This window comes from Staphylococcus sp. 191 (genome assembly GCF_011174885.1).
Lineage (GTDB): Bacteria > Bacillota > Bacilli > Staphylococcales > Staphylococcaceae > Staphylococcus > Staphylococcus coagulans.
The window spans coordinates 1-57,671 of record NZ_PNRJ01000012.1; the positions used below are offsets into that span (position 1 = coordinate 1).

The 57,671-nt window shown below is 34.2% G+C and carries 60 protein-coding genes and 2 pseudogenes (1 of these 62 running past the window's edge); 38 read left to right on the forward strand and 24 right to left on the reverse strand.

From position 1 onward, the window contains the following. Positions 1–546: 546 nt before the first annotated feature. From ilvA to ilvD, 9 genes and pseudogenes are all read right to left on the reverse strand, one after another. Complete coding sequence (gene ilvA, locus C1H58_RS08620; protein ID WP_165545951.1) at positions 547–1,815, reverse strand: threonine ammonia-lyase IlvA; 1,269 nt, start codon at positions 1,813–1,815, stop codon at positions 547–549. Positions 1,816–1,827: 12 nt separating this feature from the next. Then, positions 1,828–2,400 carry a 3-isopropylmalate dehydratase small subunit gene (leuD, locus tag C1H58_RS08625; protein ID WP_165545952.1) on the reverse strand — a complete coding sequence of 191 codons (573 nt, stop codon included), beginning with the start codon at positions 2,398–2,400 and terminating at the stop codon, positions 1,828–1,830. Next, positions 2,400–3,773 (reverse strand): 3-isopropylmalate dehydratase large subunit, encoded by a 1,374-nt coding sequence (gene leuC / locus C1H58_RS08630; protein WP_165545953.1) that lies wholly within the window; start codon positions 3,771–3,773, stop codon positions 2,400–2,402. The genes leuD and leuC overlap by 1 nt, the downstream gene beginning before the upstream one ends. A gap of 3 nt (positions 3,774–3,776) precedes the next feature. Next, positions 3,777–4,826: a 3-isopropylmalate dehydrogenase gene (leuB, locus tag C1H58_RS08635; RefSeq protein ID WP_165545954.1), complete on the reverse strand. Its 1,050-nt coding sequence runs from the start codon at positions 4,824–4,826 to the stop codon at positions 3,777–3,779. Next, positions 4,823–6,354 (reverse strand): annotated as a pseudogene (locus tag C1H58_RS08640) (2-isopropylmalate synthase). The gene leuB and the pseudogene C1H58_RS08640 overlap by 4 nt, the downstream one beginning before the upstream one ends. A gap of 19 nt (positions 6,355–6,373) precedes the next feature. Further along, positions 6,374–7,378 (reverse strand): ketol-acid reductoisomerase, encoded by a 1,005-nt coding sequence (gene ilvC, locus C1H58_RS08645; RefSeq protein WP_165545955.1) that lies wholly within the window; start codon positions 7,376–7,378, stop codon positions 6,374–6,376. A 28-nt stretch (positions 7,379–7,406) separates the two neighbouring features. After that, positions 7,407–7,880, reverse strand: coding sequence for an acetolactate synthase small subunit (gene ilvN, locus C1H58_RS08650; protein ID WP_165545956.1), 474 nt, complete (start codon positions 7,878–7,880; stop codon positions 7,407–7,409). After that, entirely contained in the window at positions 7,877–9,631 is a 1,755-nt protein-coding gene (gene ilvB, locus C1H58_RS08655; protein WP_165545957.1) for a biosynthetic-type acetolactate synthase large subunit, read from the reverse strand. The genes ilvN and ilvB overlap by 4 nt, the downstream gene beginning before the upstream one ends. 19 nt (positions 9,632–9,650) lie before the next feature. After that, the gene (gene ilvD / locus C1H58_RS08660) at positions 9,651–11,339 is read right to left on the reverse strand and encodes a dihydroxy-acid dehydratase (protein WP_165545958.1); all 1,689 of its coding nucleotides are present in this window, start codon (positions 11,337–11,339) and stop codon (positions 9,651–9,653) included. 495 nt (positions 11,340–11,834) lie between these two features. Between ilvD and tsaE the strand changes: the two genes are divergently transcribed. Genes tsaE through tsaD form a run of 4 tightly spaced genes read left to right on the forward strand, consistent with a single transcriptional unit; the run spans position 11,835 to position 14,400 of the window. Further along, entirely contained in the window at positions 11,835–12,281 is a 447-nt protein-coding gene (tsaE, locus tag C1H58_RS08665; RefSeq protein ID WP_165545959.1) for a tRNA (adenosine(37)-N6)-threonylcarbamoyltransferase complex ATPase subunit type 1 TsaE, read from the forward strand. Beyond that, the gene (tsaB, locus tag C1H58_RS08670; RefSeq protein ID WP_165545960.1) at positions 12,274–12,930 is read left to right on the forward strand and encodes a tRNA (adenosine(37)-N6)-threonylcarbamoyltransferase complex dimerization subunit type 1 TsaB; all 657 of its coding nucleotides are present in this window, start codon (positions 12,274–12,276) and stop codon (positions 12,928–12,930) included. The genes tsaE and tsaB overlap by 8 nt, the downstream gene beginning before the upstream one ends. Next, a complete protein-coding gene (gene rimI / locus C1H58_RS08675; RefSeq protein ID WP_165545961.1) occupies positions 12,909–13,379 on the forward strand; it encodes a ribosomal protein S18-alanine N-acetyltransferase in 471 nt (156 codons plus the stop codon). The genes tsaB and rimI overlap by 22 nt, the downstream gene beginning before the upstream one ends. Further along, positions 13,372–14,400 carry a tRNA (adenosine(37)-N6)-threonylcarbamoyltransferase complex transferase subunit TsaD gene (gene tsaD, locus C1H58_RS08680; protein ID WP_165545962.1) on the forward strand — a complete coding sequence of 343 codons (1,029 nt, stop codon included), beginning with the start codon at positions 13,372–13,374 and terminating at the stop codon, positions 14,398–14,400. The genes rimI and tsaD overlap by 8 nt, the downstream gene beginning before the upstream one ends. Before the next feature lie 448 nt (positions 14,401–14,848). Here the strand turns inward: tsaD and abc-f are convergent, their stop codons facing one another. Further along, a complete protein-coding gene (abc-f, locus tag C1H58_RS08685) occupies positions 14,849–16,792 on the reverse strand; it encodes a ribosomal protection-like ABC-F family protein (protein WP_165545963.1) in 1,944 nt (647 codons plus the stop codon). A gap of 152 nt (positions 16,793–16,944) precedes the next feature. Between abc-f and C1H58_RS08690 the strand changes: the two genes are divergently transcribed. From C1H58_RS08690 to C1H58_RS08705, 4 genes are all read left to right on the forward strand, one after another. After that, a complete protein-coding gene (locus tag C1H58_RS08690) occupies positions 16,945–17,583 on the forward strand; it encodes a redox-sensing transcriptional repressor Rex (RefSeq protein ID WP_060829621.1) in 639 nt (212 codons plus the stop codon). 291 nt (positions 17,584–17,874) lie between these two features. Next, positions 17,875–18,957 (forward strand): YeeE/YedE family protein, encoded by a 1,083-nt coding sequence (locus tag C1H58_RS08695; RefSeq protein ID WP_165545964.1) that lies wholly within the window; start codon positions 17,875–17,877, stop codon positions 18,955–18,957. A 24-nt stretch (positions 18,958–18,981) separates the two neighbouring features. Next, entirely contained in the window at positions 18,982–19,206 is a 225-nt protein-coding gene (locus tag C1H58_RS08700) for a sulfurtransferase TusA family protein (RefSeq protein WP_050330465.1), read from the forward strand. Between the two features lie 397 nt (positions 19,207–19,603). After that, entirely contained in the window at positions 19,604–21,091 is a 1,488-nt protein-coding gene (locus tag C1H58_RS08705) for a sucrose-6-phosphate hydrolase (protein ID WP_165545965.1), read from the forward strand. A gap of 57 nt (positions 21,092–21,148) precedes the next feature. Here the strand turns inward: C1H58_RS08705 and agrA are convergent, their stop codons facing one another. From agrA to C1H58_RS08725, 4 genes are read right to left on the reverse strand one after another with little or no spacing between them, the layout of a single operon-like run. Next, positions 21,149–21,865 (reverse strand): quorum-sensing response regulator AgrA, encoded by a 717-nt coding sequence (agrA, locus tag C1H58_RS08710; RefSeq protein WP_050330468.1) that lies wholly within the window; start codon positions 21,863–21,865, stop codon positions 21,149–21,151. 14 nt (positions 21,866–21,879) lie between these two features. After that, on the reverse strand, positions 21,880–23,172 hold the full coding sequence (gene agrC / locus C1H58_RS08715) for a quorum-sensing sensor histidine kinase AgrC (RefSeq protein WP_165545966.1): 1,293 nt from the start codon (positions 23,170–23,172) through the stop codon (positions 21,880–21,882). 26 nt (positions 23,173–23,198) lie between these two features. After that, a complete protein-coding gene (agrD, locus tag C1H58_RS08720) occupies positions 23,199–23,333 on the reverse strand; it encodes a cyclic lactone autoinducer peptide AgrD (RefSeq protein ID WP_060829624.1) in 135 nt (44 codons plus the stop codon). A 2-nt stretch (positions 23,334–23,335) separates the two neighbouring features. After that, complete coding sequence (locus tag C1H58_RS08725) at positions 23,336–23,902, reverse strand: accessory gene regulator AgrB (RefSeq protein ID WP_165545967.1); 567 nt, start codon at positions 23,900–23,902, stop codon at positions 23,336–23,338. 406 nt (positions 23,903–24,308) lie between these two features. On the opposite strand from C1H58_RS08725, the gene C1H58_RS12575 reads away from it, so the two are divergent. Then, positions 24,309–24,386: a delta-lysin family phenol-soluble modulin gene (locus C1H58_RS12575; RefSeq protein WP_103356492.1), complete on the forward strand. Its 78-nt coding sequence runs from the start codon at positions 24,309–24,311 to the stop codon at positions 24,384–24,386. Between the two features lie 241 nt (positions 24,387–24,627). Here C1H58_RS12575 and C1H58_RS08735 read toward each other — a convergent pair whose 3' ends face one another. Then, a complete protein-coding gene (locus C1H58_RS08735; RefSeq protein ID WP_165545968.1) occupies positions 24,628–25,431 on the reverse strand; it encodes a carbon-nitrogen family hydrolase in 804 nt (267 codons plus the stop codon). Positions 25,432–25,596: 165 nt separating this feature from the next. Between C1H58_RS08735 and C1H58_RS08740 the strand changes: the two genes are divergently transcribed. Next, positions 25,597–27,105 carry an SdrH family protein gene (locus C1H58_RS08740; RefSeq protein WP_165545969.1) on the forward strand — a complete coding sequence of 503 codons (1,509 nt, stop codon included), beginning with the start codon at positions 25,597–25,599 and terminating at the stop codon, positions 27,103–27,105. Between the two features lie 112 nt (positions 27,106–27,217). Here the strand turns inward: C1H58_RS08740 and mroQ are convergent, their stop codons facing one another. Next, the gene (gene mroQ / locus C1H58_RS08745; protein ID WP_165545970.1) at positions 27,218–27,970 is read right to left on the reverse strand and encodes an intramembrane glutamic endopeptidase MroQ; all 753 of its coding nucleotides are present in this window, start codon (positions 27,968–27,970) and stop codon (positions 27,218–27,220) included. Positions 27,971–28,174: 204 nt separating this feature from the next. Between mroQ and groES the strand changes: the two genes are divergently transcribed. Together groES and groL are read left to right on the forward strand one after the other, a co-directional pair. Beyond that, entirely contained in the window at positions 28,175–28,459 is a 285-nt protein-coding gene (gene groES / locus C1H58_RS08750) for a co-chaperone GroES (protein WP_016425569.1), read from the forward strand. Between the two features lie 45 nt (positions 28,460–28,504). After that, on the forward strand, positions 28,505–30,124 hold the full coding sequence (groL, locus tag C1H58_RS08755) for a chaperonin GroEL (RefSeq protein WP_050330477.1): 1,620 nt from the start codon (positions 28,505–28,507) through the stop codon (positions 30,122–30,124). Between the two features lie 115 nt (positions 30,125–30,239). Here groL and C1H58_RS08760 read toward each other — a convergent pair whose 3' ends face one another. Together C1H58_RS08760 and C1H58_RS08765 are read right to left on the reverse strand one after the other, a co-directional pair. Further along, positions 30,240–31,412, reverse strand: coding sequence for a tyrosine-type recombinase/integrase (locus C1H58_RS08760; RefSeq protein ID WP_165545971.1), 1,173 nt, complete (start codon positions 31,410–31,412; stop codon positions 30,240–30,242). 16 nt (positions 31,413–31,428) lie between these two features. Then, positions 31,429–32,109 carry a helix-turn-helix domain-containing protein gene (locus C1H58_RS08765; RefSeq protein ID WP_165545972.1) on the reverse strand — a complete coding sequence of 227 codons (681 nt, stop codon included), beginning with the start codon at positions 32,107–32,109 and terminating at the stop codon, positions 31,429–31,431. 164 nt (positions 32,110–32,273) lie between these two features. Between C1H58_RS08765 and C1H58_RS08770 the strand changes: the two genes are divergently transcribed. The 8 genes from C1H58_RS08770 (at position 32,274) to C1H58_RS08805 (ending at position 36,376) form a co-directional block, all read left to right on the forward strand. Beyond that, a complete protein-coding gene (locus C1H58_RS08770) occupies positions 32,274–32,486 on the forward strand; it encodes a helix-turn-helix domain-containing protein (protein WP_165545973.1) in 213 nt (70 codons plus the stop codon). Positions 32,487–32,489: 3 nt separating this feature from the next. After that, positions 32,490–32,795 (forward strand): helix-turn-helix domain-containing protein, encoded by a 306-nt coding sequence (locus tag C1H58_RS08775; RefSeq protein ID WP_165545974.1) that lies wholly within the window; start codon positions 32,490–32,492, stop codon positions 32,793–32,795. Beyond that, positions 32,792–32,995 (forward strand): pathogenicity island protein, encoded by a 204-nt coding sequence (locus tag C1H58_RS08780; RefSeq protein WP_105989193.1) that lies wholly within the window; start codon positions 32,792–32,794, stop codon positions 32,993–32,995. Before C1H58_RS08775 ends, C1H58_RS08780 begins: the two co-directional genes overlap by 4 nt. A 2-nt stretch (positions 32,996–32,997) precedes the next feature. Further along, the gene (locus C1H58_RS08785) at positions 32,998–33,201 is read left to right on the forward strand and encodes a TscA family type II toxin-antitoxin system antitoxin (protein ID WP_165545975.1); all 204 of its coding nucleotides are present in this window, start codon (positions 32,998–33,000) and stop codon (positions 33,199–33,201) included. Further along, positions 33,201–33,455, forward strand: a complete 255-nt coding sequence (locus C1H58_RS08790; protein ID WP_165545976.1) for a hypothetical protein — start codon at positions 33,201–33,203, stop codon at positions 33,453–33,455. Before C1H58_RS08785 ends, C1H58_RS08790 begins: the two co-directional genes overlap by 1 nt. Before the next feature lie 71 nt (positions 33,456–33,526). Then, positions 33,527–35,140, forward strand: a complete 1,614-nt coding sequence (locus tag C1H58_RS08795) for a phage resistance protein (protein ID WP_165545977.1) — start codon at positions 33,527–33,529, stop codon at positions 35,138–35,140. 170 nt (positions 35,141–35,310) lie between these two features. Continuing rightward, positions 35,311–36,114 (forward strand): bifunctional DNA primase/polymerase, encoded by an 804-nt coding sequence (locus tag C1H58_RS08800; protein WP_165545978.1) that lies wholly within the window; start codon positions 35,311–35,313, stop codon positions 36,112–36,114. Further along, a complete protein-coding gene (locus tag C1H58_RS08805) occupies positions 36,101–36,376 on the forward strand; it encodes a pathogenicity island protein (RefSeq protein ID WP_107364468.1) in 276 nt (91 codons plus the stop codon). Before C1H58_RS08800 ends, C1H58_RS08805 begins: the two co-directional genes overlap by 14 nt. Here C1H58_RS08805 and C1H58_RS08810 read toward each other — a convergent pair. Then, entirely contained in the window at positions 36,343–36,636 is a 294-nt protein-coding gene (locus tag C1H58_RS08810; protein WP_165545950.1) for a hypothetical protein, read from the reverse strand. The genes C1H58_RS08805 and C1H58_RS08810 overlap by 34 nt on opposite strands. Positions 36,637–36,989: 353 nt before the next feature. Between C1H58_RS08810 and C1H58_RS08815 the strand changes: the two genes are divergently transcribed. The 9 genes from C1H58_RS08815 to C1H58_RS08855 all read left to right on the forward strand — a co-directional run bounded on the left by C1H58_RS08815 (position 36,990) and on the right by C1H58_RS08855 (position 43,827). Beyond that, a complete protein-coding gene (locus tag C1H58_RS08815; protein WP_107364469.1) occupies positions 36,990–37,334 on the forward strand; it encodes a pathogenicity island protein in 345 nt (114 codons plus the stop codon). A 34-nt stretch (positions 37,335–37,368) separates the two neighbouring features. Beyond that, positions 37,369–38,019 (forward strand): hypothetical protein, encoded by a 651-nt coding sequence (locus C1H58_RS08820; protein ID WP_242680300.1) that lies wholly within the window; start codon positions 37,369–37,371, stop codon positions 38,017–38,019. Positions 38,020–38,070: 51 nt separating this feature from the next. After that, a complete protein-coding gene (locus C1H58_RS08825; protein ID WP_165545980.1) occupies positions 38,071–38,598 on the forward strand; it encodes a spore coat protein in 528 nt (175 codons plus the stop codon). Between the two features lie 2 nt (positions 38,599–38,600). Then, positions 38,601–38,945: a pathogenicity island protein gene (locus C1H58_RS08830; RefSeq protein ID WP_165545981.1), complete on the forward strand. Its 345-nt coding sequence runs from the start codon at positions 38,601–38,603 to the stop codon at positions 38,943–38,945. Beyond that, positions 38,942–39,421, forward strand: coding sequence for a terminase small subunit (locus C1H58_RS08835; protein ID WP_165545982.1), 480 nt, complete (start codon positions 38,942–38,944; stop codon positions 39,419–39,421). Before C1H58_RS08830 ends, C1H58_RS08835 begins: the two co-directional genes overlap by 4 nt. Before the next feature lie 140 nt (positions 39,422–39,561). After that, on the forward strand, positions 39,562–40,554 hold the full coding sequence (locus C1H58_RS08840; RefSeq protein ID WP_165545983.1) for an Abi family protein: 993 nt from the start codon (positions 39,562–39,564) through the stop codon (positions 40,552–40,554). A gap of 53 nt (positions 40,555–40,607) precedes the next feature. Next, on the forward strand, positions 40,608–41,294 hold the full coding sequence (locus C1H58_RS08845) for a hypothetical protein (RefSeq protein ID WP_165545984.1): 687 nt from the start codon (positions 40,608–40,610) through the stop codon (positions 41,292–41,294). 720 nt (positions 41,295–42,014) lie between these two features. Continuing rightward, positions 42,015–42,929 (forward strand): iron-hydroxamate ABC transporter substrate-binding protein, encoded by a 915-nt coding sequence (locus C1H58_RS08850; protein WP_165545985.1) that lies wholly within the window; start codon positions 42,015–42,017, stop codon positions 42,927–42,929. A gap of 58 nt (positions 42,930–42,987) precedes the next feature. Next, a complete protein-coding gene (locus tag C1H58_RS08855) occupies positions 42,988–43,827 on the forward strand; it encodes a class I SAM-dependent methyltransferase (protein WP_165545986.1) in 840 nt (279 codons plus the stop codon). 446 nt (positions 43,828–44,273) lie between these two features. Here the strand turns inward: C1H58_RS08855 and C1H58_RS08860 are convergent, their stop codons facing one another. Continuing rightward, entirely contained in the window at positions 44,274–44,828 is a 555-nt protein-coding gene (locus tag C1H58_RS08860; protein WP_060829648.1) for a histidine phosphatase family protein, read from the reverse strand. Positions 44,829–45,185: 357 nt separating this feature from the next. Between C1H58_RS08860 and C1H58_RS08865 the strand changes: the two genes are divergently transcribed. Both C1H58_RS08865 and C1H58_RS08870 read left to right on the forward strand, forming a co-directional pair. Then, entirely contained in the window at positions 45,186–46,013 is an 828-nt protein-coding gene (locus C1H58_RS08865) for a MetQ/NlpA family ABC transporter substrate-binding protein (protein WP_165545987.1), read from the forward strand. A gap of 5 nt (positions 46,014–46,018) precedes the next feature. Beyond that, complete coding sequence (locus C1H58_RS08870) at positions 46,019–46,825, forward strand: MetQ/NlpA family ABC transporter substrate-binding protein (RefSeq protein WP_165545988.1); 807 nt, start codon at positions 46,019–46,021, stop codon at positions 46,823–46,825. A gap of 152 nt (positions 46,826–46,977) precedes the next feature. On the opposite strand, the gene C1H58_RS08875 is transcribed toward C1H58_RS08870, so the two are convergent. The 4 genes from C1H58_RS08875 to C1H58_RS08890 form a co-directional block, all read right to left on the reverse strand. Continuing rightward, the gene (locus C1H58_RS08875; protein WP_165545989.1) at positions 46,978–48,222 is read right to left on the reverse strand and encodes an acetylornithine deacetylase; all 1,245 of its coding nucleotides are present in this window, start codon (positions 48,220–48,222) and stop codon (positions 46,978–46,980) included. Further along, complete coding sequence (locus C1H58_RS08880; protein ID WP_060829652.1) at positions 48,215–48,727, reverse strand: methylated-DNA--[protein]-cysteine S-methyltransferase; 513 nt, start codon at positions 48,725–48,727, stop codon at positions 48,215–48,217. The genes C1H58_RS08875 and C1H58_RS08880 overlap by 8 nt, the downstream gene beginning before the upstream one ends. A 23-nt stretch (positions 48,728–48,750) precedes the next feature. Next, entirely contained in the window at positions 48,751–49,572 is an 822-nt protein-coding gene (locus tag C1H58_RS08885; RefSeq protein WP_165545990.1) for an SPL family radical SAM protein, read from the reverse strand. Between the two features lie 65 nt (positions 49,573–49,637). Beyond that, on the reverse strand, positions 49,638–50,924 hold the full coding sequence (locus C1H58_RS08890; RefSeq protein ID WP_165545991.1) for an aminotransferase class I/II-fold pyridoxal phosphate-dependent enzyme: 1,287 nt from the start codon (positions 50,922–50,924) through the stop codon (positions 49,638–49,640). 219 nt (positions 50,925–51,143) lie between these two features. Between C1H58_RS08890 and C1H58_RS12390 the strand changes: the two are divergent. From C1H58_RS12390 to C1H58_RS08925, 7 genes and pseudogenes are all read left to right on the forward strand, one after another. Further along, positions 51,144–51,227, forward strand: a pseudogene (locus tag C1H58_RS12390) (Trp-rich small protein); the annotation flags it as partial. Positions 51,228–51,499: 272 nt separating this feature from the next. Continuing rightward, positions 51,500–51,676 (forward strand): SE1626 family protein, encoded by a 177-nt coding sequence (locus tag C1H58_RS08900; RefSeq protein WP_165545993.1) that lies wholly within the window; start codon positions 51,500–51,502, stop codon positions 51,674–51,676. Between the two features lie 711 nt (positions 51,677–52,387). Continuing rightward, a complete protein-coding gene (pmtC, locus tag C1H58_RS08905) occupies positions 52,388–53,263 on the forward strand; it encodes a phenol-soluble modulin export ABC transporter ATP-binding protein PmtC (protein WP_165545994.1) in 876 nt (291 codons plus the stop codon). Next, positions 53,260–53,988: a phenol-soluble modulin export ABC transporter permease subunit PmtD gene (gene pmtD, locus C1H58_RS08910; protein WP_050330495.1), complete on the forward strand. Its 729-nt coding sequence runs from the start codon at positions 53,260–53,262 to the stop codon at positions 53,986–53,988. Before pmtC ends, pmtD begins: the two co-directional genes overlap by 4 nt. Positions 53,989–54,158: 170 nt before the next feature. Then, complete coding sequence (locus C1H58_RS08915) at positions 54,159–54,836, forward strand: GntR family transcriptional regulator (RefSeq protein WP_103356488.1); 678 nt, start codon at positions 54,159–54,161, stop codon at positions 54,834–54,836. A gap of 22 nt (positions 54,837–54,858) precedes the next feature. After that, positions 54,859–56,403 carry a gluconokinase gene (gntK, locus tag C1H58_RS08920; protein ID WP_165545995.1) on the forward strand — a complete coding sequence of 515 codons (1,545 nt, stop codon included), beginning with the start codon at positions 54,859–54,861 and terminating at the stop codon, positions 56,401–56,403. Between the two features lie 12 nt (positions 56,404–56,415). Further along, a protein-coding gene (locus C1H58_RS08925; RefSeq protein WP_165545996.1) for a gluconate:H+ symporter crosses the window boundary here: on the forward strand, positions 56,416–57,671 show its 5' portion. 106 nt of this gene lie beyond the right edge of the window; 1,256 of the gene's 1,362 nt are visible here — the first part of the coding sequence; it begins with the start codon at positions 56,416–56,418; its stop codon lies off the right edge, out of view.

Genomic DNA, 57,671 nt, shown 5'->3' on the forward strand with positions numbered 1-57,671 from the left:
AAGTTAAGCTCTTTAGCGCCGATGGTAGTCGGACTGACGTTCCGCGAGAGTAGGACGGTGCCAGGTTATTTCTAAAGAGACATCGTGTATGTCTCTTTTTTTATTTAATTAATCAGGCAAATGGATGGTCTATTAAATGCAGACAGTCATAACGGATTTTAGGAAAAGGCTAAGGCATTAATCCCAAAATAAATAGCGCTAAGATGGTTTTTACTAGAAAATCGTCTTAGCGCTTCCTTTTTATGTTAAAACTTTGTATGAGATGACTTCGTTTTCCAAGTGGCAAGCCTTAGTCTATAGTCTTTGGCTCGTCCTGTTCTCTCAGATGTCTCGCCATTAATAGGAAGAAAGTATTTTCCACACACATCAAACAAAAATCGGCAATGTGGAATCGAATCATTCATTGCACATTACAGATTAATCATAGTTTCACGCATTGGTTGATGTATGATTGAAAAAAATACATTTCAGTCATCTCTCATTAATATTCGATATGTTTTATACGGAAACATTTTCACTGGACCTTTATTAATCTGAGAAGTGACACTAAATTAATAATGAGTAGAGCATTTTATTTTCGTTAATATAAATATTCTTCGGATCAAACTGATTCACGTGCTGCTTGAGCTGTTCTAAATCCGTATGTCTCTGCAGTTGAATGCCTATAACCACAGTTCCCGTATTTTGGGAAGACTTTTTTAAATACTCAAACTTTGTAATATCATCATTGGGTCCTAATACATCATTAACAAATTCCCTTAATGCACCGGGACGTTGGGGGAAATTGAGGATAAAGTAATGTTTCATCTCTTCATAAAGAAGAGAGCGCTCTTCAATTTCTTTCATCCGATTGATATCATTATTTCCTCCAGAAACAATACATACGACATTTTTACCTTTTATTTTCTCTTTGTATTGTTCCAATGCGCTTACACTTAGCGCACCAGCAGGTTCAGCTACAATCGCTTGTTTAGAGTACATGTCTAATATCGTAGAACACACTGCACCCTCATCAACTTGGATGTAATCATCTAAAGTCTCACGGCAAATATCAAATGTAATGTCTCCCACTCGGGCTACAGAGGCGCCATCTACAAACTTATCAATGTTTTCAAGTGTTACAACATGACCTTGTTTAATCGACTGATACATACTACTTGCACCTAAAGGTTCTACACCAATCATCTGTGTCTGTGGTGAATAGGATTTAAAATAAGTAGACACACCCGACATCAGTCCGCCGCCCCCGATTGCTCCGAAAACGTAGTCGATTTTAAGTTTGTTTTTTTCAGATTGTTCAATCATTTCTTTGGCTAAAGTGCCTTGTCCGGCAATCGTGTGTACATTATTAAATGGATCAATAAAAGTCATACCTTGTGATGTGGTGTATGCAAGAGCAGCCTTTAAGCAATCGTCAAATGTATCACCAATGAGTTTAATTTCGACATTGTCATCACCAAAAAATTGAACTTGATTAACTTTTTGTTTTGGCGTTGTCACTGGCATAAAAATAACGGCATGAAGATTCAATTGTTTTGCAGTATATGCGACACCTTGCGCATGGTTCCCTGCGCTTGCACAAGTGATACCACGAAGCTTTTGTTCATTGGGTAATACTGCAATGGCATTATAGGCGCCTCGCAACTTAAATGAACGGACCCACTGCAAATCCTCACGCTTTAAATAGACATTACATTGATATTTGAGCGATAAATAATGATCTTTTTCTAAAGGTGTTTCTTTTACGATGTTTTTAAGACGTAAATGTGCATCTTCCACATCTAGTGCATGTACAGTTGTTCGAAGATTAGACATCTCTTTCACTCCTTAAGTATATTTAAGTTCATAATCTTTTATTTCTTTTTCATATTTTAATGTGATTGCGATGTCATCAAGACCATTCACTAGTTTTTCTTTCCATGTCGAATCAATTTCGAAATGAAAAGTTTGTTCTGGTGATTGTACAGTTTGTCGGGGTAAATCGACGATAATGGTTTTAAATTGAGCTAAATGTTTTCGTGCATTCTGGTCTAATTTGATGGGTAAAAGCGCATTTTTTGTACAGTTCATATAAAAAATATCACTAAAACTTTCAGCTATTATCACTTGAAAACCAAAATCTTTAAGCGCCCATGCGGCATGTTCTCGGCTCGAACCACAACCAAAGTTATCACCCGTAATTAAAATGGTTGCATCTTTATAATTTTCATCATTTAATATAAAGTCTGGATTGTCTGAACCATCAGAGAGGTAACGCCATTCATCAAATAAAAAGGGACCATAACCCGTTTTAGAAATACTTTTTAAATGAACTTTCGGAATAATTTGGTCTGTATCAATATTGTCATAAAATAAAGGAACAACTTTACCAGTATATTGAGTGATAGGTTTGATTTCCATTACGCTTCAATCTCCTTTCTTACATCTACAAAGTGACCTTGGATGGCTGCCGCTGCTGCCATAGCAGGGGATACAAGATGAGTTCTCGCACCTTTTCCTTGTCGGCCTTCAAAATTACGGTTACTTGTTGAAGCACAATGGACACCAGCAGGGACTTGATCTGGATTCATTCCTAAGCACATACTACATCCAGGTTCACGCCACTCAAACCCTGCGTCCTTAAAGATGACGTCAAGCCCTAGTGCTTCTGCCTCTTTTTTTACTTGACGAGAACCTGGAACGACAATCGCTGTAATATTAGGGTGAACTTTCTTTCCTTTTACGAAATGACTAGCTTCAATTAAATCAGAGAGCCTTGCATTCGTACAAGAACCTAAAAACACGTAGCCTAAAGGAATATCTTTAGCGAACTGGCCGGGTTTTAAATCCATATAGCGGTAAGCACGTTCGTCATTACTATCTTTCGACTCTGGAAAAGGTGTAGTAAACGAAACACCCATTTCAGGACTTGTTCCCCAAGTCACTTGAGGTTCTAAATCTGAAACGTCTAATTGAATCACTTTATCAAAATGTGCGTCCTCATCACTATACAACTTTTGCCACTGTGGCATTTTTAAATCCATATCTTGAGCATAACGACGTCCTTTAAGATAGTCATAAGTTGTTTGGTCTGGTTGGATTAAGCCATATTTTGCACCTGCTTCAATAGCCATATTACATATTGTCATACGCCCTTCCATTGAAAGTGATTGAATGGTTTCACCAGTAAATTCAAGTGCATAACCTGTTCCAAAATCAACACCATACTGATTAATTAAATATAAGATAATGTCCTTAGCATATACGCCTTTTGGAAGTACACCATTGACTTCAATTTTTAAGTTTTTAGGCTTTGTTTGCCAGAGCGTTTGTGTTGCAAAAACATGTTCAACTTCGCTCGTTCCAATACCAAAGGCAATCGCACCAAAAGCACCATGTGTCGCTGTATGTGAATCTCCACATACAACTGTTTTACCGGGCTGAGTGAGTCCTGTTTCTGGTCCTACCATATGTACGATACCTTGTTCGTCAGCACCCATGTCAAAAAGTTGAACGCCAAAATCTTTGCAGTTTTTTTGTAAAGCTTGTATTTGCTTACTTGCAATTTCATCTTGAATATTAAAAATGTCGACAGTCGGGACGTTGTGATCTAATGTTCCAAAAGTTAAATCAGGTCGTCGTAATTGACGGTTTTGTAATCTTAATCCTTCAAATGCTTGTGGAGACGTCACCTCATGAATAAGATGTAAATCGATGTATAAGAGTTGTGGCGCACCATCTTGCCCCGTAATGATATGCTGATCCCAAATTTTATCAAAAAGTGTCTTACTCATTTGTTAAGCCTCCTTTAATTCCTGTATAATGTGATGGAACAACGCATCAGTCCCATAATGACCTCCTAAATCAGGCGTTGTAATGCCATTTTTAAGTAAGTGGTCGACGGTTTGTTCTAAAAGCTGTGCCATTTTTTCTTGTTGTGCGGATTGGCGTAAACACATGGCGAGTGACAAAATCATGCCGAAAGGATTGGCTTTATTTTGTCCAGCAATGTCAGGTGCAGAACCATGTATCGGTTCGTAGAGTGAAGTACCATTTGTACTAAAGCTTGCAGAAGGGGAAAGTCCTAACGAACCAGGTAACATTGAGGCTTCATCGCTTAAAATGTCTCCGAATAAATTTTCTGTTACAATGACGTCAAAATCAGACGGTCGTTTAATAAGATGCATACTACAAGCATCAACAAGCAAATGTTCAACTTCGACGTCTGGATAGTGCTGTGCGACTTCATTAATCGTTTTACGCCAAAGTTTGCTGCTTGATAACACGTTTTCTTTATCGACAGAAGTTAGTTTTCCTCGACGAGATTGTGCAAGTTTAAAAGCAGTATGTGCAATTCTCATTATTTCCTCTTTACTATATGTCAGTGTATCTACCGCTTCATTTGCATTAAAATAACGTGGTTCGCCAAAATAAAGACCTCCCGTGAGTTCCCTCACAATGATTAAATCGGTTTGATTAACAATCTCACTCTTAATAGGTGACAAGTTCACTGTATAAGGTGTTACACGAGTGGGGCGTATATTTGCATATAAATTTAATGCTTTTCTAAGCTGAAGTAATCCGTGCTCCGGACGACAATCGGGATTTTCCCATTTAGGACCACCGATGGCACCTAACAAAATAGCATCCGCATTTTGACAAGCTTGTAATGTTTCTTTAGGCAAAGGTGTGCCATAGTGATCTATGGCACAACCGCCTATTTTATAATTATCGACATGACAGTCAAAATGGAATTTTGTGGCAAGCACGTCAAGAATTTCTAACGTGCCAGCCATTATTTCTGGTCCAATACCATCGCCTGGAAGTGCAACAAGGTTGAATGTCATTCTGTTGCACCTACCTTGATCACAGGCGTTGTCGATTTAGCTACAGCTTCTACGTAGGCTTTACATGAGGCATAGATAATATCATGGTCAAAGCCAACCCCTGTATATTCTTGTCCATTGACTTCTATACGTACATGAACTTCAGCTTGTGCATCAGAACCTTCAGTTACAGCATCAATGCGATAATCCAATAAGGCAGTTTCAACTTTAAAAATGCGGTCTACTGCATTATAAATAGCTAAAATAGAACCTGTGCCTATACTTGAATCTTGATAAACTTGACCATCGTTATCTTTGATGACGACGACTGCACTTTGTAAACCATTTGAAACGAATTGAAGTTGTAATGCATCAAGATGATACTGGGCATGCTTATCATGTTCACTATCTTGAATTAACGCATGAATGTCTTGATCTGTGACATGCTTTTTCTTATCCGCAATATCTTTAAATGATTTAAACAACGTCTTTTGTTCCTCTACATCGATGTTGTAACCTAAAGCTTTTAATTTTTCTTGGAATGCATGTTTACCCGATAGTTTACCAAGAGGTAATTCTGTATTTTTCACACCGACTAATTGAGGTGTCATAATCTCATAGGTTTCAGGATTTTTAAGAAAGCCATCTTGGTGAATACCAGACTCATGGCTAAAAGCATTTTTGCCTACAATCGCTTTATTACGAGGAACCCTCAAGCCAGCATAGCGTGCTACTAAATCAGAAGTTTGCTTTGTCAGTTCAAGATTGATTCGACTTTGAATTTGGTAGTGATCTTGTCGGACATATAAGCCCAGTGCAACTTCTTCGAGTGCAGTATTGCCAGCACGTTCGCCAATACCATTGACGGCACCTTCAATACGTGTTGCGCCATTTTCAATTGCGGCCATGCTATTGGCAACTGCTAAACCAAGGTCGTCATGACAGTGTGCACTATAAGTAATAGGTTGCGTAGTCTTTACTTTTTCGATTAATGTTTTGAAAATGTAGCCATATTCAGTTGGAAATGTATAACCGACAGTATCAGGTATATTAATTACAGTAGCACCTGCATCAACAGCGGCTTGTACACTTTGAATTAAAAAAGGTAACGGTGTTCTTGTAGCATCTTCAGGTGAAAATTGGACAACTTCAAAACGTTCTTTTGCATAAGTGACATATTTCGTAATCGCAGCTAATACTTCATCTTCCGTCATTTTTAATTTGTACTTCAAATGGATTGGACTTGTCGCAATAAATACATGTATAGAAGGGGAGACAGCGTCTTTAGTCGCTTCGTATACAGCATCGATATCAGCTTCACGACATCGGGCTAATCCTGTCACAGTTGTCTTTTTAATGTTTGTGCAATTGCTTTTACAGAATCAAAACTACCTTGACTTGAAGCGGGAAAGCCTGCTTCAATCACATCGACACCCCATTTTTCAAGTTGTTCTGCTATTTTTAACCGTTCTTCAAATGAAAAACTGACGCCAGGTGTTTGTTCTCCATCTCTAAGTGTTGTATCAAAAATTTGAATATGACTAGACATTTTCAATCACTCCTAACAATTATTTCTGAATGCTTTTCGATTTAATAAACGGCATCATTTCACGCAATGATTGTCCCACCTGTGTGATTTGATGATCCTGTTGCGCTTGTCGCATTGATTTAAAGTCTTTAAATCCGTTATGATTATCATCAATGAAACTTTGGCTGAAATGACCATCTTGAATATCTTTAAGTACAGCTTTCATGTTGGCTTTCGTATCCTCTGTGATGACACGTGGTCCAGATACATAATCCCCAAATTCTGCAGTATTCGAAATAGAATAGCGCATATTTTCAAGTCCGCCTTCATACATAAGGTCAACTATTAATTTCATTTCATGTAAAACTTCAAAATAAGCAATTTCAGGTTGGTAACCAGCTTCAACTAAAACTTCGAAACCACTTTGAATGAGGCGTGTCACTCCACCACATAAAACTGCTTGCTCACCGAATAAATCTGTCTCTGTTTCCTCTTTATAAGAGGTTTCTAACACACCTGCACGTGTTGCGCCAATGCCTTTAGCATAACTTAAAGCCAAATCTCGAGCTTGCCCTGAAGCATCTTGGTGAACAGCAAAGAGCGCAGGAACTGCTGAGCCTTCAACAAATGTGCGTCGAACTAAATGACCCGGTCCTTTTGGTGCAACTAAAAACACATCGACATCACTTGGTGGATTAATCACATTGAAATGAATATTAAAACCATGTGCAAATGCGAGCGCATTACCCGCTTCTAAATGAGGTTCAATTTCATTTTTATAGACATCGCCTTGGATTTCGTCAGGTAATAGAACCATAACGACATCGGATTGTTGAACGGCTTCACCAACTGGGGATACATCAAATCCATCTTCTTTTGCTTGATCAAAAGATTTACCCGGTCTAATTCCAATGACAACGTCGTAACCATTATCTTCTAAGTTTTGTGCATGAGCGTGGCCTTGAGAACCATAACCAATAATTGCGATTTTTTTTCCTTGTAATGCATCGTTTTCAACTGAATTGTCATAATATACTTTTGCCATATTAAACGACCTCCATATGTACATATTTTTAAATAATTGCTGCTGTGCCTGTGCGTGCGACTTGTTCAATTTGAAATGATGATAGATCGTCAAGAAGTTGATTTAACGTATATTGAGGGCCTGTCGCTTGAATAAACGTATATTGCCCATCTTCTTTTAATACAGAAACTAGCGCATCATAAGGTTCGATAACTTGCATCAAGTCGGATTGTTGATAAGGTTTTTTTAACTTAATTAAAAGTAATTCTCTGTTAAAACTGTTGGTACTTGTTATATCTTGAACAAGAAGGGTATTGACTTGCTTTTCTAATTGTTGAATGATAGTTCTCTGTTTTTCATCATCTGGAACTTCCGCGATAAAAGTGATTTCTGAAATACCTTCCTCCAAAGTAGGGGTAGCTGTAATGCTTACGATATTAATTTGGCGTCTAACAAACAGACTGGTTAATCGGTTCAACGTTCCTGCTTTGTCAAAGACACGTAACTTAAACGTTCGCTTCATAGTAAACCCTCCATTTCATGATTTGCTTTACCACTTGGAACCATTGGCAATACAGGTTCCGTTGGTGAAATTCTAACTTCAATTAATGCTGGACCATCATGAAGAAAGGCTGCATCGATTTGCGATTCTAGTTTCTGATTGTCATCGATTAAAAAGCTTTTAACCCCATAGGCTTCGCTTAATTTTCTAAAATCAGGTTGATCATTGAATACAGAATGAGAAAAGCGTTGATTAAAGAATTTGTCTTGCCACTGCTTAACCATACCGAGTGTGCCGTTATTAATGAGGACAATTTTGATTTTTAAATTAAATTCATTGAGTAAGGCCATTTCCTGATTCGTCATTTGAAAGCCACCATCACCAACAAAAACAACGACCGTGTCAGAAGGTTTCGCAAATTGAGCGCCTATTGCTGCTGGAATACCAAAGCCCATCGTTCCTAAGCCACCACTTGTAATAAGTTGACCATAAGTTTCAAATGGATAAAATTGAGCAACCCACATTTGATGTTGACCGACATCGGTTGCGACATAAGCTTTCCCTTTTGTAATCTCACCAATATATTCAATAACGCGTTGTGGTCGGCTGAATTCGCGTTGTTCAGATGGAAGATATTTGAATGGGTGTTTTGATTTATTGGCATTAACAGTATCGAGCCAATCTTCATGATCGGGAACTTCAATATGATACTTCGATAATGCAGCTAATACGGCACCTACATCAGCAACGATACCTAAATAAGTTCTAATAATTTTGTTGATTTCAGATGGATCAATATCAACATGGACAATTTTGGCATGCGGTGCGAATGATTCTGGTTGGCTTGCAAGACGGTCATCAAAGCGAGAACCAAAGTTAATGAGTAAATCGCAATCCGTTAGTGCCATATTGCTTGCATAGGAACCATGCATGCCGCCCATTCCAAGAAATAAGGGATGGGAAAAAGGAATAGCACCTAAGCCATGTAAAGTAGTCACTACAGGAATTTGATATTTTTCAACAAATTGTAGGAGGGCTTCATTTGATTTTGAAAAGTTCACACCGGCACCTGCTAAAACAATAGGTTGCTTGGATGATTTTAATAATGCAGTTAATTTTTGAATTTCATCAATTTCAGGTTTGTGGTTCACATAATAACCAGGCGTATTAACTGTCTCGTCGTTTGTCGTTTCAGTAGAGAGGACACCCATATCTTTAGGAAAGTCAATAACAACAGGTCCTTTTCTACCAGAATTGGCAATATGGAATGCTTCTTTTACAATTCTAGGAATATCCTTTACATCATGAACTTGGTAGTTATGTTTCGTAATTGGTGTCGTCATTGATAAAATATCTGCTTCTTGAAAAGCGTCTTTGCCGATACCGGGTGTTGCAACTTGACCCGTGATGACAACTAAAGGTAAAGAATCACTATAAGCATCTGCAATACCTGTCATCGCATTTGTCGCACCTGGACCACTTGTTACTACGACAACGCCGGGTTTACCACTCACACGCGCATAACCTTCTGCAGCATGTGTGGCGCCTTGCTCATGACGGTAAAGGATATGCTTAATTTGTCCGTTATAAAAAGTATCATAGAGTGGTAGAACGGCACCGCCAGGGTAACCAAAAATATACTCAACTTCTTCTTCTAAAAATGCTTCTACTAATAATTCTGCACCAGTTTTCAACGCGTGTGTCTGTGGTTGTAAAGTTGAAGTCAACTGCTCTGTCTGTCCATAATCCGTTGCTTTTTCAGTGTTTGTCATCTTGAATCCCTCCATCTTTTTAAAGTAACTCATCTGGTACTTTCATGATGCCACCTGTGTTAGCACTCGTAACAAGCGCGGTATATCTGGCTAAATAACCTGTTTTCACTTTTGCTTTAAAGGGTTGTTGTTGGGCATCTCGTTTTTCAAGTTCTTCATACGATACATTTAAGGATAAAGTGCGGTGCGTAAGGTCGATTGTAATTTCATCGCCATCTTCAATTAAGCGGATAGGACCACCTGAAGCGGCTTCTGGTGAAATATGACCCACAGCAATACCACGTGTTGCTCCTGAAAAACGACCATCTGTAATTAATGCCACGTCTTTGCCTAAACCTCGCCCTACAATCGATGAAGTAGGTGCTAGCATTTCAGGCATGCCTGGACCGCCTTTAGGACCTTCATAACGAATGACAACGACATGTCCTGCACGCACCGTATGATTATCAATAGCTGAGACCGCTTCGTCATGACTATCAAAACAAATCGCTTTTCCTGTAAAGGTTTTGATGGATGGATCTACTCCGCCAACTTTTATGACTGCGCCATCTGGAGCGATATTGCCATATAAAATAGATAGACCGCCTTGTTGATCATAAGGTGTATCTAAGTGTCGAATGACTTGATTATTAGTAATCTCTTTGTCTTGATTGTTTTCTCGAAGTGTTCGTCCTGTGACAGTTATCCGATCAGGATGTAAGACACCGTCTTTTTTCATTAATTCATTGATAATTGCTGGTACGCCGCCCACTTGATGGACATCTTCCATTGAATATGCTGAACTAGGTGCGATTTTAGATAAATACGGTGTTTTTTTAGCGATATCATTAATCCGTTGAAGGTCGTAATCAATGCCTGCTTCATTGGCGATAGCTAACGTATGTAATACAGTATTTGTAGATCCACCCATTGCCATATCAAGTGCAAATGCATCATCAATTGCTTCTTTCGTGATAATATCTTTAGGCTTTAAATCATTGTTGACATTTTCTACCAACTGTTTTGCGGCTGCTTTTATCATCTCTCTTCTTTGATCACTCACTGCTAATGCTGTGCCGTTATATGGTAATGCCAGTCCTAAAATCTCCATTAGACAATTCATTGAATTTGCAGTGAACATTCCTGCACATGAGCCACAAGTCGGACATGCGTTTTGTTCCATTTCTAAAAAGTCTTCTTTACTCATTGAACCTTCTTTAAATGCACCAACTGCTTCAAACATAGATGAGAGAGTCAATGCTTTACCTTGAGAAGATAACCCCGCTTTCATTGGACCTCCAGAACAAAATATAGCTGGGACATTCGTTCTCACTGCTGCTAGTAACATTCCAGGTGTGATTTTGTCACAGTTTGGAATGTAGAAGACACCATCGAACCAATGGGCATTGATAACTGTTTCAGCTGCATCTGCGATAATTTCTCGGCTTGGTAATGAATAGCGCATCCCAATATGGCCCATCGCAATGCCATCATCGACACCAATCGTATTAAATTCAAATGGAATGCCTCCCGCTTCTCTAATCGCTTCTTTGGCGATATCAGCTAATTCTCTTAAATGCACATGACCAGGAACAATATCGATATATGAATTACAAATAGCGATAAAAGGTTTGTTCATGTCAGTAGGGGATTTAATTTGTCCCGTCGCATGTAATAAACTTCTGGCCGGTGCTTGTTGGTCTCCTTTTTTAATCATGTCACTTCTCATCTGTATGGCCTCCCTTGATTTTTGAAAATAAAAAAAGATACGCCCCAATTGGTGTTGGGACGCATCTTTAAGTCCCATTCAATTAGAAATAGGACTTAAGCGATTAGTAAAATTTCTACTAATGCTCCAGTCCTGAGCGTAAAATTAAAATGACAATATTATTTTGTTGTGTATGTGTCATGCATGGATATGTTTTCATTGTCTAACGCTCCCTTCAAAATGAATGTGATGTATGTTAAATTAAATTGGTTTCATCAATTACGAGAATGAGAAAAATTTAGAATTTAGAGAATTGTCTAAAAATTACGTGTTATAAATTTAACCCATCTTTTCTTCTAAGTCAACAGTAAATGTAAAATTTTCTGAAAATAATCTTAAAATACAGTCAATAAAGCGTCATTCTTATTTCAAAGTAAATGTCAAGAATCAGATAAGGTCAAATAGAAAAAAATTTGTTACAATAGATAGGAAAATTAAGTCAGGAGTGCGGAAAGTATGAGAATAAAAAATATAGCAGAAATGCAGAGGTTCGCTAATTTACTGACACCACTTCTAAAAGCGCAAGATGTGTTGTTATTAGATGGTGATCTTGGCGCTGGTAAAACAACTTTAAGTCAATTTATCGGAAAAGCATTAGGGGTTAAACGTCACATCAGTTCACCGACCTTTAATATTATTAAGTCATATAAAGGAGACACCTTAAAATTTCATCATATGGATTGCTACCGACTTGAGAACTCCGATGAAGATTTAGGGTTTGATGAATTTTTTAATGACTACGCAGTTACAGTCGTTGAATGGAGTACGTTTATTAAAGATTATTTACCGGATGCGTTTTTAAAAATTAACATTAAAGTAATCAATGAAGATGAACGAGAAATCGAACTCGAGGCAAAAGGTCAACATTTTGAAGAAATCAAGGAGCAAATGATACATGTATAGTTTACTTATAAATAGCGCGAATCAACCTTTATCAGTTGCTGTTTTACAAGATGGCAAAGTTTTAGTAACACATACAACGACGGTTAAACGCAATCATTCTATACAATTAATGCCATTAATCGAGTTTTTACTTGTGCAATGTGAACTTAAAGCAAAAGATTTAGATGAAATTATTGTGGCAGAAGGGCCAGGCTCTTATACAGGATTGCGTATTGGTGTCACTACAGCTAAAACATTAGCGTACACTTTAGGCATTCAGTTATATGGTGTCTCTTCATTAAAGGCAATTGCAGCGAATATTGAATACTCAGATGCCTATATTATCCCAATCATTGATGCCCGAAGAGGGAACGTCTTTGCTGGGGTTTATCAATGGCAAGGTCAACAGTTAGTCGCTGTCATGGAAGATCAACATATTGCCTTATCTCAATTAATTACACAATGGTCTAACAAAGAGAATGTTATCTTTATAGGTGATGATGTCACACATTTCACAAATGAACTTGAAGGATACCAATGTAACGCAGAACCGCCTAGAGCAGATAAAATGTATCGATATAAAGGTGAACCACGTGAGATTCATACGTTTGTACCGCAATATTTAAAGTTATCGGAGGCAGAACAAAATTGGATGGATCAACAGAAATAAAAGAGAAACTTCAAATAAGACATATGATGCTTGAAGATGTTCCAGCTGTTTTTGATCTTGAACAGATAAGCTTTAAAAAGAGTTCGTGGATGATTGATGCGTTTTATTATGAATTGGAGCAAAATCATTTTGCCCATTATTTTGTTGTAGAGTTCGAAGATAAAATAATCGGTTACCTAGGCTTATGGATTGTTGTGGACCAAGCCCAAATTACAACAGTTGCTATTGATCCGGACTATAGAGATTACGGATTAGGTCAATTATTATTAAAATATGTTATTAATTTTGCGTCTTCAATCGCAACGGTAATGAGTTTGGAAGTGCGTGAAGATAATCATGTCGCGCAGCATGTTTATCAAAAACTTGGTTTTGAATATGGCGGTAAAAGAAAAAATTATTACGGTGATGGAGAGGATGCGTTAGTCATGTGGGTGAGTTTAAATGACTGAGAATACAACGATTTTGGCACTTGAGACAAGTTGTGATGAAACAAGTGTCAGTGTAATAGAAAACGGAACAAAAATTTTAAGTAATAGTGTGTTAAGTCAAATTGACAGTCATAAACGATTTGGCGGTGTTGTCCCTGAGGTCGCAAGTCGTCATCATGTTGAAAATATAACATTAATCATTGAAGATGCATTGCAACAAGCAGACAAATCAATGGACCAGATTGATGCAGTGGCTGTAACGCAAGGCCCAGGTCTTATTGGTGCGTTACTTGTTGGTGTCAATGCTGCTAAGTCACTAGCTTTTGCTAATGATAAACCACTTATACCTGTCCATCATATTGCGGGGCACGTGTATGCGAACCAACTTGGAACAGGATTGAAATTCCCATTAATTGCATTAATTGTTTCGGGTGGACATACGGAGCTTGTCTATATGAAAGATCATTTACAATTTGAGATTATTGGTGAAACACGAGATGATGCAGTAGGCGAAGCTTATGATAAAGTCGCACGAACAATTGGTTTACCTTATCCCGGAGGCCCAGCGGTTGATCGATTAGCAACGCAAGGTGAGGACACATATCAATTTCCTCGTGTATGGTTGGAGCCTGAGAGTTATGATTTTAGCTTTAGTGGTTTGAAAAGTGCAGTGATTAATAAATTGCACAATCTAAAGCAAAAAGGTGAGCAAGTGATTCCTGAAAATGTTGCGACAAGTTTTCAAAACAGCGTAGTGGAAGTGCTCGTTGGAAAAGCAATGCGTGCTTGTGAAGATTACAATGTTAAACAGTTGATAGTAGCTGGAGGTGTAGCAAGTAACAAAGGGCTTCGTAAAGCTTTAGAACAAGCTACGCGTGAAAGAGGCATAGAACTCGCTATTCCAGAACCACGTCTATGTACGGATAATGCCGCAATGATTGGAGCAGCAGCTCATTATATTTATGAAAAAGGAATTCGGGGCGACATGGCTTTAAATGGTAAAAGCAGTATGGATATTGAAATGTATTTAGATCATGAATAATGAATGTTGCACGTTTTTAAACAGCAACCTTATTTTGAGGGTGAGACAACGAAATCAAACGATTTCTGTCTCTCCTTTTTATGTCAAAAGAAAAGTGATATATTCTAATCACCATTAAAATTTAGATACTTGTCTATATAGATGTATAACTATAAACAACTTAAATCTTCACATTTTAAGCTCACTTTTCTGATTGAGCAAAAGTCAATAGAGAACATGCGTACTTATGCACAAGTTGTTAAGAACCTGTGCATAACATTGGCGTAAAATTGGGGATAAGTTGTATATAATTGTGCATAAGGATAGAATATTCTAGCTTTTAACTTGTGGATAATGTGGATAACTTTGTGGATAGTTGGTGTTATGCTATTTCATATGTGGACGAAATGTAAACAGTAGGTGATTAAAAAAATAAACCGAGTAGAAAATTTTACTCGGTTTACTTCATTTAATTTTCATATTCAGTTAACAAAAGTTGTAATTCTTCCCAGTTTGTCATCACTTGTTCTAATGCTTGTTCGATTTTTTGACGTTCTTCAGCTAGAGATTGTGTTTTTTCGAAATCATTAATGACAGCTTCATCTGTCATTTGTAAATCAATCGCTGCAATCTTGTCTTCTAACTCAGAAATTTGGCTTTCGTCACTTTCAATCTGGCGCTCTATTTTACGCTTTTCACGACGAAGCGTCTTTTGATCTTGATAAGTCGTTGGCTGAGTACTTGAATCTACTTCTAACGTCGCTTGATTTTGTTGGTTATCATATGCAGCAAGTGCTTGTTGTTGCTCTAACTTTTCCAAATAGTATTGATAATCCCCTAAATAAAGCGTGCCACCTTTTTCGTTTAAATCAAAAATTCGATTCGCCAATTGGTTGATAAAATAGCGGTCATGCGAAACAAAAATGAGTGTCCCTTGGAAATGTTTTAAAGCTTGCTCTAACATCTCTTTAGAATCAATGTCTAAGTGGTTTGTCGGTTCGTCTAATATGAGCACATTGTTACGTTCTAACATGAGTAATGCCAATTGCAAGCGTGCTTTTTCACCGCCTGATAAATCATTGATGACTTTTAATACGTCATCTTGCGTAAATAAAAAGCGTCCTAAAATGGCACGCACATCTTTTTCAGGCATTTGACGATATTGGTCCCACACAAAATTCAAAATAGTTTTGTTTGAACGAAATTCTGCTTGTTTTTGATCATAGTAGCCAATTTTAAGATTTGCACCATCAATCACTTGCCCCGATAAAGGTGGAAGGCGTTTGGCTAAAGTTTTAATTAAAGTAGATTTACCTATCCCATTAGGACCGATAATACCGATATGATCCCCTTTGTTGATTTCAAATTGTATGGGTTGCGTAATAGGGGAGACATATCCAATCGTTAAATCTTGAATGTGCATGACATCATTTCCAGTATTGCGATCAAAATCAAATTGAATGTTCGCACTTCTAGCGTCTAACATCGGCTTTTCAAGGCGTTCCATTTTTTCTAAAACTTTTCTACGGCTTTTAGCCATACCACTCGTGGAAGCACGTGTAATGTTTTTTTTCACAAAAGTTTCAAGACGTTTCATTTCATTTTGTTGTCTTTCATATTCAGCTAAACGCTTTTGATAATATTGATCTCTTAATTCGATAAATTTAGCGTAATTTCCGACATAATGTTTAACTTCTCCTAATGAAACATCGTAAATTTGAGTTACGATTTTATCTAAAAAGAATCGGTCGTGTGAAATAATAACGATAGCGCCTTTGAAATATTTTAAATAATCTTCTAGCCATTCTGTTGTGGCCATATCTAAATGGTTCGTCGGCTCATCTAAAAGAAGGAGATCAGGTTCGCTTAATAACATTTGTGCTAATGACAGACGTGTTTTTTGTCCGCCGCTAAAATCATTAATCGGACGATGATAATCTGCTTCACTAAAATCCAGTCCATTTAAAACAGTTTTAATTTTACTTTCATATTGATAGCCTTCAAGCTGTTCAAATTCATTTGAGAGCTTTTCATATTGATCAATATGCGTTTTATATTCTACTGACTCATACATATCCGCATGAGCTGCAAGCCAATCGGTTTCAACTTTCATACGCTCTGAGATGGATTGAACATGCGCAAACGGTTTGGCCATTTCTTCGAAGACTGTGTTTTGGGTATTTAATGTCATTTGTTGTGTCAAATAGCCTAATTTCAAGCCTTTGATTTTAGAGATATGGCCGGAATCATAGTTTTCAACACCAGCGATGATTTTCATCAATGTTGATTTACCCGCACCGTTACGTCCTACAATGCCAATTCGTTCGCCGGTTTTTACTTCAAAGTTGACGTCTTCAAAAATCTCTTCACCATCAAACGATTTGGTGACGTGACTTAATTGCATTAAAATCATATGGCATGCTCCTTTCATTCTTAATTATTGTACAATAAACGCAATATGTATCAAGCACTTAATGTTTTCATAACCATAAAATTAAGTTATAATTATTATCACATACTATGTATATGAGTGCACGCATAAGAAAGACTACGGAGGACTTTAAAATGGGAAAAGAAAGCAATAAAATTCCTAGAGCGACCTTAAAACGTCTCCCTTTATATTACCGATTTGTCAATATTTTAAAGGCTAAAGGTGAAGATCGTGTGAATTCAAAAGCGATAAGTGAAGGCTTAAATATAGATTCTGCAACAATTCGCCGAGATTTTTCATATTTTGGAGAGCTTGGGAAAAAAGGTTATGGTTACAATATTGATAGTCTATTGGAATTCTTCAAATCTGAGTTAAGCGATTCTGATGAAATCAAAATAGGTATTGTTGGCGTAGGGAATTTAGGTAAGGCACTAATCACTTATAACTTTTCAATTCACGATGATATGACCATTACTGAAGCCTTTGATATCAGTGAGGAAATCATTGGTACACAAGTGGGTGATGTGACGGTAAAATCAATGGACGAGATAAAAAGTACCGTTGAAGCTGAAGCGTTAGAAGTCATTATTATTGCTACACCAGGAAGAGTAGCACAAGAAGTGGCCGATGCACTTGTAGATGCAGGTGTGAAAGGAATACTTAATTTTACACCGAAACGTGTGCACGTACCTCAATCTGTACAAGTACATCAAATTGATTTAGGTGTGGAATTACAATCATTATTATTCTTTATGAAAAATTATAATGGTTAACCTTTTATGAAAATTATCCATACATACAAAAAGATTTGTTTGGATGAACTGTAAATTAAAACATAGCACTATGAAGAGAGTATAAAAGTCTAATGATAATATTAGATTTTATACTCTTTTTTATTGCGCATAGGTCAGTTCTAAAGCATGTATGTTTAAATATACAAATGTATTCAAATGAACTTGAGAAAAAATATATGTTTTTATATTTATTTTTAAAATGTACTTGAAAAATAAGGTCTTATTTTTTATAATACCTATAATGTTAATCGGATATAGGGGGTAGGAATATTGATTTGGACCGTGATAAGTGGATTGATTGTGGGAAGTTTACTTGGTTTCGTAATGCAACGTACGCGTTTTTGTTTGACGGGTGGCTTTAGAGATATGTATGTTCAAAAAAATAATAAGATGTTTTATGCGTTGCTTATTGCGATTAGTATCCAAGCTATTGGCTTATATATATTAACTTCATTGGGTGTTATCACGATAGATAATGGGACATTTCCAATTGTAGGAACGATTGTTGGATCATTTATTTTTGGTATTGGGATTGTACTCGCAGGAGGTTGTGCCACTGGGACATGGTATCGTGCAGGGGAAGGTTTAATTGGCAGTTGGATTGCACTTTTCATGTATGCACTATTTGCAGCAATCTCTAAATATGGCGTTCTGTTACCACTGAAAGATACAATGAATCAACAAACCGTTTATGAAGCGGATATGGCGACATCTACAGGGGTACCAAGTTGGATATGGTTAATCTTATTAACTGGTGTTACGCTATTTTTGGTTATGACCACGTTGAAAAAGCCAAAATCAAAAATCGCTATACCAAAATTAAAACCACGCTATACTGGGGTACGTCACTTTTTATTTGAAAAGCGATTTCATCCTTTTGTTGCAGCGATTGCGATAGGTTTCATTGGACTTATCGCTTGGCCAATGAGTATTTCAACAGGAAGAGAAGGTGGGCTAGGCATTACGACACCATCTGCGAACTTAATCGCCTTTTTAACAACAGGAAATGTTTCTTTCATTGACTGGGGTGTTTTCCTCGTTTTAGGTATTTTTGTAGGATCGTATATTGCAGCACGTGGTTCAAGAGAATTTAAATGGCGTTTACCAGATATTAAAACAATACGTAATAGTGTTATTGGTGGTGCATGTATGGGATTTGGTGCAGCGCTCGCAGGTGGATGCTCAATAGGTAATGGTTTAGTTGCAACTGCTGCATTGTCATGGCAAGGTTGGATAGCTTTAGTGGCTATGATTTTAGGGACATGGTTTATGAGCCATTTCTTATTTGTGAAACCTTTAAAAGCAGCGCGTCAACAACAAACGCATACATCAACACAATCTGTTAATATTTAAAAATGAAACGAAAGGAGCTTCACAATGTTATATGAACTCGGTACAGTGGGCATGGTTTGTCCATTTCCTTTAATTGAAGCACAGAAAAAGATGGAGGAATTAGCACTAGGCGATGAACTGAAAATTGACTTTGACTGTACACAAGCCACAGAGGCTATTCCCAATTGGGCAGCAGAGCAAAACTATCCAGTGACTGAATTTGAACAAATAGATCATGCGTCTTGGACGATTACGGTTCAAAAGGCGTAAATGATAGCACGTTCAATAATAATTGAATAATTTATATGGTATAAAGCAGTTGAGGTATATCTCAGCTGCTTTTTGTACGACATCATATTTTAAAATATTAAGATAAAGCAATATAAAAGAGTCTAAGGTCTTAATTTTAGGACATGCTTAAACATTTTTATGATAAAATAGCTACTGAGATCATATGGAGGAGCTAAGATGGGGACAGCTTACTTTTCCAATGCAAATTAAAATCATGATGCTCAAACGTAGCGTCTTTTTTATTTTTACATAACTCTAACGTGTTTAACGCGTCGTATCATAGTAACAGCAAATCATCAAAATAAGCGCAAGGTTTGGTTTATATGTAACAACAGGTGGCATATATGATCAGCAGTATGAGATAAGGAGGATACATATGGAACAATGGAGTCGCGAAATGCGATATCGTAAATATGAGGAAGTAGATGAAAAGGAAATTTTAGCATTACATGAAAAAGTAAAGTCTTCTCCATATCGTCAAATTTTTCATATTCAACCACCTACAGGATTACTCAGTCATCCGAGTGGTTTAATTTTTTTTAATGGCCAATATTATATCGCACATCAGTGGTTTCCTTTAGGGCCAGTAGATGGCTTAAAATATTGGAGACAACTAACAAGTGATAACTTAGTGACTTTCAAAGATAAAGGTGTGGTTTTACGTCCTGACCAGACATATGACAGTCATGGCATACATAGCGGCAGTGCATTTTCTTATCAGTCGTCGCTTTATTATATGTATACTGCAAGCCATAGAGATGAGAATTGGGAGCTTAAAAGTAGCCAAGTTATTGCTAAGGTACAAGACGTTGGAGCAGTAGAAAAATTATCTCCGCCGGCAATTAGTACGCCACCTGAAGGCTATACACAGCAGTTTGGAGATCCGAAAGTATTTAAAAAAGGGGAACAATTATATGCTGTGATTGGTGCACAGCGTGAAGATTTAACAGGTTGTCTTCTCATGTATGTCGCAGATCAACCAGAAGGACCTTGGCATTTTAAAGGTGAAATAAAAACGCAATTACAGAGTTTTGGACATATGTGGACTTCACCAGACTATTTTCAAATTCATGGAAAAGATATTTTCCTATTCTGCTCTGAAGGTGTGGAATCTGATCAATATCAAAATACGTATTTAAGTGGCTATATCGTAGGGACATTAGATTTTGAAACACTCGTATTCGAACATGGTGAATTTCAAGAATTAGATGCAGGCTTTGATTTTTATGCACCGCAAACGATAGAGGATGAAGCGGGGAGACGCGTTTTAATAGGATGGATGGGTATACCTGATGTAGAGTACCCAACAGATGCCGATGGTTGGGTACACTGTCTAACACTTCCTCGAACATTGACTATTGAAAATCAAATATTGAAACAAAAACCACATATGCATTTGAGAAAGTTGCGCAGTAACGAAGAATCAGCACTAGGCTACGCTAATAAATTTATTAAACAGCTCCATCCCTATGAAGGGGTCCAGTATGAACTAGTCGTTGATATTTTAGAAAACGAATCTTCTGCTTTTGAATTACAGTTACGTGCTTCTAGTCATGAATCGACTGTCATTCGTTATGAGACAGCAACGAAAGAAGTCATACTTGAGCGTTTTGATAGTGGCGCACTGCCATTTCCGGTAGAAGGGACATCAAGAAGTACACGTTTAAACTCAGAGTTAAAACAATTGCGTATTTTTGTAGATACATCGAGTATCGAAATCTTTTGCAACGAAGGCGAACGTGTGTTAACTTCACGTATTTTCCCGAAAACAACATCGAATAAAATTAAGGTCGTTACGGATTCGGGGCAAGTCTATTTAAAAATGACTAAATATGATATTGCGACAGAAATAACAGAAGAATAATCTAAAAATGAATACAATCCAATAAAAAAACAAGCAGGTGATTCTTTTCCTGCTTGTTTATATTTTCTTTAAATTACGTACTGAAACATAACAAAACTCTTCATTTTTAAAATATGCAATGCGTTCTTTAGAATCCACACTACTTATGTTATGTCTGTTGAGTACAAAACTGTTATGACATCTAAAAAAGCGATCATCAATTTGCGCTAACTCTTTGAGATTGCCATAAAATTCGATTTGGCGATTATCTAAATGTGCAATCAAACGATGTGATTTAGGTGATGATTCAAAAAACATCACATCATCATATTGAACATAAACAGAATTGCTGCCGCGTTTCAGTTCTAATGTTTCAACAGTTTTATCTTTCGTTAATAAATCTAAACGTTTTAATGCAGTTTCTAAACAATCAACAATTCGTGTACGTAATTCTTCAGGATCGTCTTTAAAAATAAAATCCATCGCTGCAACTTTGTAAACAAATGTCAAATAAGTCAATTCAGTATGGCTTGTTACAAAAATGATATTACCAACAGGGTCATGCTTACGAATCTCACTTCCAAGTTTAATCCCGTTAATATCAGATTCTAATTGAATATCTAGAAAATAACAGCCAATATCACTCATGTTTTTAGAAGCTTCTAACACTTCATATGGATTATCTGTGGCAATTTCGATTTCCATAGGTTTTTCTTCAATCATAATATAGTTTTCAATAATGGATACCATGCGTTCACGTTGTTTTGGATCGTCTTCACAAATCAATACTTTCATAGTTACGCACATCCTTAATCATCATCATTCATGACTTCAATTTTTTGTATAAAATATTGGTTTTCAATCGTTGTATCAAGCAAAACATTTTCTGTTTTATCTGTAATTTCTTTCAAAGTCGATAAACCGATACCACGATTTTTCCCTTTCGTTGAAAAGCCTTCTTGGAAGAGGGTATGTAATTTTGGCATATTTTTTGGTGCTTTATTCATGATAATAATTAAAACAGAAGTCTCTGTTTTAATGAATGCAATTTGAATCATTGGGTCTTCAACCGTCAATGAAGCTTCGATCGCATTGTCCATGATAATACCTAAAACACGACTCAAATCAATAATTTCCATATTAATAGATGAAATCTCATCAGCAACTTCAACACTAATTTCGATATTATTTTCTTGAGCTGATAAAATTTTAGTAGTGATAACGCCTTTAATTTCGCGTACTTTTAACTTCTCAATCCCATTTAATTTTAAAGAATTTGTTTCAAAATGCCCTTTTAGGGGGTTAATATTATTATGATAATACGCTTTCAGACCTTCTAGATCATCTTCACGCAAGTACTCAGACATTGTTGCTAAAATATTAATGTAATCATGACGGAACTTACGCATTCGATTATTAACTTTTTCCATTTCTAATGTGTATTTATAATAATCTTCTGCCTCTTGTTTTTTGTGTTGATATCCAATTTCTCGAGATATCGTTAGGGTTGTCATTATGAAAATAATTGTAAAAGCCAATAATAATACAAAATAAACAATGCCGAATGTTTTTAATTCATTAATAGAACTTGCTGATTTAGGCATTTGATAGAAGAATATATAAATACCAACTGTTAAAAATAAAATTAAAATAGTTAAATAAAATCTATTTAAGTGAAGCCACGAAAGTTTGAACTTGTTAAATATAACAACAAACAATATAGCAAAAAAATAACAAAAAATAGTGTAGAATATTATATAAATAATAAATCCAGCGTTAGTACTAATACCATGATTAATAAAAAAAGCAAAAACAAGAACGCCCAGAAAATTGCTAACAATTAATACTAGTATAGTTACTAATACTGTTATAACACCCATAATTTTTTGTCGTTTATAGTAAAATACAAAAAATCCAATCACTAAGTAAAATAAACTATTTTGACCAAAAACAAAGTAAAAAACAAGCGAGGGACCTACAATTCCTAATAAAATAAGAATGTAATCCCTTTTTGTATATCTATATTTTGGAATAATACTCGTGATTGAAGTAAATATAATTGTTTGAAATACAATAATTATTGTTGAGATTATTGGATTCAATGTTTATACACGCTTTCCACATTTTATTATTCTTCTTCTAAGAGTTCAGCAGGAATTTCAGGTTCGTAAAAATATCCGATACAAAGTGGATATTTAGCATAAGTACTAATAGAAGCAAAGATATTTGTTAAAAGTTTTAAAAGTGAGTCTAGAAGTTTCATAATTAAATTTCCTCCTTATTATTAAATACAGGTAACAACGTTATGGACTGCAATGTAACTGCATAAGTAATTAGCTTGTCAAATGGTGACGGAAAAATTAATGATAATACAAGTAATATTGTTGCAGTAATAATTGATTTAATCTTAAGCCCTTTTATTTTACTTTGCTTTATAGGTTTCTTCTGAGTTGCTGCTGGTGCAAATATAACAACAATAAACCATCCTATTACACTTAAGCATAACAAATAAATAAATGGGATGTCATATTGGACAATGACCCATGGTATTAGAACAAAAGATAAGATGTTTTGAACATGGCACAAAAGCGAACTTTCTGCATGTGCACCATGTGAAAAAAATCTTAATATAAGAAAAATAATATGAACAAAGAGCGTGTATAAAAAAATATTTAACAGGAGTGCAAGACCGTAAGTTACTATGCCCTTAAATAAATTAATCGCCACTATCTGCATGCCTAACCGTACTTTCAAAAATTCAATATGACTAAGATTTTGATGTGCTTGTAACTTTCGTGCAAATCTTTCAATGACGTCATCTATAATGTGCAAATAGCCCTCCTCCTTAACTACATTATAAATTACATTTAATGTATTAATACATTTTTTGCCTAACTGTTCATTTTATATTCCTAACTGTAGTTTTTATAAAATATATATGTATATTACCATAAATATTAAACAGTTAAGAAGTAAAAATGATAACTTAGGCAATAATTAACACAATTTTATAAAGCCATGTTCTAATATATATAGAATCACAACAGTGATTTGGTAAAGTCATTTTGTTTTAATCATTTTAATTGTGGATTTTAAAGTGATTTAAACAAATTGTACCGAATTAAGTTTAAGTCAGAACATCTTAGTTTATGTATTCTTCGCTCAGCTTACATAACTAAGGCTGCAACAATCTATTAAAGTCTTTGGAATTTATTTATAACTAAGGAGGTGTACTACAATGGCAGGAGATATCATTAGTACTATCGTAGATTTCATTAAACTTATTGCAGAAACGATTAAAAAATTCACTAAATAATAGTATTGTTAAGTGCTATTATTATCTTTTTCCTTACTTAGGCTGAAGTAAAAAGTAAAAGTTAGGTTTCTATTTAAGAAGCCATTGTAGCAATATTAATAATCGGTAAATTCACTAAATTTTTTCATAATTAATAACATCCCCAATTAATTGAATAGAATAACTGTAAATTAAACATTCCCTTAATATGGATAAAACAGGCGAGTCCCTCCCAAACTCGCCTGTTTTTTTATGTTTTATTTTATTCACTTCGCGTTGCGTATTTGTAAATGCTAGGTCTTATGTTGTCGAATACTGGGATAGCTTTTCTTTGTTCTATTACAAGATTCAGATCTAACTCAACTGTTAAAACCGCTTCTTGTGCATCTGCCTCTTCTATAATTTGTCCATTTGGATCAATAACCATCGAATGTCCGGCATACGTAGTTTTACCATCATTTCCTGAACCATTGACCGCAACGACATACATATCATTTTCAACTGCTCTAGCTTGCAGTAACTGTCTCCAATGTGAGAGTCGAACATCTGGCCATTGGGCGACATAAAAAATAATATTTACACCTGTTGCAGCAGGATAGCGACTTAATTCTGGAAATCTTAAGTCATAACAAATAATTTGAGAAACTTTTGTACCGTCTGTTAAAGTATAAACGTAAGGTACGTCTTGGCCGTCAGTTAAGTAATCAGGTTCATCTAACATAGGTACGAGATGGATTTTGTCATATTCATAAATCTTATCGCCCGCTTGATTTACAGCAAATGCTGTGTTAAAGACAGCGTCATTCTTTTTGTTTGAGACAGAACCGGCAATAATATCGACTTGATACTGTTGCGCTAATTTTTTTATAAATGGGTAACTTTGTGTTAATTCGTTATCTGCTTTTGTTTGCAATTCTGAGAGTGCATAACCGTTGTTCCACATTTCTGGTAGTACAACGACATCTGTATTATGCTTAACGTGTTTATCAAACAATGATGCAATTTTTTCTTGGTTTTTTTTAGCGTCTGCTGGAACGACATTAAATTGAAAAAGTTGGATTTGCATGATTAATTCTCCTCACTTCAATCTTTACTATATATTTTACTAAAGTTCGAAAATTTAAACAAAGTGAGTCTTGTATGCAATTCTATTTCAATAAGGATGGAATTAAGAGGGGATTTTGTATATACTGTCTTTTACGAACAACTTTAAAAATAGGAGCTGATGTCGATGTCTGGACGTAAAGTGCCTAGTTTTAGGAAAGTAATCACTAAAACAGGGGTCTACACGATGGGATTATTGTGTTTAACCCAACCACTTTTAAATGTAAGTGCGCACGCGTATGCGATGACAGATGATGCTCAATCTCATTCTAATGCATATATAAGTGAAAGCGGACTGTACAATGAAGCGACATTACTAAATAAAGCAACAAGAAACAAAGAAAATCAATCTTTACAAAATAACAATGTAAATCATCAGTATACTGCGACACCTTCCTCAACAAAGGAAAGTTATAATCGCATTGGAAAATCAAATTCAGTGCCTGTTACGAATGTACAAGCACCAACAATAAATAAGAAAGACTCGGAACAATTGAAATCCGAACCTCAAAAAGAAGATGAACATGCATCATCATCAAACAATGCGTCTCAGGAGGAAGCGCAGAGCGAGGACTCTCAGCAAAATGGTAATAAAGGAGCCAACGAAGATCCGGCACCCATAAAACCTGAGAATCATACGCAACCATCCGATCAAGGTCAAGCGTCACCTCAAGGTGGAGAAACACCTCCTAAAGATGAAACAGGGGATTCATCTCAAGTTGGCAATTCACCTTCAAAACCAGATCATGAATTGCCAGATAAAGATGATAAACCGTCAGATTCAGACCAACAACCACCTAAACATGACGATAAACCATCAGATTCGGATCAACAACCACCTAAGCATGACGATAAACCACCAGCGTCAGATCAACAGTCTGACCAAGGTCAAAAGCCTAAACCAAAACCTGATACGCCAAAGCCAGAAGATAGTCACACGCAAGGTGGAAATGGAGGAGCATCAACAAGTCATCCGAACTATCCATCACATCAAAATGGACCGGCGCAACCCAACACGAATGGTCAGTTTCCGTATCCAAACATTCCACATTACCAACCTAATGGGACAACTGATCATTTTATACCTAAAAATCAAGCAAGTAACAATCAATCAAACAATGATTTCTATCAACGTTATTCAAAATTGATTGGTACGGGTTATAAGTATAATCCATTATTTACGGAACAAATAGAGAATCTTAAGCAAAATGGAAATTTGGCTGATTTCAGTGTTCAACAGCTCAATCAGAAGCAACAATTTTTAAATAATAGTTATTTAAATCAATTACAAAAAAATTCGGATTACTTTAGATTTCAATATTTTAATCCATTATCAACACAAAAATATTATAATAATCTCGATAAACAAGTTTTAGCATTAATTACTGGTAAAGTTGGCTCTATGCCAGATTTAAAAAAGCCATCGGATAAAACAGTTGAAAACGATCATCAACAAGATAAAGTTGAAAAAATAGAACAACATGGTGAAAACCTAACAGAAAAGAATATGAATAATGAAGATCCAGATACGAAACATACGTTTAGTTTGAAATCAATCTCATTGGTAGGGGCGTTGTCAGTAGGTTGTGTTAGTATAATTAGCTATATATTATGGCGTAGAAGACATCATATTTAAATATTGAATAAAAAAAGAGATGAGGCTCAAAATGAACTTCATCTCTTTTTTAATATTACTTTACTAACAAGTAAAAAGATTGATTAGTGCGAGTATCAATATGTGAGATCAATCATAAGAAGTGAATGACAAATAATTGAATGAATTGAACTTGTTTCATTGCATCTTCTAATAACTTTTCAGGCATTGTTAGTTGAATTAAAGCGACAAGGCCATTTTGAGCCATATGAATACCGATTGAAACGCTTAAACGTTTTGTGTAAATATAAAAGGCAGAAAATATGACACCCATAACAAAATAAACAAGCAAGTGTGAAAAATCCATATGTGCAACGGCAAATAATAGTGAACTTATGGTCGTTGCGATTAAAAATTTAATCGTTTTATTCGCTCGAATGGCGTTATAGATTTCACCGAATAGCACTTTTCTAAAAACAAATTCTTCCAGTAAAGGCCCAATGATAGCAATTAAAATAATCATAATAGGCATTTCGCGTGCAACTTTTAAAATTCTAAAAGTATTTTCACTCACTGGATTGGTGCCAAAAATAAGAACACTTAATACATTCACGATAATTTGTGCAAAATAGACAATCCCTAAACCTGCTAATATCCATGGGACAATATAACGTTTCTTCTCTTTTGGTTCTAATTCAAACGCAAGTTTATTTTTAACAGTATATTGCATCACTAAAATAATAATTGCTGCACATAAAAAAGCAATCAATTGGATGTAGATGGTTTGGTGCAAAGTGGTTGTACGATGTTGTGTATTTATCCATCCTAAAGCATTTGCGATAGTAGGTGTGAATAATGCAAGTATGTAAAATACAACCGTTAATATAGAAACTAAAATACGATTCATTTTATTCCTCCATTCAATGCTATCATTTTATCATAGATAGAAAATTAGCGCCGAGGTACATAGTTATTAAGTGAAAAAGTTATGATTATAAAGATTCAAACTTATCGCTTGAATTTTTGACCAAATTTGATTATTATAGAAATGTATTAGCACTTAAGAACTTGAAGTGCTAAATTTATGTTTAACATAAGGAGGCACAAACACATGCTTAGACCATTAGGAAATCGTGTGGTTATTGAGAAAAAAGAGCAAGAACAAACAACGAAAAGTGGTATTGTTCTCACTGATTCTGCGAAAGAAAAATCAAATGAAGGTGAAATCGTTGCTGTAGGTCCAGGACGCATTTTAGAAAATGGGGAACGTTTAAAACCTGAATTGAATGTGGGTGACCGTGTTGTGTTTCAACAATATGCAGGTACTGAAATTAAAAGAAACGATACAAAATACTTAGTGTTAAGTGAAGACGAAATTTTAGCAGTTATTGAATAATAGATAAATAAAACAGATGAATATTAAACAACGGAGGGACTCTGAATGGCAAAAGAATTAAAATTCTCTGAAGATGCACGTCAAGCCATGTTACGTGGTGTAGATAAACTTGCAAATGCTGTAAAAGTAACAATCGGACCAAAAGGACGTAACGTCGTATTAGACAAAGAATTTACAGCACCTTTAATTACTAACGATGGGGTAACAATCGCTAAAGAAATCGAATTAGAAGATCCATATGAAAACATGGGTGCAAAATTAGTACAAGAAGTTGCAAATAAAACAAATGAAATAGCCGGTGACGGTACAACAACAGCAACTGTTTTAGCACAAGCTATGATTCAAGAAGGACTTAAAAATGTAACAAGTGGCGCAAATCCAGTAGGTATCCGTCAAGGTATTGATAAAGCGGTAGCTGTAGCGATTGAAGCACTTCATAATATTTCTCAAAAAGTAGAAAATAAAGAAGAAATCGCGCAAGTAGGTGCTATTTCTGCAGCTGATGAAGAAGTAGGTCGTTATATTTCTGAAGCTATGGAAAAAGTAGGTAATGACGGTGTAATCTCTATTGAAGAATCAAGCGGTTTTAATACTGAATTAGATGTAGTAGAAGGTATGCAATTCGATCGTGGATACCAATCTCCATACATGGTTACTGATTCAGATAAAATGACTGCAGAGTTAGAAAAACCTTATATTTTAATCACGGATAAAAAAATCTCATCTTTCCAAGATATCCTACCTTTATTAGAGCAAATCGTTCAATCTAATCGCCCAATTTTAATCGTTGCTGATGAAGTTGAAGGCGACGCTTTAACAAACTTAGTATTGAACCGTATGCGTGGTACATTTACTGCCGTTGCAGTAAAAGCACCAGGATTTGGTGACCGTAGAAAAGCGATGTTAGAAGATTTAGCTATTTTAACAGGTGCTCAAGTCATCACTGACGATCTTGGTTTAGAATTAAAAGAAGCTACAATCGATATGTTAGGTACAGCAAACAAAGTTGAAGTCACTAAAGACAACACAACTGTTGTTGATGGTGATGGAGACCCAACAAATATCGATGCACGTGTGAACCAAATTAAAGCACAAATTGAAGAAACTGATTCTGATTTTGACCGTGAAAAATTACAAGAGCGCCTTGCTAAATTAGCAGGTGGTGTCGCTGTAATTAAAGTTGGTGCTGCTTCAGAAACAGAATTAAAAGAACGTAAATTACGTATTGAAGATGCATTGAACTCAACACGTGCTGCGGTAGAAGAAGGTATTGTAGCAGGTGGTGGTACAGCATTAATGAATATCTTCAAAAATGTTGAAGAAATTGATGCAGAAGGCGACGAAGCTACAGGTGTCAACATCGTATTAAAAGCTTTACAAGCCCCAGTACGCCAAATTGCGGAAAACGCTGGTTTAGAAGGTTCTGTCATTGTAGAAAGAATGAAAAATGCAGAACCAGGTGTAGGTTATAATGCAGCAACAGATGAATGGGTCAATATGTTAGAAGCTGGTATCGTGGATCCTACAAAAGTGACACGTTCAGCATTACAACATGCTGCGAGCGTTGCTGCAATGTTCCTTACTACAGAAGCGGTAGTCGCAAATATACCTGAAGAAAAAGGAAATGACATGCCACAAATGGGCGGCATGCCAGGCATGATGTAAAATAGCTTATAATCATTGATTTGACGGTGTTTTAAAATTCTTTATGACATAATAATGACATAAAAATTTTAAAAAAATAAAAATGCCCTTCAATTCAGATGAACTAAATGGACATTTAAAATAATTCTTTTGAGGCGTTTTCCATAAGTTGACTAAACTTTTGGGAAGCGTCTTTTTTGTATGAATTTGTGATTTTAGCGTAGATATTCATAGTGGTATTTATATCCTTGTGGCGTAATCTCTCTTGTATCTCCTTGATATGAACACCAGCTTCAATAAGTAACGCACAATGTGTATGTCTGAACGAGTGAGTAGAGATGTTTTTATTAATATTAGTATTTTTAAGAATAGACTTTATCCATAGTTGAAGTTTCTTTATCACAAGTGGATAACCATTGATATCTGTAAACACAAAATTATTATCTACATAAAGTTCATTTTTCCATGTATCTTGTACATTTATCTTATAATTACGCAACATCTTTACTACATTTGGATCTACTGAAATTTTACCAATTGAGCTTTCGGTTTTGGGTGTCAGTATTTGATACTTTTTCTTGTTGTTATTCGGATTGTAATAAGTTTTAGTAATACTTATTATATTGTTATCAAAATCAATGTCTGACCACTTTAACGCTATTAATTCACCGGCACGTAATCCAGTCCATGCAAGAGTAGAAAAGACTTCAAAGCTATTTTTGGGTGAATGGTTATATTTGGCAACTTTAAGAAACTCTATTAATTCATCTTTTTCAAGGAATTTTTTATGTATCTCAATATCTTCTAATTCTTCCACACTTACTTTCTTTTTAGACCGTTTTATTCCCTCATTAGGCAATACTTTTATTAATCTCATAGCATAAGCGTATTTAAATATCATATTCGTAGACGCCAGAATACTATCAACATAATTCTTACTGTACTGAGCGCTCATATCGTCCACAAAACGTTGATAATCATGTTTTTTGATACTTTGTATTGGATAAATACCAAAACGTTGTACAGCGTGATATATGGCTTTCTGACGAACTCTTACACTGCTTATTTTAACTTCATTAGCATATTGTTTAAGCCAATCTTCAGCAACTTGTTTAAATGTAGATGAAGACGGGGCTATATATTCACCAGTACGTAATTGGCGCTCAATCATCTCAGCTTGATGTTTAGCATCAGATTTACGTTTGAATCCTGTTTTAGAAATGTATTCATATTTACCAGTTTGTGGATTTTTTCCAAGTGAGATGCGGTAACGCCAATTATTTTTAGCAATTTGGTCATATGATGCCATTTAATCATTCCATTCATTAATCTACTAAATTAATTTTTACTTTTTTTAACAACTTCTCTATGTTTTGTTTTGGTTGGTTAAAATATTGGTTATCATCATAATCTTTGAATTCTTTTAGAAGGACATTTCTTATAAATTCTACTATTTTATTTTCCAAAACAAGTTGCAAACCTATGCTTAATTTGTTTTTATATTCTAAATAAGTGCCTTTATCGTTACTGTCATTAAATTCCATTTCATAAAAAAGTTCAGATCTTCCTTCACTCCAAATATCTTTCCCTTTATTGTCTTCACCTATATATATAACAGAATCGTCTAATTTAGTATCAGTGGTTGACTTAAATTTCACATCGAAAATGTACTTATTATGCTTTTCATGAATCTGGCAAATACTTGCAATATCAATATTAAAGTTATAAATACCACTTTCATTAGAATTAATAAAAAAAATAATGTCATCAATTGAGTCGTTATCACGAACAAAATCTATGTCGAAGTTAACAGACTCGAAAAAGTCGTCAACATTTACTTCTAAAGCCATACATATTTTATTAATTGTATCTATTTTTATCATCTCTGATTGATTGAAGTAAATAGGTGTTAATGTACTTCTTGCAATCCCTGTCATTAATGATAAATTCGAAATTTTAATTTGTCTTTCACCTAATAAGTCAGATAGTCTATTTCTGATCATCATTACTCACCTCTAACACAAATATTACTTCAACAACTGGGAAAATACAACAAGAAACTAAAAATGTAGTAAATACACTACAAAAAGTATTGACATAAAAAAATGGATTATATATAATTCTTATTGTAGTAAAAACACTACATTATGGATTATTAAGGAGGTCTATTATGAAGAATAAATTTAGAGTGATACTCGCTATTAGAAAAATTTCAATAGCTGATGTATTTGAAGGTACTGGTATAGCAAAAACAACGTTATACGGTTTGTATCATGAAAAAACTAAGAACCCTGATACGTCTACTATTATGAAAATTTGTAAGTATCTTGAAATTACACCTAATGAATTTTTTGGGATTGATAATAATGAAAAGGAGGCTTAACACATGTTCAACATAAACATTGATGAAAACGAAGCACGTGAGATGTTACAAAAGGCAATTGATGAGCGTGTGGACGAATTGGCACATGATAAGTATTTCATGACCTACAAGGAATTATCGGAATACCTGAATTTGAGTAAACCAACTATTGAAGAATTACTCATCAATAATGGTCTTAAATATTACATGGTTGGGTCGACATATCGTTTCAAGAAGTCTGATGTAGATGAGTTCATGGATCACATCACATCTCACATGGATATTCGAAATAATGATTTGAAGAAATTTAATAAGGTGGTAGCACGATGAAACAACAAGTAATCATTACAAAAACTATTATTGGCTGGTACAACATCAAAGACACGAATCATAATCTCCTTTTAAATGTATCACCGCAAGTTTTTGAAAAGAACTTTCCTGAAGTGAATAACGATGTTCAAATTGCAGTGATAGAAATGGATCTATCACGTATTACGGAAATCAAAAATAAGGAAAAGGTAGGTATTTAATTATGGAAAATGATTTATTTAAAGAGATTTATGAAATTCTAGAATCAACTATTAATGATCCTCGTTCAGAATTTGAGTGCAAGATTTCACAAGACGGTAAAGAATGGACTGAAATGTACAATAGAGAGCAGTTTTTACAATTTGTTTGTGAGGTAGTTATGGTAATGATTGAAAATAATATTGATTTTGAAGGAGAGAATGAATAATGAAACTATTTAAAAAGAAATATGATCATAAAAAAGTTAATCGTGTGAAGGATGCAATTCTATATACAGCTAATGCTATTGAAGCTGACACTTATGGAAAAGCAATTGAATTGTTAAAAGATAACAACAAGCACACAGCCATCGAAATTATGTATGAAAGATTAATTGAAGCACAAAAGCAAGAGTATGAATTGAAATTACAATTAAAAAAAGCGTCTAGTGAGAACTTTGGCGAGGAATCACTAAACGCGTAGCAAGAGTATTTAGGAAAATAAATACTATCAACATGGTAACAAAAATAAAGATTTCTAGAAAGGGTGACTTGATGGACGAAGTATCATTATACAAAAAACACTTCGAGTTTCATTCAAAATTAGACTATGTGTCAACAATCAACCTGTCTAAAATTAAAGAGATTAGTAAAAGAATTAATTTTGCATCTATTTCAACAGAAAAGCAAATTTTTAACAATAAAGGCAATGTGTATCATCGTGAAAAAGATGATATAGCAGGTGATTATATTAATAATCTCACTCTTGATTATACCATAAAACCAAGAGAAATTGGAGTTGTTTATGGAACGGTCAATGTTAAAACTATTGATAAAGATGGTGAAGAAGAAAAACAATCGACTTTTAAGTCAGCACACTTTAACAACTATGCACGATTTATTGCTGATTTGATTGCAGATAAAGTTATCTATTCTAATGAATTAGAGTGTTTCGTTATAGTTCAAAAACATCAATATGAAATGATTGATAACACTAATTTTGCACTCACTTATCCAGTAGATAATAAGTATCAAATACCCGATTTTTTAGATGTGATGTTAGAGCTGTATCGTGAACATCTTACAATCAAACATGAGTATAATATTTTGCCTTATACCTTTGCTGGTAACGATTTTACTTATAACTGTAAGCAATTAGTTTTATCAAAGAATAAACCGAAAGAAAACGACTTATACAAGATTAAATATGATGTTGATTTCAAAGATATTGATTTAAATGTAGTAAACGATTTTTACTCACTTGTAACTGATAATGAGAAAAGTAAAAACAATTTAAAGTTGGTACACGCATATGCTATGTATCGAAAAATGAAAATCATACAAGCTGAAAAGACTTTTCTAATTAAAGACTTTGGGCGATCAGGTAAGGGTTTATTCATGACAACTTTTGAAAGATTAATGAAAGTTAATAAAGTGAATTTTGACAGTCTTATTTCTGGTGGGTTTGAGTCAGCTAATGAGTGGATGCATTTTTACGGGGCAGACATAGCACATGCAAATGAAACTGGTGAGATTACTAAACAAATGATGCGTATATTAAGGAAAATTGCGACAGGAGAAACAATTTCTGGACGTGGTATAGGTAGAAATGCATTTACATTTAAAAACAACGCTTTATTAATCCTAGATACTAATGAAAGTGTTGATACAGGTGAAATGACAGCTAATAAGTCACGTACAGTCAAAATATCTTTAAAGGATAGACCTATTAATGAGACAGACGAAGAACGTTACACAGTTTTCAAACCATATTGGGATTATGTACACCCCAATGGAAAAGCGTCTGTTTCTGCTGCAGTTTCATTTTTAATTGCGAGTCTTGAATATTTAAAAGAATGTGGGCGTGAGTTTAGATTTAAAGACGTTACACTTAAACATTACTTTAGTGAAGATGAACTAACAGAAACTCAAATAACGTTGCTAAGAACATTGTCCAAGCAAGACTTTGTATTAGCTGGAGATGAAACACTGCAAAGGTTAATTGAACAAGATTACAAAAGTTTAAGGTATAAAAATGCTAAAGAAGATATGAGAAAAATCGGAATAAGTATTAATAACCAAAAGTGGATTGATGGTGTTAATACAAAAGTTCATCAAGTTGGAAATAAAGATCTTTTTAACATGGCGTTAGTATTAATAAATGATTAAGGTTAGGGATAACTCTTAATATCTCTTATCATAACCTTTGAAAAGTTAATAAACCAGTCGCTAACCCTTATATCTTATATTTCTTATAGATTCATAGTAGTGCTTTAAGTGTATTAGTAGTTATAGAGAAAATACTGGTTATAAGGGTTAGTCACATTTGGAGGCATTAGATGACAGGTTATCATGTAGCGAAGAAATTACTAAAAAAGCAAATTGAAATTATCCCTCTTAATGAACATAAAAAACCAATTGTATCATTTGCAAATAATGTGATAACTGATGATTTTATTGAACGATACTCTACTCAATACCATCAAGCGAATGTGTTAGGTGTCCTAACAAGAGGTGTGTGGTGTGTAGATATTGATGTAGATCATGAAGAAGGACAAAGTGGCTTTGAGAGCTTAAAACAAATACCTTACTTCAAAGAATTTGTTACAAATGCTCAAAATACTTTAATTCAGACAACAGCTAGTGGCGGCAAGCATATTATATTTAAGAAAAGAGAGGATATAGATTATAGTCAAAAAATCGGATATTTACCCGCTATTGATATAAAAGCTCATCCCAACAATTACTTTGTACTTGCAGGTAGTGTTACAACAAAAGGTAAATATACTCATAATGGCCAAAGCGTTGCATTTTATCAGGGGGAATTTGAAAAGCGTATATTTTCTAAATCTGGAAACTACGCTCAACAATTATTAGAGCCTTATTCAATAAAAAGGGTGCTGCCTAATTATAGTTTTGAGCATATTAGAGGTGGCAAAGGTGGAGAAGGAAAACGTGCTTATCAACGTATCATAGATGGTCAAAGCGAGTATAGAAACAATGATTTATTTAAGGCAGTAAGCTATGCAGGCCAATGTAACGTGGATATCGAACCGTTAAGAGTTTTAATAGGTGATAACAAAAATGGTGATGTTTTTACAGAGAGGGATTGGGAGGCGACAGTTAGAAGTGCAAGCCGTTAAACAAGAATATGATTATGATGAGAAAGTAAAAGGATTGGGATTAATTACAGGTATCTCTAATGAAATTTACTTTTGCTCAATAAGCCATGTCTCAACAGTTTATCTTGAATATACCAATAATAGTTGGGTTGCATGGCGTGAGAGTTATATTCCTAATTCAAACAATAGGACAAGCTACAAAATAATAGCTACAGGGAGTTTTGATTTAGTTTTAGCAAGATTGAAAAATTATCTAAAGTATATTAAAAGGCAGGTTAAATGATATGAACATAGAAATAATCGCAAATCAATTTGATGTAGTTGTTTATTATATGCGCGATTACTTCGAAACCCAGAAGCTTTACCGACGATGTCTCGAGTTTCTCCTTTCCGTTCCGGCCCATGGTCCGTAACGGTGTTTTTATGTTGTTTTAACTTTGAAGTTTGTCTGTCTCTCGCTTTTTTAGCCTCAATACGTTCAAGCTGTTGTGCGTAATTCATGCGTTCTGAATTATTGGTAGCTTCTGATTTTAACTTAATCATTTTTGAATATAGGGCTGCATGTTATATGTAGTCCTTCCATAAAACATAAGAATTTTAGAAAAAACGAACTTTAATGAATATAAGTAATGCTAACATCCGTGATTTGTATAAAGGGGCAAAAGTTTTGTTGTTCGTATTTTGTTCGTGTAAAAAACGAGAACTTAAGTTCTGTATAAATTACTACATTTTACTACAAAAAAGTACAAAAAAGCTTTTTTATTAATGTTTTAAGAGGAACATGAAATAATGCTAAACACCTGATATAATGCGGTTATTAGCGAACATAAGTTTGATTTTAAGGTGTAAAATTGGTATAATTAGAGTAAGCAAACAACAGAAAGTGTGGTGAGACTATGAGTGAATTTGAAGTAAAAGAAAAGACGTACAACTTACCGAATGAACACCGCCAAGTACTCAATAAATTAATAGGTACGCCTAATAAATATATTACTAAAACAAAGCTGCTTAATCAATTGGGATATGAAGTGAATAAGGCTAACAATAGATGGTTAACACAAGTCATTACAAGCTTAATCATTAATTACCATTATCCTATCGGATATAGCTATAAAAAAGGCGCTAGGGGCTATTACATTATTAAGACACAAGCCGATAAGATAGAAGCTATCAAAAGTATTAAGGGCTTAATTGAGGGCAGTCAGAACCGTTTAAAAGCCCTAGAAGATATTGAAGTGTAACTAAAAAACTAATAGAGAGAAGGTATATTTGACTATGCAACAAACAGAAGTTTGGAATATTTTCTTTGATGACAACAAATACCAAGATTTATTAACTAAAGTAGATCGCTTTTTAAAAGAATCATCAACGATGTTTTTAAAAGGGTATCGCTTAGATGCCATTGATGAACAACAAAAGCCTAAATTGCAAGAACTAGAAAATGAGTTTAAGACTTATGCGCAAACACGTTTAGATGATATCGCTAAGCGTCTAGAATCAATCGAAAAAGATGCTACAAATGATAAGGTAGATAACCCACAAGAAGAATTGATTCGTCGCCAAAACTTGCAAGCACGTTATGACTTTTACAGTAATGGTGAAATCATGAATCGTATTAATACTGTCGATGTACAAGATATCGATATTTTCGAGTTGAGCCTTTTACAAAAGATAATTTCAGAACGTTTTAATGATACGGAAGAACAACAGGTAGCACATGCATTTGAAGTGTTAAAACAAAACGTTCTGCACCCATATGAAAATAACAATGAATATGAGAAACTTGCCTATGATTATAGTGTTATTGAACAAGTTGGCATGAAAAATAGTGGGGTCGTGGTCACTAGAAAAGATGGTGATTATATGCCAACTATTAAATCTCTAAATGATCGATATAATGAAGAAATGAATCGAGTTAGAAAGTAAAAAAATGTAGCCTATCCTTGTTGGGTAGGCTCTCTATATAGGGGTGGATAAATGAAACTGAAAATGGTAAGGAAAGTTTTATATTATCGTAATAATGGCAATAAGTTATCCGAGTATCAACTATTAACACAATTTAACCCAGTATTTATCAATAAGAAAATTCAAATGTGCGAGTTTCAAATTGAGAGTATGTATCATATGAATACGTCTACGACAACGTGTGATGAAATATTCGGCGTTGTGTCCGTCTCTTATCCTATTGAAAAGTTGGCTATTAAAATTATTGAGGCAAAAGCTGGCTTAGTAAATTATAAAAAACGTTCTATGCGTAATATTGAGATATTAAAGTCTGTCCTTAATCAATATACTGAAAAAGAAAAGAAACAAGTTGTAAGATACATGCGTTCTAATGGTCGATATAAGCCCTATAACGTGATTGAGCGACTACAGGTCGATTTATACCACCTTAACATTAAACGACGCATAGCGCGCCAAAAACAAAGGGATATGATGATTGAAAAGAATAAGCGTGAACGTGTGAATGCGTATCATAAGAAACCCATGTTAAAAGTGGTGTAACAATGGATAAGCAGCATATAAAAGATTTTATATATCGCTATCATAAACAAATTGATAATGATGACACACTAGAGGATGATGATTTCAATACTGATGACTTCTTTAACATTGGTCATTCCGACATAAATTATGGGATAGAAACTGGTAATGTAGATGATCACATTCTAAAGAATCACTTAGAGATGTTAGTTGACCAAGTGGCTACAGATAAAGAGTTCTATATCTTCGATGCTTTGTTACATGGACGGAGTTATAAAGATATTAGCCAAGTCTTAGAATGTTCCACAGAATCAGTCAGACAATGGTTTGGTAAATTATTAAATAAAATAATGGAGGTGATAGAATGAGTGAATTAACCCCTAGACAAGTCCGTTTCGTGAATGAGTATATTAAGACATTAAACATCACGCAAAGCGCTATAAAAGCAGGATATGCGCCTAATTCAGCACATGTAACAGGAAGTAGATTGTTGCGTAATGAAAAGGTTGAAGAATATATCAAAAGTCAACAGGATAAAATTATGGACGACAGTATTCTCACCGCTAAAGAGTTACTGCATCTGTTAACTAATGCAGCAGTAGGCGATGAGACTGAAACAAAAGAAGTGGTGGTAAAGCGAAGTTCATTTGAAAAGAATCCAGACACTGGACGTATGAACCTTGTTTATAATGAACATGTTGAGCTTGTGGAAGTTCCTATCAAGCCAAGTGATCGTTTAAAAGCAAGAGATATGTTAGGGAAGTACCACAGCTTGTTTACAGATAAATTAGATGTAAGTCTTGTAGCACCAGAATTTGTTGATGATATACCATTAGAAGATTAATGAGAACCACTGCCCTTAATTAGATGGTGGTTTATTATTTACAAAATAAAAAACTAGTAGTATTATGAATATAACGGATCAAGCCATACCACCTATTCATTTAGGAGTATGGCTATTTTTTTAATTTTAGAGGGGAACAAATGAAACCATTTAAAACATACGAGGAACAAATTCAAATATTGAAGAATAGAGGATTAACCATTTCTGATGAAGATAAGTATGATTTAGAAAATGAAAATTATTATAATGTGATTAACGGATATAAAGATTTGTTTTTGATGAAAAAGCCAGCATCTGACGAGTTTTTAGAACCTGAAACATATATTACAGGTACATCATTTAAAGAAGTGTTTTCACTTTATAAACTTGATCGCCGATTACGAAATACTATTATTGAATATTTGTTAGTCTTTGAAACACATTTAAAATCAAGAATTGCATATTATTTTAGTGAAAAATATAGTGAGCCACATTCATACTTATACTTCCAAAATTATTCAGATAATGAAGATTCTGAAACAGTATTAAAAACAGTAGCAACACTAAGTAGTATAATGACGAAAACTAATAAGCAACCTATAAAACACTATATTAGCCATCATGATGGTGTTCCATTTTGGGTATTAATGAACTATTTAACGATTGGCAATGTTTCTTATTTATTTCAAATTTTAGACGAAGATATAAAAAATAATATATCTAAAAGTTATTCAGATAAATTCAAAAGAGAGTACGGACATCAAGTTAATATACAAAGTAAAGACATTGAGGGGATAGTGAAACAAGTTAATTTTTTTAGAAATGTTTGTGCGCATGAAGAAAGATTATATGATTTCAAAATAAATAAACAGATTAACTCTAAAAGTTTAACACATAATTATAACTCTATATCAAATAAGCACATTAATAACAATAATTTACAATCGAAACTGTTTGATATGTTAGTATTTTTGATTTTCTTTTTGAACAAAAGAGATTATGAAAACATGATAAAACAAGTAGATGAATATATAGATTACTATTTAACAGATATAAGCTCGATTACTAAAGGTGACATTTACAACAAGATGGGTTGCTTGTTGAATAACTTTACTGAAATTTTAGATTTAAAGCCTGATGTTGCTAGTGATTAAACCATCTAATATATGGAAACATTGTGAGGTTTATATAAAATAAGAGGTGATATATGATTAAGTTTATAAAATTAAATTGGTCTTACTTTTTGGTAGGAGCAATTGGAGGTGTTATTGTAGTTGCATTAATACTTCTATTACAACATGCCATGAACTGGATTGAGTCATTAAATATAGTTATCTCCATACTTGCTTTATTCTGTACTTTTCTTGGTGCTTATTTAGGCGCTAAGATTTCAGGAGATAATGCTAGAAATCTTGAAATCGATAGGCAAAATAGAGAAAAGAATGATACTACTCTAAGAGTTAAAACATTACTTAAAATGAATTTGGACAAGTTGAATAATTTACATGAATTTATATGTGATTTTTATATGATAACACGCGGTGACTTTTTATTAGACTTAATAAAAAATAGAAAAGAATTATATAATGATAACTATTCACCTAAGAAAAAGCAAACAGGCGAGTTTAAAACAAGTGCATACATTGAAAACTACTTAAAAAATATGATAAAGTCAGTAGATTGTGGAAGAAATATATATAATTTAATTGATGACATAGATGATCTGATTAAAGAAATAACTAAAGACTTAATGTATCTTGAAGAAAAAGAATTACAAATAATTTTTCAATTAAAACAGACCCTACAAATATTAAAAAGTCTTATTGATTATAATAGTAAAAAAACGTTTATACTTTACCTAATATTGAAGAACAAAGAGATTATGAACGCTTAAAAGGGTGCTTTATGCATTTTAGTATATTATTTATAGATTTAAATGAGATAATTTTAAACATAGATTTAAAATCAGAACTTGAGCAGTCTGAAGTTGAAGGGCAAGTAAAGGAAACCGATTTATGATGAAGGGGAATGTATGAAAATATTATTAAATCAGGTAATATAAGCTAGTGAGAAGAGGTCTGTGTTACAGTTGGGAATTAGTTTGTTCGGCTAAGTAAAAATTCCCACAATTATTAATATGAGAAAACTTTCACACGTTGCAGGCAGTGAATACGTATTTGAATACGTTAATTATGAAGTGATGTGAATTGTTGAGAAGTATACAGTTATAAATCACTGTAATATCAAGTGTTATAAAATAACAAGAACTTATGAAAACAAGACTTTTAGTTGGAGTGATCTATATAACCAGTTAAGAGGCCTAGTAACTTAACACTTATCCCAGAAATTGATAGCTTTTTGCCCCTCATTCAATACACATTGGCGATATAATTAACTAGTTGTTTATGTTTATATTTTGAAATGATGGGGAATTATACAATTAGCTTACTGTCATACTAAGCGACTATTTTCATTGATAATATATTCTCATTTGGTAAAAACGACCTTTAAAAGGGTCGTTTTTTTATTTGTGATTACTAGTAAGTATTGACTAAAATTTTGGATATCTTATAATTGATAATGAATCTCAATTATTTATTGAAAGGATAATGTCATGAAAAAATTAATTGGAATTTTATTATGTGGCTTATTTATTTTATCTGCATGTTCAACATCTGTTAATAAAACAAGTAATTCGGCAAGTATTAAGGACTATAAACTTGAAAATGGGAAGACAGTTAAAGTACCAGAGAAACCTAAAAGAGTCGTGGTATTAACTGGATTTTATGTTGGTGATTTTATAAAGTTAGGAATCACACCAATTGCTGTTTCAGACATAACTAAAGATTCTTCAATCCTAAAGCCGTATTTAAAAGGTGTTGATTTTATTGGAGAAAACGCAGTGGAAAAAGTTGCTAAAGCAAAACCGGATTTAATTGTTGTAGATGCTATGGATAAAAATATTAATAAGTATCAAAAAATAGCACCAACAGTTCCATATACATACAATAAATATAATCATAAAGAAATACTAAGAGAAATAGGCAAGTTGACTAACAATGAAGAAAAAGCTTTAAAATGGATTAAAGAATGGGATGATAAAACTCAAAAAGATAAAGAAGAAATTCAAAGTAAAATTGGTCAAGTAACAGCGTCTGTTTTTGAAACGGATGAAAAACAAATATACATATACAACTCAACATGGGGACGTGGTTTAGATATAGTTCATGACGCATTTGGCATGCGAATGACAAAGCAATATAAAAATAAATTACAAGAAGATAAAAAAGGTTATGCTTCTATTTCAAAAGAAAATATTAGTGAATATGCTGGAGATTATATATTTTTAAGTAAACCATCGTATAGTACATTTGATTTTGAAAAGTCAAACACATGGAGAAATATTGATGCAGTGAAAAAAGGGCATGTTATTTCATATAAAGCAGAAGACTATTGGTTCACAGATCCTATCACTTTAGAAAGTTTGAGAAGCAAATTAAAAGAACAAATTTTAAATAAATCTCACTAATTGTAAACTATTAAAAAATCTACATTTGATAATAATTATACTTCTAAGGAGAGATTCAATGGAACAATTACGTGGTATTCCGGAATCAATGCTGATTCCTTTAATAGCTCGCGCCAAAGAATGTGAAAATGAAAATCCAATAATTAGAGACAAATTATCTAAAATTATATTTGATGATTTAGATGATATGTATAAGAATATTACGTGTGATACAATGTCTCAAGTTGGAATTAGTGTACGTTCCGTCATAATAGATGGCATTACCACGAGATTTATCAAGGATCATAAAGATTCAATAGTGGTAAATATAGGGTGTGGATTAGACACTAGATTTCAACGGTTAAATAAATACAAGACTTCGTGGATAGATTTAGATGTTCCTGAAACTTTAGATATAAGAAGACAATTTTTTAGAGAAAATAGCAATTATAAAATGTTGTCAAAATCTATGCTAGATTACAATTGGACTGATGAGGTTAAAAATTATGAGTTTTTTAACAATGAGTCAAATATACTATTTATCTTTGAAGGTGTCTTAATGTATTTTAATGAGAGTGTAATGATTGAATTGTTGCATACTATTATTGAAAAGTTTGAAAAACATAATTTGACATTTGTTATTGAATTTTGTTCAAAAACAATTTCTAATAATACAAATAGACATAAATCTGTTTCAAAATTAACTTCAAAACCTGTGTTTAAATATGGATATAATGATTTAAATGATTTGAAAAAAATTTTACCGAATTCAATGAAAGTTTTAAATGAATATAATTATTTTGACTATTACAAGAACAGATGGGGAATACTTGGCTATTGTAGGTTTATACCTTATCTAAAAAAAAGACTGAACAATAAAATAGTACTTATGGAATATAAAGCGCCTGAAAATATATAGATGATAATTTTGGCATAAAGTATAATGTCACACAATGTGTATTTGTGAGACATGGAGATGCAACTATTAAAAAAATTCATAAATTTTAGTACTATGAAAAGAGTATACCATTATGATTAAGGTATGTATTTTGAATGACATAATTATGACATAATGGAATGTAAAAACTAAAAATAACAGCAATTTCAAAAATTTTAAACTTTGATCTGATAAGGTTTTAAACATGTAATTATGTCTAATATTACTAGGACATAATGCCAGGCATGATGTAATTACTATCTTAAACTTTAGATGAATATAATAAATTAATTAAATGAGTAGAGGTGTTTCTCAAGAGTTTCTTACTTTTGGGGAGCGCCTTTTTTATGTATTTGCTCCATTATATTTAAAAAGTACTCAATGAAGGTTTGAGATTAATAGAATATACATACAAAAAACGCTTATAGTCAAATCGTTATTTTCTTCAATTTCATATTCTCAAATTCAAATGTGACTATCCAAGGAAATTGATGTTTATATTGATTAAATGCTTCATAACTAAAATCAGTCTGATAATAGTTAATTATTGTTGAAAGAGCTGTACCATGTGTGCCTACTACAATGGATTTTCCAGATGCTTCTTCTAAAATATTTTTTAAAGCCAAAATATTTCGTTCTTGGACTTCTTTTAAACTTTCACCGTTAGGAAGTTTAAATGTGAAATCTTCCCACTGTTTTCTTGCGATTGATGAAAAATCACCTACCCATTTATCAGAAATTTTGCGCTCTCTTAAGTCATTGATGATTTTAATTTGTCGTTGTTTATTGTGTGCTAGCGGAGTAATTGTATCAATAGCGCGTTTATAAGGACTCGAATAGAAATGATCAATTGAAATTGTAGAGAACTGATCAATCAATGTATGGCTTGCTTCAATTCCCTTAATTGTTAGCTCACGTGCCATATCATCATGATTTTGATAGTTAGGCTCCGCGTGACGTATGAAGTAAATCGTGGTTTTCATTATAAACACCTCTTACTAAATAGTTTTATTTTAATTTTAACATTTATGTAGCTTAAATAACGAAATGGCCTTTAATAAATATGATGACTAAGTCATCACTAGAAACAAATGGATTATACAAGGAACATGTTTTTATAATCATTTTTGAAGTACTATGTCTATGAAAATGTATAGATTCTAAATGGTTTATGTCGCGCAATGATGAAGATTATAACACTTAACACTGCATGATCTACCATTTAATTTGATTCAAATTATCATTTAAACTGAATTAAAAAAATATTGACTTTAAGGACTAAAATGCTATTATATTTACAAAACTGATAAGAATAATAAGGATTAAAGAGGTGGAGTCATTTGAAGCGAATTTTTTACGTTTTGATTTTAGGATTTATCGTTATATCTGTGGCTGGCTGTGGTAAGGCTGACTCGGAAAGTAACAGTGATAAAAAATTTACGATTGGGTTTGGTGTGGGGACTTATGAAGAGCAATTTAGAAAAGGCATCTTACCTATTCTTCAAAAAGAAGGTTACGATGTAAAAATTAAAACTTTTTCTCAAAATGATCAAGTTGATCCTGCTTTAGTTGATGAAGAAATTGATGCTACGGTTCATCAAAGTCGGGCTTATATGAATAGTATGAACAAAAAATTAAATGGAGAAATGATTGTGAACAATCACGTACCGACTGCACCACAATCTATTTGGTCGACGAAACATCATTCTCTAGATGACGTTAAAGATGGTCAAACGATAGCAGTACCTAATGATCCAGTGAACCAAGAACGTGCATTTAGAATTTTGGAAAAGCTTAAATGGGTGAAAATTGATAAAGATGCGGGAACAGTCAATTTCAATGTTAAAAGTGTAAAACCCGATCGGTATCATTTAAATTTTAAAGAGATTCATTCTGCACAAGTTTTACGTTCCTTAGATGATGTAGATTATGGTATCGTCAATGGAAACTATATTGCAGATGCGCATAAAGTTATCGCAGATGGCTTGATAGTGGAAAAAACGCCAGAACAGCATAAAGTTGTACTGACCATTAATAAAAAAGATCAAAATAAGGCGTGGGCAAAAGCACTTAAAAAAGCATATTACTCAGATGAATTTGAAACTTGGTATGAAAAGCAAAATAAATATAAAGGCTTTATTACACCAAAAGAATGGAATGAGGGGTAAGTGCAATGAGAAAAAATTTATTCCTATTACTGACTTTGTTTTTGTCTTTGATTTTAGTTGCTTGTGGTCATGAAGAAAAAGATAAAAAGGAAATTACAGTTGCCACATCACCTGGACCGTACAGTGAACTCTTTTTAAAAGGAATAAAGCCTGAATTAGAAAAGAAAGGTTATACGGTAAAAAATAAAGATTTTACGGAGTTACTGCAAGCAGATGTGGCTCTGCAGGAAGGTAGCGTTGATGTGAACGTGGATCAACATAAGGCCTATATGGATACTTTTAATCAAGAAAGAGATGCAAATTTAACCAATATCACCAAAATACCAACCGTTCCGACGCAAATCTTTTCGAAACGTCATACTTCTTTAGAGGAAATAAAAGAAGGGGACACGATTGCGATTCCACAAGACCCTTCAAATGCTTCGCGTGCTTTTCGTATATTAGAAAAAGCGGGATGGATTGTAGTTGATGCTAAAAAGAATGATATTACCATTACTAAAAAAGATATTACAAAAAATCCTAAACATCTCAATATTAAGGAGATGAATTCTGCAAGTATTCCAAGAGTTTTAGATGATGTTGACTATGGTGTTATTCCTGGCTCAATTGTTTACGCTTCTCATTTAGATGCTTCAAAAGGATTATTAAAAGAAGATTTGATTAATGATTTATATTTACAAGTTGTTGTGAACGAAAAGAATAAAAATCAGCAATGGGTGAAAGACATTCAAAAAGCTTATCACTCTAAAGCATTTAAAAAAGTGATGGCAAAAGAGAATAAAGATGGCTATTGGGTTGTTCCAGAAAAATAGTGTTTTAGATTGAAACATGAAATATTTAGCTAAATATAGGAATTGGGCATTTAAGGATAAAGCAAATGATTTAATAAAGTATCATAATTGTAAAGCGTATGAAATGAGCTTGTTACTCATATCATACGCTTTTTAAATGTTTAACACGTTACTTATTGGCTAGCTGATTTGACAGGGTTTTTATACCAGGTTTTCAAAAAGTGATAAAGCACTTCTGTATAATCTTCGAGTGATTTGATTTCAATTTTTTCGTTAGTGCCGTGTGCTTCATTTAATTCTCCTGGCCCATATAAAATGGTTGGAATGCCGAAATCTGCTGTCCAACCGCCATCTGTTACAGTTGTACTCATCGTTGATTGAAGCGGGCCTTGATGAATTTTTTCATGTGCCTGTTCCAGTAAATGGTAGCCTGGATGGTTAACGGGAAGGGTAAAACTAGGGAATATTTCTCCTTTATCTTCTATCATTGAATTGCCTCCCCATTCAAACTGAAGTGGGTGGTGTTGCAGCCATAAATCACTTTCTGCCACTTTATTTAAATAGTTTTCAACCTCATTAATAATATCTTCATAATTTTCATGAGGGAGAAAATGAACAGTAATCCAAAGCTTACATTGATCCGCAATAAAAGCGGGGTGACGTCCACCTTCAATGACTGCAGGATTAATCGTATTAGCACCACTTGGCATACCTGGATAAGATTTTGTCACGGCCCAATGGCGCTCAAGCTCTTGTAACGCTTGAATAATTTTTACCATTTTTTCAATCGCACTTGCGCCATGACGTCCACCGCCAGCGTGTATAATATGACTCCGAGCACCATCATGGATTGTGACATCGCTCTGTATTGTAATCCATCCGGTAATTACACCACCTTGTCCCATTGCAATAGATTCGCTTGTATCTAGGACGAGTGCTAAATCAGCTTTCGGTGAATGTTCACACGCAATTTTTGTTCCTGCTTCACCCACTTCTTCGCCTACAACTGATTGAACTATGATATCTCCTTCAGGCTGCACACCATCTTGATATAGTCGTTCAAGATTATAAAATAATGCAGACATGCCACCTTTCATATCGGCGACACCTCTTCCATACAAATAGCCCTCTTTTTCAACGAGTTTAAATGGATTTGTATGCCAAAATGTTTCGTTTTCAACTTCTGCAACATCTACATGTCCATTCAATATGAGTTTTGGGGCATGTTCATTTTTGCCTTTTAATGTGGCAACAATAATCTCATCATTGTCATAAAAAGGGATTTGTGTGGTATCGAATCCTATCGCTTTAAGCCAATGTGCAATCTTTTGTTGAAGGGGCTTTGTATTTCTTGCGGGCGGGCTGACAGTAGGTTCTGCAATAAGTGAGGCTAATATTTCAAATTGTCTTTTATTCATTCAAATGACCCTCCAATGTTAATAAACGTATTTTTCTGTTTAATCCGCTGTTGAAGCCACCCAACTGGCCATCCTTTCTAATGACCCTGTGACATGGAATGATAATGGATAAGGGATTCAGACCAATTGCTGAAGCCACGGCACGGGTGCTTTTAGGATGTCCCATCATTTGAGCAATTTCCCCGTAACTTACTTTATTTCCATAGGGGAGCTGTTGTAAGGTACCCCAAACTTTTTGTTGGAAAGGAGTGCCGATTTCAAATGATATTGGCGTTTTAAACGATTGACAGTAGCCGTGAAAATAACTTTCTAATTCGTGAGCAAGTTGATTAATTAAATCATGTTGCGAGCGGTGTATCAACTTATGCTGCCCATTTAATTTATTCAATAACGTTTGGTAGTCTTTCGAGTCATTAAAAGCTAAACCAACTAATTTATCATGAGCGTTGACAACTGCGGTCATGACGCCAAGTGGTGTGTGTAGATGTTGATAATAATATGACAAGTTGTTTCATCTCCGTTCATTGATTAGAATTCAGTCGGTTTAAAACCATCAACACTAACTGAAATATGTGTTTTAGAAAATCGAGATTGCATCAATTTCAATACATATTGATAGGCGTCGGGTTGATACCAATCTTCTAAATGTAATGCTTGATACATATGACGCATACCTAATGATTCAGTTCTACGACCATTTGAACCATCGCCCATAAAGTAATCATCTATAGTGACATCATCTGTATATTGCGCTAAGATTTCAGGAAAGTTTGTCGTACAAGGTAAAAGAGGTGCCACAGCGACTTGCGTTGGGATACCTGCCTGACGTAATTTTTTGAGCGCATTGAGTCTTGATTGAATGCTAGGTGCTTGTGGTGTGAAATAACGCACCATATCTTCTCGGTCTGTCTCAATGGTCATACTTACAATAAACTGACCGGGATAGGTTTTTAAAATGTCAATATCACGTTGAATGAGTGGACTACGTGTTTGAATAAATAAAAAGTTGGGAGGATGACTGGCCATAGATGTGAGTAGTGTCCTTGTAATCTCATATTTCTTTTCAAGTGGCTGGTAAGGATCGGTTGAAGAGGACATAAAAATCGTCACAGAGCCTTTTCTTTTGGCGTGTTGTAACTCATTTTGAAATTGATGATTAACGTTATTTTTAACTGTCACCCATTCTCCCCAGTTTTTACCAGAAAATAACGAGATTGGTGACTTCCTCACATAACAATACGAACACGCATATTGGCAACCCATGTATGGATTGAGCGTATGCGTATAATCCTTTAGGAATCCACTTGCTTTTGTTAAAAATTGTTTAGGTTGTTTGACATTGATTTCCATTGCGACCCCCAAATTTTATAAAAAAGACAGGAAACATTGTATGAGATGTCCCTGTCTATAGTTGCTTATTGTAATGCTTTAATTGCTTCTGCTATTGAGTTGAAAACATATGATAAATCATCTTTCTCAATACAACTAAAGGCGATACGAATATCTGTATCATTTAAGGCAATGATACCAATTGAATGATGTTCGATGAGGTGTAATCTTAATTGTTCTGGGTCTACACCATTTACTTTTAGTGCCATGAAATAGCCGGAGTTAAAGTCGTAAGGTTGCCATAGTGATTTAAAGGCATCTTGATAAACGATTTCCTTAGTCACTTCGTAACGTTCTTTCAGTGTATCGATATTTTCTTGAATTTCTTGATCAAAATTAGATTTGTTTTTAAGGGCATGTTGTACTGCCGCTTGCGTTGGTGAAGCGCCGCTAGAAATATTGCTACGAATTAATCCTTTCATTTTGGCTTCTAACACTTTTTTTGTTGTGTCATTAGAAAGGCCGAATGTAAGGAAGCCTACACGGAATCCCCATGCGAAAAATTCTTTCGTTGCGCCGTCTAAACGAACAGGTAATACACGAGAATTGTTGAGTTGTGTCAGTGCTGTGAAGATAGATTGTGTATATACATCTTCATAAAATAAGCCATAATATGCATCATCAACAATTGTCACAACATTTACGCCACGACGTCCTAAGTCATCAATGGCTTTAACAATGGCTTTAACTTCACTCTCAGTAGGGGTATAACCTGTTGGATTGTTAGGATAGTTGAGTACCATGATTACTTTGTCTTGATCAATTTGATTAAGTGTATTCACAAGTTCAGTTGTTGTGAAGTGACCTTGTTCATCAAAAATAGGATAAGTATTGATTTCTGCTTGATGGCGCACACCAAAAACAAGTTTGTAGTTCCCCCAGTTATGTGTGGGAAGTAAAACAGTATCTCCAGGATTTACAAAAAGGTCGCCAACTAAAGATAGACCGTGTGTGAGTGCGTTAGTGACTAACGGTAAACTGATCGCATCAGCAGAAAGATCAGGGTTTTCTTTCAACATTTTTTGTTGCCAAAGCTCACGCAACTCACCTAAACCTTGGGGAGGAGCATAGGAGAAAACTTCATCTGTGTTAAGCTCATTAAACATACTGTAAAGTGACTCAGTGTACAATTTCCCCTTAGAATCTGTTGCCATTCCAATCGTCGCGTTATACTGCGTAGATTTTGCTTCAGCAGATTGTGTTAAAATGCCTTTTGGATAATACATGTTTTTCCCTAAATCAGAAAGCATATCTAAAATAATAGGTTGTTTCTCTGTTAATTGTTCATTCAATTGCAGCGCTAAAGGGTTCATCTCATTTCGACCTCTTTCCTAAAATTCATAATATATATGTCTATCATACAGTGAAAACTTATAAATTTAAAGTTACAGTTAGTGCGTGGTTTAAAAATTAAAACACCAAAACAGAACACATGTTCGCTATTTTGTGTTAAAATAAATTTAGCCACCTTTCCCTACATTTTTGGTGCTAAAAATAAAAATGGCTTCGCAAAGTAGGAGGTGTTCTTAATCATGCAGTGGGCAGAGTTTTTAATGTCATTAATCACTGGTGGTATTTTAATTATTTTTAGATGTTGGTTTGAGTCTAAATGGCGACAATATGATCACCATTCAGACCATGAGGATGACGAAATCACCTCAAAAACCAAAAAGTAAAGTATTAAAAAGCCCCAAGCTTGCGGCAACAAGTTTGGGGTTCTTAATCATGTGTGGATACAACTCTATATTAGCATGTGTGATATTTTGAAGCAAACAATATAATGAAAAATTAAAAGTAGTTACAATCATAAATACAAATCAAATAAACGATTGACAAATAAATTGGCTTTTTCTAAAGTGAAATCAATGAATAAAAAGAGGTGAAATGATTGAATCATCTAACTAAAATATTTGTAGTGATTGCACTTATCATTTTTATTTTAGGTATTATTTTGCAATTTATAAATCATGAAGGTTCAGCTATTAAATTATTCGTTGCAACGATTTTATTTATGATTTGTGCTTTTATTAGTCGGAATAATGATCGTAAAAAGCAACAAAAGTAAGGCCATTTTTGAAAAGAATCCATTCAAACCCCCATAATAGTTTGTTGCATTTAGCATCAATGCAATCTAATGTTGTCAAAAATGACTGTGAAGTCAAATACTATAGCACTTGATAGTCATTTTGACCCTTCCATTTGTGTAATTTAACACTTAGTCACCACTTTATCTTTCTGCTATTCATTTTCCAATTACCTTACCTGTCCATGTTTAACTCTAAGTCCTATTAATAAGACTTATACGTATGACGTAAGAAATTTTACTCTTTTAAATTTTAGCCTTAACACAAAAAATTTTAGCCTTAACACAAAAATAATAAGAATCAAATATGTGATGTTCATTGTAAAAATGATGTAAAACTGAGGTCGAATTCTATCTATCAGTAGAACAAATATGTCACAATATAGAGGAAGACTTTAATATTTTGTTGAGAAGATGTATAAGAAGAATTAATTATTCTTTCAGTTTTTTGTAATTTACCATGATTGTGATACTTTTGGATATGTGTAATAAAAGTAATTTAAATTTAAAAGATTTTTTTATTTTAAATGGATAGAGAATTTTTGGGCGAAATCAAAGAAATAATATATAATGGAATCTAAATGATATTACGATTTAATTTATCATTTTGTCTTATTCATTATAAATGTTATTGTTGAAAGAGACGTATATTATTTAACTAAAAGCTTATAGAGATGGTAGGAGGGCATGTGTATGGAGTTAAAGCAGATTACGAAGCGTTACAGCAATAATACTGTCATCGATCAAATTGATTTTGCTTTTAATGATAGTCATATTGTTGGTCTAATAGGAAAGAACGGTGTAGGTAAAACGACACTAATGAAAATTATGAATGGTAACATTATAAATTATTCGGGTGAAGTCAAAACCTCAAGTGATGAGCGTATTGGTTATTTAATTGAACATCCTAAACTTTATGATAATAAGACCGGATTATATAACTTAAAACTTTTCGCTCAAGTGTTAGGAAAAGGCTTTGATAAAGAATATACAGATAAAATTGTTAAAGCTTTTGGTATGGAATCTTATATTAAGAAAAAAGTGAAAAAGTATTCAATGGGAATGAAACAAAAATTAGCAATTGCAGTTTCCTTAATGAATAAGCCGAAATATTTAATATTGGATGAGCCAACGAATGGAATGGACCCAGACGGCTCCATTGATGTTCTAAAAACAATACAGCAACTTGTAGAACAATTAGATATGAAGATTTTAATATCGAGTCATAAATTAGAAGATATAGAATTAATTTGTGATCGTGCTGTATTCTTAAGAGAAGGCCACTTTGTTCAAGATGTCGATATGTCAAATGGTCAATCTGCAAATCAAACGATTGTCAAAGTTGCTCCAAAAGACTTTGAAGAAGCCCTTTACTATTTAACGGATCATTTTAAAGTAGCACAATCACACAAAGATTCAGGGGAAATTATTTTGAATGCACAAAGTAATTATCAAATGTTTTTACAAGGTTTAGCACAAAAACAGATATTTCCAACATACATTGAAACGAGAAAAATTTCATTGCGTGACACATACTTTAATATTAATCAACGAGGTGACGAACAATGAGAATATTGCAATTAGTTAAATTCGATATGATTAGCATATTGAAGAGTCCACTTACATATTTAGCGATTATTTTGGGTGTCGCACCGCTGATTACTACAATGGCAATCCTCGTTACACATGATAAACCTGTCAATGCGAATACACTTTTTAGTGTAGGAAAATGGTTCTTCTCGTTAATTGGGTTACTTTTTGTAATCAAAACCATTACACGTGATAGTGGCCAAGGCACGATTCAACTCTTTTTGAACCACTATCGAAATCGCGTTGGTTATTTTATTGCAAAATGCTGTTCAATCGCGCTTATTTCCATAATTACAACAGCTGTTGTTTTAATCGTGACATATTTAATTCAATGGACAACCAAAGGTGAAGAACTTAATAATCAGAATACATGGAAGTTGTTGGTCTTTTATTTAATTCTTTTCTTTGTGTATGGTTTGCTGTTATTTTTAATTAATTTAATTGTTCAAAAACCGGCACTAGTTTATACATTAGGTATTTTACTGTTGCTTATATTACCGGTGATGAAACCATTTATTCCTTTGATTCCTGTCATTGGGGATGATATTCAAAAATCGTTGAAATACATTCCGTTTAGCTATTTGAGTGAAAAGTCTTTAGACAGTGGGTTAACGTTTTCAAACTGGCAATGGTTTATCAATGCTGCATCCATCGTCGTATTATTCATTGCTAATTTCCTTTTAATTAGTAAGAAAGATATCTAAAATCATCTATTTAAGTGACATGTGTTAAATAGAAAGCGATATAAATTAAAAATGAGATTGAGATCTAAACGTGTTTTAGATTTTAATCTCATTTTTTAGTTTTGTATAGAAAGCGTTTACAAATATGAGGATTTGAACTAGAATACTTGTATACAAGATGAGGTGATCGAATGGAATTTCCAAAAAAATGGTTAACAGATTTATCAAAAGGCGAAGCAATAGCGGCACAAATACGTCTTGATATCATTAACGGGGATCGTTCAGCGGAACAGATTTTAACTGAGAATCAAGTTGCTGCTGAATTTCATGTGAGTCGTTCACCTGTTAGAGATGCATTTAAAATTTTAAAACAGGGGCGCTTGATTCGCTTAGAACGAATGGGAGCTGAAATAGTGCCTTTTACCGATCAGCAACGCCAGGAACTGACGGATATTCGGTTAATGATCGAATCATTTGCTTTTACAAAAGTCATTCAACGTGCTGATTTGGATACGATTGTTCGAGCGATGTATCAAGCGCTTGAAATGATGAAAGTAAGTTTGAAGTTTGAAGATGCGATAAGCTTTACAGAAAATGATTTAAACTTTCATGAAACAATGGTACGCGCGTGTGAACACCATTATTTAACACACTTGTGGAAACAAATGAAGCCGACAATGCTTTGTATGATTTATATCAGTATGCAGCGCAGAATGGACACAAATGTCATTGATTTTAAGCGAATTATTACGAACCACGAACTGTTTGTAAAAGCCATTGAAGCACAAGACAGAAAAAAGATGTACCAAGCATTTGAGCTGAATTTTAAAGATTTAAATGACGATATCGGTGCTTTTTGGGCGCAGTAGTCAGAGAAAGGAGAATGAAAACATGAAAGATTTTATGATAGGTATAGATATTGGTACGACGAGTACAAAAGCGGTTTTATATCGTACGAATGGACATATACAATTAAAAAAGCAAATCGAATACCCATTACTGACACCTGAAGTAGATATTTCTGAACAAGATCCTGAAGTGATTTTTAAAGCAGTTATTGAAACGATACAATCCGTTTTAATCGAAAGTGAAATTTCAAGTGAAGACGTTGCATTTATCTCATTTAGTGCACAAATGCACAGTCTCTTACTTATTGATGAAAATAACCAACCTTTGACAAACAGTATGACATGGGCAGATAATCGTGCTCGTTTTGCAGCTGAAGACTTGCGTAAGCATTATGAGGGAAATGAGATTTATAAACGTACTGGCACACCAATTCATGCGATGTCACCACTTTCTAAACTGTGGTGGTTAAAAAAAGAGTCTCCGGATCTTTTTAATCGAGCACGTTTCTTTGTAGACATTAAGTCATATGTGTTATTCAGATTAACTGGAGAATGGGTGATGGATGAATCCATTGCTTCAGCCACAGGACTCTATCATTTGAAAAATAGAGATTGGGACGCATCGGTATTAGATTTACTAAATATCTCATTCTCCCAATTACCGCGATTGGTAGAAACCACCAAAGTATTAGCTATAGAAAATAATTTTACTATCCAACGACTCGGTCTTTCAATTCAAATACCGATTGTTGTCGGGGCGAGCGATGGTGTTCTTTCTAATTTAGGTGTCAATAGTATTGAAAAAGGGGAAGTTGCCATCACGATTGGTACGTCAGGTGCAATACGAACGGTAGTTGACCGTCCTGTCATAGATGAAAAGGGACGTATATTTTGTTATGTCCTTGATGAACATCATTATGTTATTGGAGGGCCCGTTAACAATGGTGGTGTCGTATTGAAATGGTTAAGAGACGAGCTACTTGCCAGTGAAATTGAAACAGCAAAGCGACTCGGAATTGATACATACGACGTCATGTCCCGTATTGCACAAACTGTGCCGCCCGGTTCAAATGGCTTACTTTTTCATCCTTATCTGACAGGTGAGCGTGCGCCGTTGTGGGATTCTAATGCGCGTGGCTCTTTTATTGGTTTAACGTTGTCACATAAAAAAGAACATATGATACGCGCTGTTATGGAAGGTGTCTTGTTTAATCTTTATACAGTATTTCTAGCTTTAGTCGAAGTCATGGAGGACGTACCTCAGAAAATTAAGGCCACAGGTGGATTTTCAAAAAGCCATTTATGGAGACAAATGATGGCTGATATTTTTGATTGTACAGTAGAGATCCCTAAAAGTTATGAGAGTTCATGTCTCGGTGCTTGTGTTTTAGGCTTAAAAGCGCTCAATCATATTGAGGATTATACCATCGTCGAAACATGGATGGGCTCTACCCATCAACATGTCCCTCATGATAAGAATGTCAATCTCTATCAAGAATTAGCATCCGCTTTTATACAGATTAGTCGTGATTTGAATTATGCTTATCAAACTTTATCTCAATTTCAAAATCAGTTAAAAGATAAATAGGGAGGGAACAAAATGTTACATGAATTTTGGCCACTTATCAGCGTTCTCATAGGTATCATCGTTTTATTATTACTTATTATGCGATTCCAGTTAAACACTTTTATTGCACTTATTATTACAGCTATGTTGACGGGTATTTTATTGGGGATGCCATACAATAAAATTGTAACAACCATTGAAGCAGGTATAGGAGGAACTTTAGGTCATATTGCTTTAATATTTGGTTTAGGCGCAATGTTAGGTAAATTATTAGCGGACGGTGGTGGGGCGACACAAATCGCTGACACCCTCATTGCAAAGTTAGGTAAGAAATATGTGCAATGGGCGATGGTGATTGCGTCTTTTATGATTGGTATTGCTTTATTTTTTGAAGTCGGACTCGTTTTGTTAATTCCGTTAGTTTTTACCATTGCTAAACGAATGAATGTATCTCAATTAAAAATAGGATTACCAATGGTTACAGCTCTTTCTGTTACACATGGCTTTTTGCCTCCGCATCCCGGGCCAGTCGTTATCGCTAAAGAATTAAATGCATCTATTGGGGAAGTGCTCCTTTATGGCTTTATCATTGCAATACCAGTCACTTTAATTGCTGGACCACTATTCGTAAAGATCGCACCTTATCTATCGCGGAGTGCTTTTGAAAGAGAAGGAGATATATCATCTCTCGGTGCAACCAAGACCTTTGAAGATAAAAAATTGCCCAATTTTGCATTGAGTACATTTACAGCGCTGTTACCAGTTCTTTTGATGTTATTTGCTACCATTTGGCAGTTAGTGACAGGTCATGAGTCAGGACCGAAAAATCATTTAGAAAGAATCATATATTTCGTAGGGAATGCAGGTACTGCCATGTTAATTGCAGTGATATTTGCAATCTTTAGTATGGGTATTTTGCGTGGTAAGTCGACAAAACAGGTCATGAATACGTTAACAGAAGCGATTTATCCCATTGGCATGATGCTTCTCATCATTGGAGCTGGTGGTGCGTTCAAGCAAATCTTAATTGATGGAGGTGTAGGTGGCGCTGTTGAGCATATTTTTACGGGCGTTCGCATATCCCCCATTTTACTCGCTTGGTTAGTGGCAGCACTATTGAGATTGGCACTTGGTTCAGCGACAGTTGCGGCAATTTCGACAACAGGCATCATCTTACCCTTATTGCAAACGACAGACGTGAATTTAGCATTAGTTGTGTTAGCAATTGGAGCTGGCAGTATCTTTTGTTCTCATGTTAATGATGCAGGATTTTGGATGTTTAAAGAATA

Excerpts from the sequence above, each read along its gene's own strand:
- C1H58_RS08775 (WP_165545974.1), top strand. The coding sequence starts at position 32,490 with ATGTTCAACATAAACATTGATGAAAACGAAGCACGTGAGATGTTACAA.
- C1H58_RS08850 (WP_165545985.1), top strand. The coding sequence starts at position 42,015 with ATGAAAAAATTAATTGGAATTTTATTATGTGGCTTATTTATTTTATCT.
- C1H58_RS08790 (WP_165545976.1), top strand. The coding sequence starts at position 33,201 with ATGAAACTATTTAAAAAGAAATATGATCATAAAAAAGTTAATCGTGTG.
- ilvA (WP_165545951.1), bottom strand. The coding sequence starts at position 1,815 with ATGTCTAATCTTCGAACAACTGTACATGCACTAGATGTGGAAGATGCA.
- tsaE (WP_165545959.1), top strand. The coding sequence starts at position 11,835 with ATGAGAATAAAAAATATAGCAGAAATGCAGAGGTTCGCTAATTTACTG.
- agrD (WP_060829624.1), bottom strand. The coding sequence starts at position 23,333 with ATGAAACTTCTAGACTCACTTTTAAAACTTTTAACAAATATCTTTGCT.
- leuD (WP_165545952.1), bottom strand. The coding sequence starts at position 2,400 with ATGGAAATCAAACCTATCACTCAATATACTGGTAAAGTTGTTCCTTTA.
- C1H58_RS08830 (WP_165545981.1), top strand. The coding sequence starts at position 38,601 with ATGGATAAGCAGCATATAAAAGATTTTATATATCGCTATCATAAACAA.
- C1H58_RS08855 (WP_165545986.1), top strand. The coding sequence starts at position 42,988 with ATGGAACAATTACGTGGTATTCCGGAATCAATGCTGATTCCTTTAATA.
- ilvN (WP_165545956.1), bottom strand. The coding sequence starts at position 7,880 with ATGAAGCGAACGTTTAAGTTACGTGTCTTTGACAAAGCAGGAACGTTG.
- groL (WP_050330477.1), top strand. The coding sequence starts at position 28,505 with ATGGCAAAAGAATTAAAATTCTCTGAAGATGCACGTCAAGCCATGTTA.
- C1H58_RS12575 (WP_103356492.1), top strand. The coding sequence starts at position 24,309 with ATGGCAGGAGATATCATTAGTACTATCGTAGATTTCATTAAACTTATT.
- C1H58_RS08820 (WP_242680300.1), top strand. The coding sequence starts at position 37,369 with ATGCAACAAACAGAAGTTTGGAATATTTTCTTTGATGACAACAAATAC.
- C1H58_RS08840 (WP_165545983.1), top strand. The coding sequence starts at position 39,562 with ATGAAACCATTTAAAACATACGAGGAACAAATTCAAATATTGAAGAAT.
- C1H58_RS08705 (WP_165545965.1), top strand. The coding sequence starts at position 19,604 with ATGGAACAATGGAGTCGCGAAATGCGATATCGTAAATATGAGGAAGTA.
- pmtD (WP_050330495.1), top strand. The coding sequence starts at position 53,260 with ATGAGAATATTGCAATTAGTTAAATTCGATATGATTAGCATATTGAAG.
- C1H58_RS08870 (WP_165545988.1), top strand. The coding sequence starts at position 46,019 with ATGAGAAAAAATTTATTCCTATTACTGACTTTGTTTTTGTCTTTGATT.
- C1H58_RS08875 (WP_165545989.1), bottom strand. The coding sequence starts at position 48,222 with ATGAATAAAAGACAATTTGAAATATTAGCCTCACTTATTGCAGAACCT.
- C1H58_RS08780 (WP_105989193.1), top strand. The coding sequence starts at position 32,792 with ATGAAACAACAAGTAATCATTACAAAAACTATTATTGGCTGGTACAAC.
- C1H58_RS08825 (WP_165545980.1), top strand. The coding sequence starts at position 38,071 with ATGAAACTGAAAATGGTAAGGAAAGTTTTATATTATCGTAATAATGGC.
- C1H58_RS08765 (WP_165545972.1), bottom strand. The coding sequence starts at position 32,109 with ATGATGATCAGAAATAGACTATCTGACTTATTAGGTGAAAGACAAATT.
- C1H58_RS08800 (WP_165545978.1), top strand. The coding sequence starts at position 35,311 with ATGACAGGTTATCATGTAGCGAAGAAATTACTAAAAAAGCAAATTGAA.
- leuC (WP_165545953.1), bottom strand. The coding sequence starts at position 3,773 with ATGAGTAAGACACTTTTTGATAAAATTTGGGATCAGCATATCATTACG.
- C1H58_RS08785 (WP_165545975.1), top strand. The coding sequence starts at position 32,998 with ATGGAAAATGATTTATTTAAAGAGATTTATGAAATTCTAGAATCAACT.
- C1H58_RS08860 (WP_060829648.1), bottom strand. The coding sequence starts at position 44,828 with ATGAAAACCACGATTTACTTCATACGTCACGCGGAGCCTAACTATCAA.
- ilvD (WP_165545958.1), bottom strand. The coding sequence starts at position 11,339 with ATGAGAAGTGACATGATTAAAAAAGGAGACCAACAAGCACCGGCCAGA.
- C1H58_RS08845 (WP_165545984.1), top strand. The coding sequence starts at position 40,608 with ATGATTAAGTTTATAAAATTAAATTGGTCTTACTTTTTGGTAGGAGCA.
- tsaD (WP_165545962.1), top strand. The coding sequence starts at position 13,372 with ATGACTGAGAATACAACGATTTTGGCACTTGAGACAAGTTGTGATGAA.
- abc-f (WP_165545963.1), bottom strand. The coding sequence starts at position 16,792 with ATGATTTTAATGCAATTAAGTCACGTCACCAAATCGTTTGATGGTGAA.
- ilvC (WP_165545955.1), bottom strand. The coding sequence starts at position 7,378 with ATGGCAAAAGTATATTATGACAATTCAGTTGAAAACGATGCATTACAA.
- tsaB (WP_165545960.1), top strand. The coding sequence starts at position 12,274 with ATGTATAGTTTACTTATAAATAGCGCGAATCAACCTTTATCAGTTGCT.
- C1H58_RS08835 (WP_165545982.1), top strand. The coding sequence starts at position 38,942 with ATGAGTGAATTAACCCCTAGACAAGTCCGTTTCGTGAATGAGTATATT.
- C1H58_RS08915 (WP_103356488.1), top strand. The coding sequence starts at position 54,159 with ATGGAATTTCCAAAAAAATGGTTAACAGATTTATCAAAAGGCGAAGCA.
- C1H58_RS08890 (WP_165545991.1), bottom strand. The coding sequence starts at position 50,924 with ATGAACCCTTTAGCGCTGCAATTGAATGAACAATTAACAGAGAAACAA.
- C1H58_RS08810 (WP_165545950.1), bottom strand. The coding sequence starts at position 36,636 with ATGATTAAGTTAAAATCAGAAGCTACCAATAATTCAGAACGCATGAAT.
- C1H58_RS08735 (WP_165545968.1), bottom strand. The coding sequence starts at position 25,431 with ATGCAAATCCAACTTTTTCAATTTAATGTCGTTCCAGCAGACGCTAAA.
- agrA (WP_050330468.1), bottom strand. The coding sequence starts at position 21,865 with ATGAAAGTATTGATTTGTGAAGACGATCCAAAACAACGTGAACGCATG.
- groES (WP_016425569.1), top strand. The coding sequence starts at position 28,175 with ATGCTTAGACCATTAGGAAATCGTGTGGTTATTGAGAAAAAAGAGCAA.
- gntK (WP_165545995.1), top strand. The coding sequence starts at position 54,859 with ATGAAAGATTTTATGATAGGTATAGATATTGGTACGACGAGTACAAAA.
- C1H58_RS08690 (WP_060829621.1), top strand. The coding sequence starts at position 16,945 with ATGGGAAAAGAAAGCAATAAAATTCCTAGAGCGACCTTAAAACGTCTC.
- C1H58_RS08700 (WP_050330465.1), top strand. The coding sequence starts at position 18,982 with ATGTTATATGAACTCGGTACAGTGGGCATGGTTTGTCCATTTCCTTTA.
- C1H58_RS08770 (WP_165545973.1), top strand. The coding sequence starts at position 32,274 with ATGAAGAATAAATTTAGAGTGATACTCGCTATTAGAAAAATTTCAATA.
- C1H58_RS08885 (WP_165545990.1), bottom strand. The coding sequence starts at position 49,572 with ATGGAAATCAATGTCAAACAACCTAAACAATTTTTAACAAAAGCAAGT.
- mroQ (WP_165545970.1), bottom strand. The coding sequence starts at position 27,970 with ATGAATCGTATTTTAGTTTCTATATTAACGGTTGTATTTTACATACTT.
- C1H58_RS08740 (WP_165545969.1), top strand. The coding sequence starts at position 25,597 with ATGTCTGGACGTAAAGTGCCTAGTTTTAGGAAAGTAATCACTAAAACA.
- leuB (WP_165545954.1), bottom strand. The coding sequence starts at position 4,826 with ATGACATTCAACCTTGTTGCACTTCCAGGCGATGGTATTGGACCAGAA.
- C1H58_RS08795 (WP_165545977.1), top strand. The coding sequence starts at position 33,527 with ATGGACGAAGTATCATTATACAAAAAACACTTCGAGTTTCATTCAAAA.
- C1H58_RS08815 (WP_107364469.1), top strand. The coding sequence starts at position 36,990 with ATGAGTGAATTTGAAGTAAAAGAAAAGACGTACAACTTACCGAATGAA.
- C1H58_RS08760 (WP_165545971.1), bottom strand. The coding sequence starts at position 31,412 with ATGGCATCATATGACCAAATTGCTAAAAATAATTGGCGTTACCGCATC.
- pmtC (WP_165545994.1), top strand. The coding sequence starts at position 52,388 with ATGGAGTTAAAGCAGATTACGAAGCGTTACAGCAATAATACTGTCATC.
- ilvB (WP_165545957.1), bottom strand. The coding sequence starts at position 9,631 with ATGACAAACACTGAAAAAGCAACGGATTATGGACAGACAGAGCAGTTG.